This is a genomic window from Chitinophaga oryziterrae (assembly GCF_009758125.1).
Classification (GTDB): Bacteria; Bacteroidota; Bacteroidia; order Chitinophagales; family Chitinophagaceae; genus Chitinophaga; species Chitinophaga oryziterrae.
The window spans coordinates 576,716-634,386 of record NZ_WRXO01000003.1; the positions used below are offsets into that span (position 1 = coordinate 576,716).

Below are 57,671 nucleotides of genomic sequence, written 5' to 3' on the forward strand. Positions count from 1 at the left end.
TTGAGCAGGGTGAGGGAGCAGTTGCCATCCTTAAAAGCGGAAGCATCCATTTTAAAGCCCACTTTACGGGTGGTTTGCGCCGCAATGTCCGGAAGGGTGGTGGTCAATGTTTTACCCGCTACAGTAGCCTGTAATTGCAGATTTTTAAGCGGCAGGGAAGTCGTGTTGATGATCACTACAGCGCCCCACAGTTCACTGTTGTTTTTGTTGGATACGACAAAGGGCAGGGTAGAATCTGCGGTGCTGATGTACACGGGTTTTTCCGGGAACATCAGTTGTGCTTTGATACCCATTCTGCCATAGCTGCGGCCTGTTCTGATATAGAAATCGTTGATGCCTTTGTGCAGGGCTACCGGTACGTACATCCACCCGTAGCGGTACATGTCCCCTGCATGTGGCGTACCATTCACGTATACCATCTGATGACCGGCAATATTTAATATAGCTGTTTGGGCTTTGGGAGAGTTGTAGGACACATAGAGATATCCGTTGTTGATGGCACGACCCGCAAAAGAGCCGTCATCATCTGCTTTGACAGGTTGCCATGTACCGGCTTTGCCTTTATCATCTGTAAAAGAAGCAGCGCCATTTATAGGTGTTTTCAGTTGTCCCTCACAAATGAGGCCCGCCAGCTGGTCGGTAAATAGGGCGGTCCTGCCATACTGGTGACAAGGGCCACTGATCAATCCATCCCTGAAAACGTATGCCTGTTGTGCCATCAGGCTGAGACCTGTGAACTGGAACAATGCCAGTATAAATACAATCTTCCGCATCATAAGTTAATTTGACTTACAAAATAGAAAGCGGATGAATAGGTAGTACATAGTTTTTTGCCAGAGCAGTATGTAATTTGAAGAGCGGTAAATGCACGATCAGGGAATGAGTATTTTAAGTGCTTTGGGGACGATCGCAGCTTTTACATGTTTTATTTTACCAAGGTATTCCCCATCTATCTGAAAATGAGATTTTTTTCCGGTAGTAATTGTTACGTTTTTAGCATGGATGATCTCTACTTTTTGCTGATCGAAGGGGCTGCGACGGACCATCATCTTGAATATTTCCTTTAATGATAACTGGCGTATTATAACTACTTCGAATAAACCGTCGCTGAGGTCCCCGTCGGGGTTAATACAGGCGCCGGTACCATACATGCGGGCATTGGCAAGGACAATCATGAATGCTTTGCGGGAGACATGCATTCCCATGTTTTCTATCTGTACATCGAGGCGTTGTCTTTGCATAAAGGTTTTGGCAGAAGAAAGGATATAGCCCAGTTTACCACGGATGCCTCTTTGTTCGAAATTCTTTACCAGCAGGGCGTTTAGTCCGATATCTCCCAGGTGTATGCAAATGCCTTTGCCTTCAATGCGGATAACGTCTATTTCTCTTGCTTTATGTTGTAATATGATGTCCATTGCCGCTTCCAGACCGGCAGGTATTCCCAGTTCCATAGCCATGCCATTAGCCGATCCTGTGGGCAGTATACCCATGGGAATGGATGTATTCAGGAGTTGTTCTGCCACCATTTTCACGGTACCATCACCTCCTGCCGCTATGACGCAATCCGGACAGAATTGATTGATCTGGTGATGAAGAAGTATTTCCTGTTCGGATTGGCCGTTCATCCGGAAAATCTGGATAGTTTCTTCCCGTTCCCGGAAATAATTCTCTACCATTGTTTCAGGATCGGCCTTCTTTTTGCCGCCGGATCGTGGGTTAATTACAAAAAGAAGTCGCATAATTGTCTTACTAAGTTAACTGTTCACTGCAAAATAAACGCCTGAATGTTGGTTTGGACTAAAATATTACGCTGGTTAGGAATAGAAAACAGACTTCACATCCGGGTATACCGCGGTTTTGGAGGGGTTGAACAGATGGAGATTTACGGGCATGTGCTTGACTGGGGACCGCTGCCAGCCACCCGTTACAGCCGGTTTATCCTGTTCAATGCACTGTCATTGCTGCGATTGTTCCTGGTAAAGGCCCGTGCGGGCGCTACGGTACAAATGCAGTGGGAAGGGACCGTGATAGAAAGCGTCACGGGGAAGGACGGGTTTTTCCATTTGCAATGGATACCCGTGGTGATGCCTGCGGCGGGGATATATGAGGTAACGGTGAGTATTACAAATGTGGAACCGGGACCGGCTACCAGTGCAACAGGTGTTGTCATAATTCCACAACGCAGTACGTTCGGTTGTGTATCTGATATTGACGATACATTCCTGGTATCGCATACTGCCACTATTTTTAAACGCCTGCATGTGCTGTTCGCCCGTAATGCACGAACCCGTAAACCCTTTGAGGGAGTAGCACGGCATTACCGGCTGTTAAACCAGACAGGGAATCCTTTCTTTTATGTGTCCAGCAGTGAGTGGAACCTGTATGATTATATCCTTGAGTTTTCCCGGTTCAATGGATTACCGGAAGGAGCGTACCTGTTAAGCGAGATAAAAGAGTTGCATCAGCTGCTGAAAACAGGGCAGCAGAAACATGCCACTAAGTTTACCCGTATCAGCCGTATCCTCTTGCATTATCCGCATATGCGTTTTGTGCTATTAGGGGATGATACACAGGAAGATCCCAATATTTATAAAGCGCTGACGGAGCATTTTACTTCGCAGATCATTGCCGTTTATCTCCGGAATATCCGTAGCAGCCGTTATGCTATAACTAAACAGCTGGCAGATGAGATAAGCGCCAAAGGTATCCCATGCTGTTATTTCCGTCATAGTGAAGAAGCGATCGCACATTCACGCAGTAACGGATTGATCCGGGTTAGTAGTTAACGTATTGTTCGGAGAAACTTCCATCTGCATACAAGTCTATCAAACCATAACCAGGCGCTGTTTCTCTTCTGTTCCCTTCCCACCAGGCACCACTAACGGCCCCATCGCAGATGTAGGTAACATTGTTGTACACTACTTTATCGCGCAGGTGAATATGCCCGCTTAAACATAATTTTACGTTCGGATGCTGATAGAATAATCTGATGATTTTAGAAGTATCTGTATGCATATCTCCCCCCAGCATCTGCCATTTGTTTACAATATCATCTTCTATCATCAGGGTAGCGGTGAGAATAGGAATATGAGACATGACACATACAGGCATGCTGGTTGTTTTCAGCTCATTTTCCAGCCAGCTGAATTGTTCATCGCCTAGTTTCCCGATGTACCAGGTATTATCAATATCCAGGTGTACACTGTCCAGTATAATAAACTTCCAGCCATTCTTTACAAAGCTGTAATAAGGGGAAGATAATTGCAGCTGGTCCAGGGAATATTGTTTACCATATACCGCCTGTCCCTTGTTGTTTTCAGCCCACCATATATCATGGTTCCCTATCGCGTAATGGATAGGTAAGCTGCATTCACCGGCCGTGATGGATTTTATGAGTTTCCATTGTTCATCAATGGTGGTGATGTTTTCCTTGTTCATATCAAACACAATATCGCCCCCGTTGAGGACCATATCTACTTTGGGCGATTGCTGCTGTACATGATGGAGGCAGTCGGCATAATGCTTCGGCGCATTCCATTTATTCTTTAAGTGAATATCGGTGAGATGGGCCACCCGCAAAACCGGTTTTTCTTTTTCCTTTTCTGCCGCAAATGAAAACGGGGAGGAGAGTATCAGGCCACCCAGTCCCAGGCCTTTGAGTAATGTTCTTCTTTCCATGACAGGACAAAGATATATATCGGGTTATTGAGGGCAGGTTATGAAATTGTAAAGAGAGTATCTATATAAAGAATATTTAACTCATTATAAAAATGATACCTGAACAGTATAATACACCTTCACAGGTTATAATAAGACCCTATATGAAGTAGCATTGAACAGGTATTGATAAGGTTCATCCTACGTTCATCCTACGTTCGCAACGTAGGATGAACGTAGGATGAACCTTATCAATACCTGTTCAATCCCTTTTTTTAACAATACTTCTTAGAATCCAAGTACCTGTTAATGTGTCTTAAATCTGTCTGCTGGTGAGATAATGCTGGTTTGGGTTTACAATAAAAAAAGCCGGTCCCCTGATGGGGACCGGCTTGATAAGTATAATCAGTTACTTAGTTCTCATATCTTGAAGAGGTCTGCCTTGCTCTTGGCTGACTGCTGCTGCTGCTGCGTTGCTGATTACCACGCTGAGGACGGTTGTTATTGGAAAAATTGCTTCTTCCACCACCGCCGCCGCCTTGTGGTTTAGGAGCAACACCACGGAAGGTAGGTGCAGCTACATGGCTATCGTGGTAAGGATGATTTTCCACTACCGGGATATTACGTGCGATCAGTTTATGGATATCACGCAGGTATGCTTTTTCTTCCCCATCGCAGAAAGAGTAGGCAGTACCGTTAGCGCCCGCACGACCGGTACGGCCGATACGGTGTACATATGTTTCCGGTACGTTCGGTAATTCATAGTTGATCACGTGTGCGAGTTCATCTATGTCTATACCTCTTGCAGCGATATCAGTAGCTACAAGTACTCTTGTATGCTGTGATTTGAAGTTGGAAAGCGCACGCTGACGTGCATTTTGCGACTTGTTACCATGAATGGCCTCTGCGGTGATATTTGCTTTCTGCAGGTCTTTCACTACTTTATCCGCACCATGTTTGGTACGGGTGAACACCAGGGCAGTTTTAATATCATGTTCTTTCAGCAGGTGAAGGAGCAGACCGCGTTTATCCTGTTTGCCAACGAAGTAAACAGACTGTGTGATGGTTTCTGCAGTGGAAGAAACGGGTGTTACTTCTACTTTGGAAGGATCATGCAGGATGGCGTTTGCCAGTTTCTGTATTTCCGGAGGCATTGTAGCGGAGAAGAATAATGTTTGCCTGTTTTCCGGTAATTTGGTAATGACGCGTTTTACATCATGTACAAATCCCATGTCAAGCATTCTGTCTGCTTCATCCAGCACAAAGAATTTAATATCTTTCAGGCTTATATGTCCCTGGCTGATAAGGTCCAGTAAACGGCCGGGAGTAGCTACCAGGATATCGACACCTCTTCTGAGGGCTTCTGTTTGTCCGTGTTGGGACACACCGCCAAAGATGACAAGATGTTTAAGATCGAGATATTTACCGTAGGCAGCAAAGCTTTCCTGTATCTGTATCGCCAGTTCACGTGTAGGCGTTAATATGAGTGCTTTGATCGTGCGTGGTCCTTTACGGGGCGCATTCTGTTGTTCCTGTTGGAGTAACTGTAACAGGGGAATAGCAAAAGCTGCTGTTTTACCTGTACCTGTTTGTGCGCATCCCAATAAATCGCGTTTTTCAAGGATAAGAGGGATGGATTGCTGTTGAATAGGGGTGGGATTAGTATATCCTTCATCTTTCAAAGCCTTCAACACTGGCTCAATGAGCCCTAATTGTTCAAATGACAAATTATTTGATTTTTTAATGATAAAATATGGTAAGGCTATCAAATGCAGTTGATACTTTACCTGCCTTACTCGCAAGCCTGCACATTTTTGGAGGGTAACTACAAAAGTAGGTGAGGAAGAGAATAAAAGTTATGCAAATGTACATTAATTTATTGACAAAATGTCTTATAAGAGTTTTTCCATCAGCATTTGTAATTGAGAGGGGCAGCACGTTTAATGATTAGTAGTTATCTTGCATCTCATTATGAGCCAGGAACCAATAACACTGATAGAACAGCCTAACAGCCGCCATACCTTGTATGCGGTGGTAGAGCAGGACGAACGTACCGCCTATTTTTACCTGTACACGGCAGAACTGATAAGCAAGAAATACCGTATGCGTGCCTGTTGGTTACGTAATCTGCAGGCTGGTCCTCCGGCAAGGGATAGTGCGGCGATGGAAAACGGGATGGCGCCTATGTTAGCTGCCAGGTTATGTAATCACCCGGAAGGCAAAGAGCCTTTGGTAGCTTCCAGGTTATCCATTGTATGGATGCCGGAAGATGATGGTGCCGCGGTATTGTATGATGGGGAGATATTAGGAGTAATTCCGGGCTGGAGCCTGTATGTGGACGAACCGGCTGCCTATGCGGCCGATTGTATAAATGTGGATGAACAGCAACTGGTGTTCCCTTTGGGAGAACGGGGCAGCAATGAACAGTATGATCGTGTAGCGGAAGCCGTTAAGTTCCGTACAGAATGGGAAAGCGTGGAAGAACCGCGCTGGCCGGTAATACAGGAGCAGTTTATCAGTGCGTATGAAAGTCGTTTTGGTAAAATGCAGCAGTATTATGCAATTGATAATAAGGAATGGCCACCTATGGCGATGGGGAAGTTTGAGAAGGATAACGTTGTTTATTTCATGACGATGGGGGTGAGCATCCGCCCTATGCCCTGGGTAGCTTACCTGTATAACGAGAATGCATCTGCTTTCCGGCGCATGGAGCTGGGGATAGCGATCAATAAAGCAGATTTTACAGAAGAAGAGATTATGAAGATGGCAGAAGGACTGTCTGTTCTCGCGGATATCCCATGGAGGCATATCAGCTGGCTGGGAGAAGGGCATACAGTTGGTTCTTCGAAGTTGACAGCGCCTTTTGAAAGCCTGGTATTGTCTGCGGCTTTGTATAACGGGGACAGCCTTGTTTTGCCTGAAATGTACGGGGATAAGGTGAATCTGTACTGGGCTAGTCCTATTACCCCCCTGGAACTGGGTTTTGCTCACAGGAAGCCTAATGGAGGGTATGAATTGCTGGAAAAGATGATAGAACATGATATTACGCATGTGGTGAACCGGCGGAGCGAGATATTTCAGCAGTAGCGCCATGCTTCAGGTATGCTTCAGGTATGAAGGAGACATGAAGGAGGCTTCCTTTTAAAATAGTGTTTCGGATACTATCAGATGTCCGATCTTTGCATATCAAAATACTAAATATATGAAATACAGGAGATTAGGCGCTACACAGGAGGAATTATCGGCTATAGGACTGGGATGTATGGGCATGAATCATGCCTATGGGGAACCTGATGACGTGGAATCCATTGCCACACTGGAAAAAGCGCTGGAAATTGGTATCAATTTCTGGGATACTGCTGATGTATATGCCAACGGTAAAAACGAGGAACTGGTGGCTAAAGTATTGAAACCAAACAGGAACAAGATCTTTATTGCTACCAAGTTCGGTTTCCGCGCTGATAAAGACAATAAACTCACCACATTTGATGGCTCTCCTGCTTATATGAAAACAGCGGTAGAAGCCAGTTTAAAGCGTTTACAGACAGATGTGATCGATCTGTACTATGCACACCGTATAGACCCGAACGTACCCGTAGAAGAAATGGTAGGCGCCATGGCCGACCTGGTAAAAGAGGGTAAGATCCGTTATATCGGCTTATCTGAAGCGTCTGCTAATTCTTTACGCAGAGCGCATGCTGTTCACCCTGTCAGCGCTTTGCAGAGTGAGTATTCCCTGCTGACAAGAGACGTGGAGGCGGAAATCATCCCTCTTTGTAAAGAACTGGGTATCTCTTTTGTGCCTTTCAGTCCACTGGCCCGCGGGTTAGTCACCAATGCGCTGAATGTATCCGAACTGGCTGCCAATGATTTCAGGAAATCCCTGCCCCGTTACCAGGGAGAATATGCAGAGAACAACGGTAAGCTCTCTGAAGGGTTTGCTGCTATTGCGGCGGCTAAGAACTGCACACCTGCTCAACTGGCGCTGGCATGGGTACTGGCGCAGGGAGAGCATATCATCCCTATTCCGGGTACTAAACGCCGTAAATACCTGCTGGATAATGCGGGATCTGTAGATGTAGTGCTGAATACCAGTGATTTACAGGAAATTGAAGCCCTGCTGGCCAAATATCCCAATACGGGCGACCGCTACAACGAGGCGAACTACAAGTTTGTAGATAAAAACTGATATTTTTGCGCTCCGGGAACAATCCCCGGATACATATAATGATCAAGATAGATAACATCGTGCTGCCCGACTTTCCCTTGCTGCTTGCGCCAATGGAAGATGTAAGTGATCCCCCTTTCCGGGTGGTATGTAAGGATAATGGGGCCGATCTGATGTATACGGAATTCATTTCCAGTGAAGGGTTGATTAACGATACCGCCAAATGCCGTAAAAGGCTGGATATTTTCGATGAAGAACGCCCGGTGGGCATACAGATCTTTGGAGGCGATGAGGGAAAGCTCGGTATGGCAGCTACGATCGTAGATATGATCAAACCGGACCTGCTGGATATTAACTTCGGATGCCCTATTAAAGGGATCGTTAGTAAAGGCGCCGGCTCCGGTGTACTAAAAGATATAGACCTGATGGTGCGCTTAACCGCAGCCTGCGTAAAAGCCACTAATCTCCCCGTAACGGTCAAAACAAGGCTGGGGTGGGACGATCATACAAAAAACATAGAAGAAGTGGCAGAACGGCTCCAGGATGTTGGGATCAAAGCCCTTGCCATCCATGGACGTACCCGTTGCCAGATGTATAAAGGTACGGCCGACTGGGAGCTGATCGCCAAAGTAAAGAACAACCCCCGCATTCACATTCCCATTTTCGGCAACGGAGATATTGACAGTCCGCAGAAAGCCCTGGAATACAAAGACCGCTACGGTGTAGACGGTATTATGATAGGTCGTGCTGCGATCGGTTATCCCTGGATCTTCCGCGAAGTAAAACATTACATACGGACCGGTGAACTGTTACCTGCGCCTACACTGGCGGAAAGGGTAGATGTCTGTAAAAGACAATTACGTAAATCATTGCAATGGCGTGGCTCCGAATCCGGTGTATATGCCATGCGCCGTCATTATATCAGTTACCTGAAAGGCCTGCCGGAGTTTGCGCTGTTCCGCAAAAGACTGGTATCCACAGATGATCCGCTGGAAGTTGAAGCAGTACTTGATGATCTGCTGATAGCTTACAGGGGTTTTGAATTTGAACAGACTCCCATAGAACTGATCAATTATCATGAAAACTGTTCATTGTAAAAATGTATTTTTATAAGAACAGCCATAATCATCGCCAATGTTCAGGTATACATTCCTCTGTCTTTTACTGTTAGCCCTCTCTATATCTGCTTTTGCACAGGATACTGCCCGTGTTCGCAAGTTGCAGGACCGTGCCTGGCAATACATCCGTAAAACAGACAAAACTCCCGCTGTACTGGATACTGCCCGTTCTTTCATCGCGCAGGCCGAAGCATTGAGCAGCAGGATACATTACTCCCTGGGAACAGGTAATAGTTACCTGATGTACTCTACTCTTTACCGTTTAATGCAACAACCGGAGAAGGGAAGGGCTTATCTGAAAAAAGCCATGGACATTTTTAAGGAATACGATTATAAAGCGGGGATGGGTGAGGCATATGGAGAACTGGCAGAATATGAATCAAATGATACAGATGAAGGGGTAACTGCTAAAGCCCATTACTGCGAACAGGCCGTTACCTATTTTTATCAGTTGGGGGATAAAAAGCGGGTGGGAGATATTGAAAAAGGAATTGGTGAGTATTACGGTATGCTGGGGAAATACCCGGAAGCATCCATACATCTCAACAGGGCAGTGAATGCCTACAAAAGTATAGGCTATCAGTCGAACATGGAAGGATTGTATGATTTGATGGGCATTGTAGCCACTATGATGTCTGATTACCAGGAAGGGCTGAAATACGGTTTGCTGGCTGTGAAAACCGCAAAGGAGAACAAAGATTCCAGTTTATTGTTAAGTACTATTTATAACCGGGTGGGCCTTACTTATGGGAAGTTAAATCAGTTTGAAGAGGCGCTTAGGAATTATAATCTTGGTCTTGCCATTGCGGACCGGTATAAAGACAGATCTTCCGTATTGATCATTACCGGAAATATTGTTGGCTTATTATGCCGCATGGGCGGCAACCTGGAAGAAGCGCTGGCCTTGCAGCAGTCCGTTGTGAAAAGATATCCCACCAATGACATACAGGAACAAATATACAGAGATGTTACTTTTTTGATCATTTACCGGTATATGAAAAATTATGCCGAAGCGCAAAAATACTGTGATCATGCGCTGGAATTGTCTTCCCGCAGAGGAAAGGATGATGCGGTACAGTATGTTGTATATAAATCGGTGATTCCTTTTTTCCTGAAAACCCGGCAGTTTGCTGCGGCACGCAAATATCTTTTACAGAATGAAGCGTATTGTATAAAACAAAATACGCCTAAAGACCTGGCAGAAAACCATTATCAATGGTATGTGATGGACTCTACGCAGGGGGATTACAAATCGGCTGTTGAACATCTGCGCAGAACATGGAAACTGAATGATTCAATATATTATCAAACGCAGAGTCAGCAGTTATCACAACTGAGAGTGAAGTATGAAACAGAACAAAAAGACCAGGATCTCAAACTAAAGGAACAGAATATTCAGTTGCTGATAAAAAAGGGACAGTTACAGCAAACATCCCTGGCAAAGGCAAGAACGACCAGGAACGCGATCATTGGCGGCGCTGTGATGCTGGTATTACTGTTAGGACTGGGGTATAACCGTTACCGCCTGAAACAGCGCAGCAATATTCAGCTCACAGCACAGCAGGAGAAAATCAATCTGCAGAATCTTTCACTGCAGGAGTTGATTAACAGTCAGAATAAACTGCTGAATGAAAAAGAATGGCTATTAAAAGAGATCCATCACCGGGTTAAAAATAATTTACAGTTTATTATCAGCCTGCTTAACATGCAATCTGCCTACCTCGATAATGAAGCTGCCATATCAGCTATCAGGGAAAGCCAGAGCCGGATGTATGCGATGTCCCTTATCCACCAGAAATTATATCATTCAGATGAAATAGCTTTTATTGATATGGTGAAGTATGTCCGTGATATGATCACCTATTTAAGTGATAGTCTGATCAGGGAAGGGAATGTGGAGTTCGATCTGCAACTGGATGACATTGAACTGGAAGCCGTGCAGGCAGCACCTGTCGGATTGATCTTAAATGAAGCGATTACGAACTCCATTAAGTACGCTTTCCCGGATAACAGTCCGGGTATCATCACCATAAAATTATTATATACCGAAACAGGAGAGATCCTGTTGAGTATTGCCGATAATGGCATCGGCCTTTCTGAAGAGGTAACAAGAGTAGACTCTTTAGGAATGAAACTGATCACTACCCTGAGTGAACAGCTGGAAGCCACACTTTCCATCAGGAATGATAACGGACTGCACATCAGCATCCTGTTTGCGGAAGAAGCGTATACTTCACTAAATGATAAAATGTAAGCAAAGCCGGGTAATATCGGTTAATGGATTCTGCTATAAGATTGGGAAGTTTACAGTATGTGGACTAAACCCTGGCTGATAGTATTTACTCTTGCAATAAGCTTGTCATCATTTGCCCAGCACCGCAACTTTATATCTTTACCGGCTGCCCGTTTTTCTACCGGTGATACTGCTGCATGGGCTTTATCTTCCTATAATGATGGGCACTGGAAGCAGGTGCGTACAGGGCATGTATGGCAGGAGCAGGGCTATGACGGTTATCATGGGTGTGCCTGGTACCGCATTCATGTAAAGATCCCTTCCTCATTAAAGAATAGCGGGTTCTGGAAAGACAGCCTGCGTATTTTCCTGGCACATATCAATGATGTGGATGCTACTTATCTGAATGGAGTGCTGATTGGCAAAACGGGCGCTTTCCCGGAAGATGAAGGCGGATATGTAAGCAAATGGCCTGCCGTGCGTGAATATCATGTAGCGGTGAACAATCCGGCTATTCACTGGGATGAGGATAATGTGATAGCCGTCCGTGATTATGATGGTGGTGGCAGTGGTGGTATTTTTATGGGAGACCCTTATATTGATATGCTGGAAAGAACGGACGGACTCGATATCACTATGCCGGTAGATGAAATTAAGTATGGGAAGAATGGGATGGCTACGCAGCCTTTGCATATACATAACCGTTTTAATACGCCTGTATCCGGTACACTTGAGTATAAAGATCATACAGTAGCAGTACAATTACCAGCATACGGTCAGTTGTCATTTGCATTGAATGTGCCTGATAAGGAAGGCATTTCTTATTACTATCGTTTTACAGAAAAGGGAAGTGGTTTACAGGTATATCATCAGCAGGCATTTCCTTATATCCTTACACCTCCTGTATCTCTGGTTCCCCGTATCAATTCTGCAAAAGTATATGGTGTAAGGCCAGGCTCTCCGTTTTTATTTAAGGTAGCAGCTACCGGGATTAAACCGTTAACTTATCACATAGATCATCTTCCTTCCGGATTAGCATTAGATACGCAGACAGGTATTATCACCGGGATACTGGATAAAAAAGGCAGTTATCAGACAGTCATACACGTTAGTAATGCAAAAGGAAGCGCTGTTCAGAATTTTGTCATTAAAGCGGGCGATACACTGTCTTTTACACCCACAATGGGATGGAACAGCTGGAATTGCTGGGGTATAAATGTGAGTGCTGAAAAAGTACAAAGCTCTGCAAAGGCAATGCTGGATAAAGGACTTGCCGATCATGGCTGGAATTATATCAACGTGGATGATGGATGGGAAGCGCCTGCCAGGGCTGCGGATAGCAGTATTGTTACGAATAGTAAGTTCCCGGATATGCCGGCATTGGGCAGTTGGTTACATCAGCGCGGGTTGAAGTTCGGTATTTATTCATCCCCCGGCCCATTGACCTGTGGCGGGTTCCTGGGTTCTTACCGGCAGGAGGAAAGTGATGCACGTACTTATGCGGGATGGGGCGTTGATTATCTTAAATACGACTGGTGCAGTTATGAATCTATAGCGGATACTTCCCTGGAAGGGTATATTAAACCTTACCGGATCATGCAGCAAGCGTTGCGTAAACAAAACAGGGATATTATTTATAGCATTTGTCAGTATGGCCTGAAGGATGTGTGGAAATGGGGAAGAGAAGTGGACGGGCAATCCTGGCGGACAACAGAAGATATAGAAGATACGTGGGAGAGTATGGAACGGATAGGGTTTAGTCAGGATAAATTACAGGCTTACGCAGGCCCTGGTCACTGGAATGATCCTGATATGATGATTGTAGGAAAAGTAGGATGGGGAGAGAATTTACATGCTTCCCGGTTAACACCGGATGAACAGTATACGCATGTGAGTTTATGGTGTTTATTATCTGCACCTTTACTGATAGGATGTGATCTGGATAAACTGGATGACTTTACATTGAACCTGCTGACGAATGATGAAGTGCTGGCGATAGACCAGGATGAACTGGGCAGTCAGGCAAAAAGGGTATCTGCCAATGTATGGGTGAAAGACCTGGCAGATGGCGGTAAAGCCGTAGGCATTTTTAATATGGATACTACCAGGCGTACTATATCGGTGAACTGGAAATCGCTGGGACTGGATGATTATCATGTTGTTCGTGATGTGTGGAGACAGAAAGATCTGGGGGTGTTGCAATCCTCTTTTACTAAATCGATAGCACCACATGGCGTGATGCTGATAAAGCTGATAAAATGAAAAAACTGTTGATAGCTGCCCTTGTTTATTGCAGCGCAGCGAATGCACAAACAGTGATTAATATAAATACACAACAGCAGGGGGCGAGGATATCTCCCACTTTACATGGGATCTTTTTTGAAGAGATCAGTCATGCCGGTGAAGGAGGATTATATGCAGAGCTGATACAGAACCGTGGTTTTGAGGAAAGCAATCTGCCGCAGGGCACTACGCTGGAAGACGGGTTCATCGTACCCAAAAGAACGCCTCATTTTTCAAGTCATCAGATCAGCGACTGGAAAATGGAATGGCCGGTGAAAAGTGAGTGGCCTTCCTGGTCAGCCACGGATGGCATACAACTGGCATTAACAGATAAACAACCATTGAATTATCATTCTCTGGAAGTAAATATTAAAGCAAAAAATGCAAGCCTGATGAATGAAGGCTTCTGGGGGATTAATACGATAGCAGGGAATAAGTATGTACTGCAATTCTATGCAAGGAATTATAAAGGGCCTGTTACAGCTTCTCTGCAATCCTCTAATGGAGATGTTTTAGCCAGTTATACTTTTACGGATATTAATAAAAAGGGATGGTCAAAATATTCGGCTATCTTATCAGCTGTTAAATCAGATCCTGCTGCGCACTTTGTATTAACTTTTGGTAATACAGGTGTCGCTTATCTTGATTTTGTTTCGCTGTTTCCGCAACAGACATTTAAGCAACATGGTTTAAGGTTAGACCTTGCGAATTACATAGCGGATTTAAAACCTGCTTTTATAAGGTGGCCGGGTGGCTGTTATGTAGAAGGGATTAATATTGAAAGTGCACCTGACTGGAAACGTACACTGGGGCCTGTAGAGAAACGGGCTGGTACATATAGTCCGTGGGGGTATTGGTCGGCCGATGGATTTGGTTACCACGAATACCTGCAATTTTGCGAGGATATTCATGCAGCAGCCTTGTATGTATTTAATGTAGGGATTTCCTGTGATTACAGGAGTGGTACTTTCACCAATGATATAGACAGTGTTATTCAGAGTGCGCTGGATGCGATAGAATATGCAATAGGGCCGGCTACTTCCAAATGGGGAAAGGTAAGGGCAGCCAATGGGCATGTGAAGCCTTTTCCGCTACAATATGTAGAAGTAGGGAATGAACAACATGGGCCGGAGTATGCCCTGCGTTATAACCGTTTTTATGATGCGATTAAAAAACGCTATCCGCAGATAGAAATTATAGCGAGTATGGGAATAGGGGATGTGAACAGGAATACGATGGATAGTATGCATCATATAGACCTGGCAGATGAACATGCCTATAAGGGAGCTTACTGGTCATTTAATCATGATAACCATTTTGACAAATACAAAAGAGGTAACTGGAAGATGTATGTAGGAGAGTATGCAACGAATGCCGGAGTAGGGACGGGTAATATGGCAGCTACTTTAAGTGATGCGGTGTATATGATGGCGATGGAAAGAAATTCCGATCTGGTGAAGATGTCGAGTTATGCACCGTTGCTGGTGAATGTACATGATATTGACTGGCCGGTGAACCTGATCAATTTTGATGCAGCGAAAAGTTTTGCGAGGATCTCTTATTATGCTATCAAAATGTTTAATGAGAACAGACCTGATGTAAACCTGGCCACTACGGTGACGACAGCCCCTTCAACAGCACCTGCTTTCAGTGGGGGGATAGGATTAAGTACCTGGGATACACAAAGTGAATATAAGGATATTGAGGTGCGGCAGGGGGACCAGTTGTTATACAAAAGTGATTTTATACAGAGAGCTGAGGACTGGCAGTTATTAAGAGGTAAATGGTCAGTGCAGGACAGCAGTTTGTCACAGACGGCGGAAGGCGCACAACTAATGGCTGTTTTAAAGGGTAAATCATTCGATACGTATACACTCACTTTAAAAGCACGCAAAAAGGACGGTTTTAACGCCTTTATTGTCCCTTTTGCAGTAAAGGACAGTAATACGTGCCTGAGGGCACATATCGGCTCTTATGTGAACCAGAATTGCGTATTTGAAAGGGTGACGGGAGGATATGATGTATCTGACCTTACGGACCAGCGTCGTTTAAAGCATCCTATAGAAAAAGACCGCTGGTATGATATCCGTTTAGAGGTAAAGGCAGATCAGGTGGATTGTTATCTCGACAATGAGCTTTTGATGAGTTACCGGGAGCCTGTAAAAGTTTTTGCTATTGCAGGGAGAGAGGAGCGCACCGGGGATATTATTGTTAAGGTGGTGAACGCAAATGCAACTTCCTGTAATACAACGATAAAACTGGATAGTACGGCGACAATCGATAAGACCGCGACCTTAATAACACTTGCCTCAGACAGTGAGGTTTCGGAGAACTCCTTTGAAAAACCTGCAGCATATATACCGGTACGACATCAGATACCGGTCAATTCCGGTTCATTTAACCTGCAACTGGCCCCATATTCTGTAAATGTGTTAAGACTAAAGAGTAAACATGATTAAATCAGAATGCTTATAACTAATACGCATGTACAAACCAAACTAACAGGCGTGACTCCCGATGCTAACGGAAGATGCTCATTTGCCATTTTTTAAGTGTATTGATATTTTCTTAACAAGAAAGGACTCATAAGGAGCCGTTGTTCGTTAATAGATACGTAGTATTATTACTACATATCTAAAATGATTGCGTTTTGATGAAAAGATAATATATCTTGCACCCACATTGGAAATTTTACCCGGACAATTATTAAAGAACCTCGTTACATTGTTTTATCTATTTGTTGGTGCCTACGTTTTATCTCTTATCATTAATAGGATTTACTCTGTATGCAAATTTCGAGCAGACGGCATTTCTTAAAGAATGCTGCTATACTTGCCCCTGTACTTACCTTTTTGCCTTCTTATCTGAATGCAGGGACAGGGTCCCGATTACGTATAGCTTTTATTGGTATTGGCCCCTGGGGGCAACAGTATCTTTCTCATGCGTTACAGCACAGAGATCTGGATGTAAGGGCTATTTGCGACAATGATCCGGTAGCTGTACGAACAGGACTGGAATTGTTTAATAAGGCAGGTTATAGTCGCCCGGATGTATATACCGATGGCTATAAAACATTGCTGGAACGCAAAGATATTGATGCAGTATTGATAGCCGCTCCCTGGCATCAGCACTACGAAATTGCCAAAGCAGCGATGCTGGCAGGTAAACACGTAGCCTGCGGAACGATTATGGGGACTACGGTTGCAGAACATTGGGACATTGTGCGCACGAGTGAGCAAACAGGCTGTCAGTATTTTACATTGGATGAACATAATTATCGCAGTGACCTGAGGGTAGCGGCTAATATGGTGAAGCAGGGTGTTTTTGGTACAGTGGAAGCGGTGCGTGCCGGTGCCAATCATCATCAGTTGAATGTTGAACGTACACCTTATCCTGTTTATCCTGCAGCAGTAGTAGCGGGAATTACAGGTAATGCATTTGTATCGTTGCGTACTACGAAAGAGAAACAGCAGTATGTGGTGAACAGGCCACAGCACAAAGCAGGTTTGTTGTTTACCAGTGGTACACTTGAGACTATTACGCTGACGACTGCAACAGGACAAACAGTGCAGTTGCAATCAGGAGCAGGAGATCTGTCAACCGGTTTTCACGTTAAAGGGAGTAAAGGCAGTTGGATGGATATTACTAAATCCATTTACAGGAAAGGAGCTGCAAACCACGTATGGGAAGCTGATAAACCTTACCTGCAGGAATATACGATCGCTGTGCGTAATGAACGTTTCAAACGCAGCCCGGAGAATGATAATGTAGCGCTTGCGTTGCAGGATTTCATCAGCGGAATGCAGGAATCTTCGCATAGTGTGTATGCCGCAGCTAACAATAGCATTATCGGGCCATTGGCGGTGTTATCTGCAAAGCGTGGTGGAGGTGTGGTTACCTTCCCTGACTTCAGTAGCGGCAAGGCGTAATCATTTTATCATCTGTTTTTATTTTCTCATCAAAATATCGTAGTTATTATGGATTCTCCTTTTTTAGCAATGATTATGGCTTTTGCCGGCAGTTTTGCACCTCGTGGTTGGATGATGTGTGCGGGTCAGTTACTGGCTATCGCTCAGAATCCCGCCTTGTTTTCTTTATTAGGAACGTTTTATGGTGGCGATGGTGTACAAACCTATGGCTTACCTGATCTGAGAGGACGTACACCTATCGGACAGGGACAGGGGCCCGGTCTTTCAAATTATGTTTTAGGACAAACAGGCGGCGCAGAGTCAGTGATACTGACACTCAACAACCTGCCTTCTCACACGCACACCGCAGATGCAAGCACCCTGGTTGTAACGCCATCAGCATCAACTGCGACTGGTACTACTAACATTCCGGGTCCGACGCTGGTACCTGCAGGTTTGCCTCAAACAGGAGTTGGCCCAACTGCTTCCACTATCAAAGGTTATGCTGTGAAAAATGGTAGTACAACACTGGCAGCAGGCACAGTAACTGGTAGTGTAACTATTGGTCTTACTGGTAACAACACCGCTGTAGCTATTCAGGACCCTTACCTGGTAATAACTTATGCCATTGCTACAATAGGTATTTTCCCTAGTCGTAATTAATTAGTAGTATAGTATGAAGCCACCCCTCACTATTGGGTTTCTCTCTCCTTATTCCGGTATTTATCCGCATTACTCCAGTCACCTGGTTACAGGATGGTTGTTAGGAATGGGGTTGGATCCTGTACGACAAAGGTCTGTACAGTTTATGTTTGAGTATACACAAATGGGAGGGGTGGATGCATCTGTTGCTGCTGCCCGTAAATTGCTTTTTTTTAACAGGGTGGATATATTGTCTGGTTTGATCAGCTACAAAGCAGCACCCGGATTGATCCCGTTGATTGAAAGTGATAAGAAGCCTGCTTTCTTCTTTGATATGGGAGAATATATCCCGCATTTTCCTTACCTGAGCCCTGATGTATTCTATGCATCGCACCAGTTATGGCAATCACAGTATGCATTGGGTCATTGGGCGCAAAGTAACCTGGGGAACGGTGGGCGGATGATAATGCCTGTATATGAAGCAGGTTATCATCTGAATAGTGCATTTCAACAGGGAGTAACGGCAGCAGGCGGTACACAGATCAGTTTTAATGTATTACCGTTTGATCATAATGAGCCGGACCGTATGGAACTGGACGCTATTTTTGATCAACTTTCAAAAGATGCCCCGCCTTACGTACATGCTATATTTGCCGGCAACATGGGAACCAGGTTCCTTGAAAAATGGGTCCAGAGTGGCTTCCATAAAAAGATCCCCTTGCTGGTAAATGAAACAATGGCATATGATGATGTGCTGGATGATATAAAACATACAGACCTGCAAATATACACATCCATGATGTGGATGCGTGAAGATGAAAACAAAGCCAATCAGGTATTTGTAAAGAAGTTTGAAAGTATTGCACATCAGCCAGCTAATATGTATGCGTTAATGGGATATGAAGCTGGACTGATGTGGAGAGAGTTGTTGCCCCACGCCCAAAAAAGAGATTGGGATACCGTTAAGCAGTTATTAAGAACTGGTGTCATCAATGGTCCCAGGGGAGAGAAGAATTTTTATCCTTCCTCAGGATTTGCTTTACCGGTATCTAACATTATAAAAATCACTACAACAGCAAATAAAATACATAAAATTATTGTTGATCAGGGAAAAGGAATGCGCTATGATGCGAAAGAATTTGAATTGATCCATAATGAATCCGTCTCAGGATGGCAAAACCCCTTTCTCTGTATTTAATTAATATGTTCATATGAAGAACACTTTTACAAAACTTATCAGCAGATTATTGCTGATATTATGCTTTTTATTCACCGGCTATCATGGCTTCGCTCAATATACGGCGAATACGATAGCTACTGGTGGAGCCTATACTGCCATGGCTAAAGACCAGAGTAATAATATATACGTGGTGCGTTATAACGTCACGAATGATAATTATGAGGTGGCCAAGTTTGTTGGCGGAAATCCGGCTGTTTCGTCGGTTATCTATTCCGGCTTGTCATATTATACAGGAGGTGGTGCTTTCCCTTGGGGTATTACTGTAAATACCAATGGGGATGTATTTGTATTGAATTCTTTTGTTACCAATAATGGAGAAATTATCAAACTGAGTGCCCCTTCCTACACTCCTACAACAATACAAACAGGCAACTATTATTCTGCCATTACTACTGATGCTTCTGATAACTTATTGACATTGGAATACAATTCAGTCGATAATACTTACCAGGTAGTGAAATATGCTGCTGGTGCAGAAAGCAGTGCTGGCACAATTGTTTATAATGGTTTGCCTCTTCCTAGTGATGGAACTGTTCCCTGGGGGATTGCTACAGATTCTCATAGCAATATCTACTTCCTGGATTTTATGACGAATAATAATGGGCAGATCAACAAGCTTACCTATCCAACGTATGCGAAAACGGTTGTTGCTTCAAACAGATTATTTTCTTCACTGGCTATTGATGCCAGTGATAACTTGTATACGACAGAAAGTTCAAACGGCGGTACAAGTGGGGATGTTGTGAAATATACGGATCCTACACAAACAGGTGTGGTACTTTTCTCCGGACTGAGTATGAACCCTGTTAGTGCCTTTCCTTGGGGGGTGGCAGTGAATAGCGGTGGTCAGGTATTTGTGAATGACGGTGTCGCGGCAGGTAGCGGACGAATCCTGCGACTCGATCCGCCTACTTCTTTGGTTAGCAGTGTTACGCGCGTGGGTCCAACACCAACAGCGGCTACCAGTGTTAGTTACACAGTAATTTTCGACAAGGCTGTTACGGGCATTACCACGTCAGCATTCGGTCTAACCACTACTGGTACCATTACAGGTGCATCTGTTACCAGCGTAAGCGGTGGCGGAACTACCTACACAGTGAGTGTGAATACCGGTACCGGTGATGGTACGCTGCGGCTGAATGTAACAGGAATAGGAGTTACTCCTACTACTACCAATGTTCCTTACACCAGTGGTGAAGTATATACAATAGATAGAACAAAACCAGTAGGTTCAATAGTTATCAATAGTGGTTCAACAATTACAAACAATGCCACTGTAACATTAACGCTTGCGGCTACAGATGCGAGTGTTATGAAGATGCGTTTCTCTAATGATGGTATAGCCTGGAGTGCTTATGAAGCAGTGGCAACCAGCAAATCATGGGCGCTTACAGCAGGGGATGGATTGAAAACGGTATATGTGCAGTATGTGGATGCTGCGCTTAATGTACAGGGTTATACAGCTACGATCACACTGGACCAGACGGTTCCGGTAACTACCATATTAACGGGTCCGAACAATCCTACGAATAGTACAAGCGCCACTTTTACTTTCTCTTCCAATGAAGCTGGCAGTACGTTCCAGGGTAGTATTGATGGGGGACCATTTAATGCTATTTCGTCTCCGGCTACTTATAGCGGTATGACGGGTGGCCCACATTCGATGTTAATAAGGGCAAAAGATCCTGCTGGTAATTTTTCAACAGTAGTTTCTTACAACTGGACGGTAGATCTGACTGCACCGACTGTTGCATCAGTTGGGGTACCTTCCGCCGGATACTATGTGATAGGTTCAGTTATGAACTTCGTTGTTAATTACACGGAGAATGTAATAGTGAATACAACCGGAGGAACACCTTATCTGAATGTTATACTTAATTCAGGTACTGTACAAGCCAGTTATGTAAGTGGATCCGGAACCAGTGCATTAACATTCAGATATACTGTCGTAGATGGTGATTCGGATAATGACGGTGTTGGCCTGGGCGCTAACTTGCAGATAAACGGTAGTACGATAAATGATGCGGCTGGAAATACCGCCGATGTTGTATTACAAAATCCGGGTAGCCTCTCTGGTGTGCTTGTAAATACAACCAGACCAACGGTTACACTGTCAACTTCGGAGCCGGCTATCGTAAATCATGCAATTACCGCTACTATCACGTTTAGTGAAGCGGTGACCGGATTTACAATGTCTGATCTGATTCCTGTAAATGCGACTATTACATCGCTTACGACTTCAGACAATATTACTTACACCGTAACCTATGCCCCGATTGTAGATGGCAATGTACAGTTAAATGTACCTGCTTCTGTAGCAGTAAATGCGGCTGGTAATCCTAATAAAGTCTCTACGAATACGCTGAACATTACTTATGATATTACCCAACCGGTAGTACAGTCAGTAAGTGTACCTGCGAATGGTTATTACAAGGCAGGTGATAACCTGGACTTCACCGTTACATTCGATGGAGCCGTTAATACAACAGGCGGCAGCCCATCTGTTAGTGTAACAATTGGCAGCAACGTTGTACAGGCAACATATATCAGTTCAACATCATCTTCGCTGACATTCAGGTATACTGTAGTGGATGGAGATCAGGATATGGATGGTATTACAGTAGGTAGCCTGGTATTGAACGGCAGCACTATAAAAGATGCCGCGGATAATGATGCTATACTTACATTGAATAGTATAGGCAGCACCACCAATGTGAAGGTGAATACAACACATCCTTCTGTAATATTGTCTGCTGCAAGTATTGTAAATGCGCCATTTACTGCTACTATCACCTTTAGCGAAGCCGTAACAGGATTTACTATCGGGGATATAACTGCTGGCAATGCCACACTAAGCAGTCTGCAAACTTCAGATAACATTACTTATACCGTATTGGTAACACCAACAGCAGAAGGTACCGTTACACTGAATGTAGCTGCAGATGTTGCAGTGAACATTGGTAATAATGGTAATACAGTTGCTACACAACTGAGCGTTGTGTACGATGTAACACCACCGGTTGTCAGTGCTGTAAGTGTACCAGCGGATGGTTACTACAAAGCAGGTGATAATCTGAATTTCACCGTTACGTTCGATGGCGCTGTTAATCTGAATACAACAGGTGGCAGTCCATATATTAATATAACAATCGGCGGCAGCGTTGTACCGGCTGCATATGTGAGTGCTACAGCAACCACGATGACATTCAGCTATACCGTAGTGAATGGAGATCAGGATATGAACGGTATTGCAGTGGGTAGCCTTGTATTAAACGGTAGCAGCATAAAAGATGCAGCGGGTAATAATGCGGTACTTACACTGAACAACACTGGCAGCACTGCCAATGTGTTTGTAAATACAACACATCCTTCAGTAGTAGTGTCCACCACTGCTCCTGCAAATGTAAATGCGCCATATAGTGTTACTATCACTTTCAGTGAAGCAGTAACAGGATTTGCTACCGGAGATATCACAACTACCAACGCTACGCTCAGCAACCTGCAAACAGCAGATAATATTACATACACTGTACTGGTTACACCGGTTACTGATGGGGATGTAAGTCTGACTGTTGATGCTAACGCTACAGTGAATATCGGTAGCAATGGCAATGATGCATCCAACACCATACATGTAATGTATGATATAACGACACCTGTCATTTCATCTGTTGGCGTACCTGCTGACGGATATTATAAAGAGGGTGCTACGATGGACTTCACGGTTAATTATTCGGAGGGTGTTGTTGTGGATGTAACAGGTGGAACACCTTATATCAATGTGGTACTTACTACGGGTACCGTACACGCCAGCTATATAAGCGGTAGTGGTACAGGTACATTAACCTTCAGATATACAGTGCAGTCCGGCGACCTTGATATGGACGGACCTGCTCTGGGTACCAATCTGCAAACGAATGGTGGTACAATAAAAGATGCCGCAACCAACGATGCGGATGGCACATTGCAGAATGTAAGTAACCTGACAAATGTATTTGTAAATGGAATAAGGCCTGCTGTAGTGGTATCAACTGCTGCACCGGCATTAGTGAACCAGGCAATTACAGCGACTATCACGTTTAGTGAAGCCGTAACAGGTTTGACGACCGGAGATTTCGTAACAACCAATGCGACGATCAGCAATCTGCAAACTTCTGATAATATTACTTATACGGTACTGGTAACACCTGCTGCGGACGGTGCTGTAAGTATAAGTGTCCCTGCTGCTGCGGCTCAGAACATTGCCGGTAATGATAATACAGCGTCCAATACAATAAGTTTCACTTATGATGGAACAGCGCCTGTTGTTACGTCTGTGGCAGTACCTGCGAACGGATATTATAAAGCTGCAACTACGCTTGACTTTACAGTTAATTTTGATGGAAACATCATCCTGAATACAACAGGTGGTACACCTTATATCAATGTGGCCATTGGTGCTTCCGTTGTACAGGCAGCATGTACCGGTACATCAGGACCAGCAGCATTGACCTTCAGTTACACCGTGCAGAATGGAGATATGGATATGGATGGTATCACGGTGGGCAGTCTGGTATTGAATGGTGGTACTATAAAAGATGCAGCTACCAATGATGCAGTGTTAACACTGAATAATACAGGCAGTACAACGGGTGTATTTGTAAATACAGCGCAACCGTCAGTAGTTGTGTCTACCGCAGCTGCTGCAAATGTGAATGCACCATTTACAGCAACGATCACCTTTAATGAAGCTGTAACAGGTTTCACCATAGGAGATATTGTAACATCCAATGCTACATTAAGCAGCCTGCAAACTTCTGATAATATTACTTATACCGTATTGGTAACACCAACAGTGGACGGTACCGTGACGGTGAACGTTCCTGCGAATGCGGCTGTAAATATTGGTAGTAACGGTAATACGGTTTCAAATACGTTAAGTGTTACCTATGATGTAACAGCGCCTGTTGTTACTTCAGTTGCGGTGCCAGCGAATGGTTATTACAATGCCGGAACTAATCTTGACTTCACCGTTAAGTTCAGCGAAAATATCACACTGAATACCACTGGTGGTAATCCTTATATCAATGTAACGATTGGGGCTGCTGTTGTGCAGGCAGTATACACGGGTACCTCAGGAGCGGATGGATTAGCATTCAGTTATACCGTGCAGAACGGAGATATGGATATGAATGGTATCGTAGTGGGCAGCCTGGTATTGAATGGTAGTACCATAAAAGATGCGGCTACCAATAATGCGGTGTTAACGCTGAATAATACAGGTAATACAACAGGTGTGTTTGTAAATACAACACATCCTTCGGTGATACTGTCTACTACCGCTGCTGCAATTGTAAACACACCATTTACAGCAACGATCACATTTAGCGAAGCGGTAACAGGATTTGCAATTGGGGATATCATTGTATCGAATGCCACATTGAGTAATCTGCAAACTTCAGATAATATCACATATACCGTACTGGTTACACCAGTAACAGATGGTCTGGTGATCCTTGATGTTCCTCCAGCAATGGCCGTGAACATCGGTAATAATGGTAATACCGCGGCGGCTGGTAGCTTAAACATCACTTATGATGTAACGGCGCCTGTTGTAACTTCAGTAGCTGTACCGGCGAACGGATATTATAAGGATGGCACTACACTTGGTTTTGTTGTTTATTACAATGAAAGTGTAATAGTAAATACGGCAACGGGAGTTCCTTATATTAATGTAGCGTTGACTAGCGGTACTGTAAAGGCTACATATGTAAGTGGTAGTGGTACCGGTGCATTAGTATTCAATTATGCCGTGCAGCCTGGGGATATGGATATGGATGGCATCACACTGGGTAGCCTGGTATTGAATGGTGGTACTATAAAAGATATCGCAACCAACAATGCTGTGCTGACATTGAACAATGCAGCCAGTACGGCAGGTGTGTTCGTGAATACTGCAACTCCTTCTGTTCAGTTATCTACTACGGCCGCGACCATTGTAAATACGCCGTTCACAGTGAAAATAGTATTTAGTGAGGCCGTGACAGGTTTGACTGCGAGTGGTATTACCGCATCCAATGCAACAGTCAGCAATCTGCAAACGACGGATAATATTACTTATACAGTGTTAATCACACCTGTTGCTGATGGTGTTATAAATATCAACGTACCGGCAGGTTCTGCAGTGAATGTTGTTGGTAATGGCAACTCCGGAAATAATCTTTTAGCTATTGTGTATGATGCGACTGCCCCGGTTATTGGTGCTGGTCAGACTTTCAATATTGCTGAAAGAAGTCCGGTTGGTACACTGGTTGGAACAGTAACGGCTACGGAAGCAAGGGGTACTTTGCAGAACTGGACGATTGCCAGTGATGATTCCGGTGGAGCGTTCTCCATTGATAATGCTGGTAGCATCCATGTACAGAATGTGGCACTTCTTAACAGTAAGGTGAACAGCACAGTTACCCTTACGATCACAGTAAGTGATGGATTAAATACCAGCATTGCAGAAACTGTAACAGTGAATGTGAAACTGGTGAACCAGGCGCCTTTACTGGATGCTATCTCTGATGTGGTGATGTGTACGAACACAGATTCACATACGATACAGTTAACCGGCGCTTCGGCGGTAGAAACTGATCAGACGTATGGCTTCTCTGTAAGTGCGGATAAACCAGACTTTGATGTATTGTCTGTAAGTGCGGCAGGTGTCATCACCTACCAGCTGAAAGCCGGTGCATCGGGTATCATAACCGTGACCGTAACGATAAAGGATAATGGTGGTACTGCCAACGGAGGTGTTGATACATTACGCCGCAGCTTCACCGTAACCGCTAACAGCTTACCGCTTATCAGCATCAGCAGCGATAAAGGCAGTGCGATCTCCAAAGGAGATATCGTCCACCTCACCGCAACCGGTGGTACTTCTTACAGTTGGAACAATGCAGACGGTAATATCAGCGGTCAGCTGACTGATATCCTGGAAGCAAGACCAATGGATAACACCACTTACAGCGTAACAGTAACTGACGCTCAGGGCTGCCAGGATAGTGCAACGATCAGTTTGAAAGTAGTGGAAGACTTCAAGGTGGATGCGATCAATATCCTTACGCCAAATGGTGACGGTAAGAATGACAAGTGGGTAATCAAAAACATAGATAGCTATCCAAACAATGAAGTGAAGATCTACGACCGTACCGGCCGACTGGTATACACCCGTAGAAACTACAGCAATGAATGGGATGCTACCATGAATGGTTCACCACTTGCAGAAGGTACTTACTATTATATTTTAACGATTGAAGGTGGTAAGACTGCGAAGGGTTATATCACTATCATCAGAGACCGGAATTAACTTATTTTATGAATATACGTTCCTTATTCGTTAGCTGCCTTATTCTGGCAGCAGGTAGCAAAGCCGGTGCGCAATCACTCAGTAATGCCCAGGCATTACTTGAGCCATCCGGCACCCAGTACTTTCAAAACCAGTACCTGAGTAATCCGGCTATGGCCGGTCTTGAAAAGGGGCTTCACCTGAATGCGGCTTACCGTAAACAGTGGAGCGGTATTGATGGTGCGCCTGTAACTAAGTTCTTCACCGCAGATGGTGCGGTGGGGAACAGGGTGGGAGCAGGGCTGAACGTCTTCGATGATGTGGCCGGCCTTATCAACAGGACCCGCGTTGCGATTACTTACGCCTATCACCTGCCACTGAGTGATGCTGATCATCAGTTACACTTTGGTTTGTCACTGGCATGGAATGTACAGCGGGTAGATTACAAAAACGTGAACGGGGATGCGACAGACCCTTCCGTAAGTGCGTTCAACCGCCGCGATAACTACTTTGAAGCGGAATACGGTATGGCTTATACGGATACCAAACTAACCCTGCAGGCTTCAGTGCCAAACATAAGGAGCCTTGTCACCGGCGATAACAAAGCTGTTGACGGGGGTGGTATCTTCTTCACTGCTGCCTCTTACAGGTTTGCGGTAGATGAGACCATCACGGCTGTTGAACCTAAACTCTGCTACCGCGGAGTAAGGGGATATGACAACATCCTGGATGCCGGTGTGAACGTATCTTTACTGAATAACGTTGCCAATGTAATGGCGATGTATCATACGTCTAAAAGTCTGACTGCCGGTATAGGGGTGAATATCATGAAAACGGTAGGTGTACAGGCGATGTATACTACCCAGACAGGTGGTGTGAAGACTTATGTAGATGGTACGTATGAGGTAGGTGTAACAGTGAACCTGTTCAAATAGAGAAGACACTTTCTATATAACAATAAAGAAAGGGTTGGCCAGCTGGCCAACCCTTTCTTTATTTCGCGATCACTTTTTCAGCAATACCGTTAGGTACTAACTGGTAATCCTGGAATGTTAACGACGCTGCTGCTCTTCCGGAGGAAAGCGAACGCAACACATTTACATATCCAAACAAGCCGGACAACGGCACTTCTGCTTTTACATACTGCTGGCTCGCTTTCATTTCCATGCCGCGGATAACACCGCGTCTTCTGTTAAGATCGCCTGTTATTACGCCGGTATGTTCTTCCGGCATCGTCACTTCCACGGACATGAATGGTTCCAGCAAACGGGGTGCTGCTTTTTTCGCTGCATCCCGGAATCCCATCAGGGCCGCATGTTCAAAGTCCAGTGCGTGTGAATCCGTTACGTGGACACTTCCATCCAGTAAGCGTATCCGCATGGAGTTTACCGGGTAACCGGCCAGTGCGCCTGTTTTCATCGCTTCTTCAAATCCTTTCTTTACAGAAGGGATGAATTCGCGGGGGATCGCTCCGCTTCTCACTTCATTGATGAATTCAAGACCTGGCAGTTCATCTTCACGGGGAGCCAGTTCAAACTGTATATCAGCAAAACTACCGGAACCACCGTTCTGTTTTTTATACACTTCACGATGAATAACGGGTAACGTAAATACCTCTTTATAGGCGATCTGCGGTTCCCCTTTATTGATTTCCACTTTGTAATCAGCAGACAGTTTTTCCATCACTACTTCCAGGTGTAATTCACCCATCCCTTTCAGGATGGTTTGTCCGGATACCGCATCTACTTCTACTGTTAAGGTAGGATCTTCTTCCTGCAGTTTCGCTAATGCTTCTCCCAGTTTCGCCACTTCCTTCGCGGATTTCGCTTCAATAGCGTAACCGATCATCGGTTCCGGGAAACTGATTTTTTCCAGTAACACGGGGTGGTCCGGATGGGAGAGGGTATCTCCGGTACGAACGTCTTTAAGTCCAACGATAGCACCGATATCGCCAGCGTTTATCTGGTCTACGGTTTCGTATTTGTCAGACATAATTCTCATCAGACGGCTGATACGTACTTTCTTACCGGTACGGCTGTTCCATATAGTATCACCACCGCGTAAGACGCCGGAGTATACTCTTACCAGTGTCAGTTTGCCAGTATATTCATCAGAGATGATCTTAAAGGCCAGACCGGAAAATGTATTTTCTATGTTGGTAGTGATCTCAATTTCTTCACCGGTATCTGCTGACGTACCATGTACGGAAAGAATATCTGCCGGGGAAGGAAGGTATTGTACCACTGCGTCCAGCAGGGGTTGTATGCCTTTATTCCTGTATGCCGCACCACTTAATACAGGTATAAGCTGCATATTTAAGGTAGTACTGCGTAAAGCAGATAATATCTCTTCTTCAGTAATGGCAGACGGATCGGCAGTGTACTTATCGAAGATCACTTCATCGTACAAAGACAATTCTTCCAGCAGGTTATTACGTGCTTTCAGGGCATCTTCCAGCATGCCGGCAGGTATTTCCTGTACATCGTAATTCTTGCCATCCCGGGTGGTCCATACCAATGCTTTCATTGTGATGAGATCAATGACCCCAGTGAAGGAATCTTCCGCACCTATGGGCAATTGCACCGGCATTACGTTCGCATGTAACACGTCCCTTATTTCCTGCACAACGCGCAGAAAATCGGCCCCTTGTCTGTCCATTTTATTGATCAGCACAATGCGTGGGATGTTGTAATGGTTCGCCTGGTTCCATACTGTTTCGGATTGCGGCTGCACACCGGATTTAGCACAGAATACGGCGATAGCACCATCCAGTACACGGAGGGAACGTTCCACTTCAGCGGTGAAGTCTATGTGACCCGGTGTATCAATAATATTGATCTGCCGATCTTTCCAATATGTAGTAATAGCAGCAGAAGAGATGGTGATACCTCTTTTTTCTTCCTGCGGATCACTATCCATGACGGTATTACCTTCATCTACACTACCTAATTTATGTGTAAGTCCTGTATAATAAAGAATGCGTTCTGTAACGGTTGTTTTACCTGCATCCACATGCGCCATGATTCCTATATTCCTGAAATTTTCCGAGCGTTTCATTTGTTGTATTATTATAGCTTTCCTGTCCGGCAATGGAAGGCTGTTTGCAATATGCATAGCGCATCACATTACCGGGTATACCGTATAAGCAATTTTTAAAATTGTATGAATTAAAAAAAGAAGACCGGGGGAGACAAAATTAAAAAGGCCTCTTCGGATGAAGAGGCCTCTGAAGAATATTCAGAAAGTACTTAACCTCTCATATCCGGGAATGGATTTGCCTCCCCGTTCTTAATAAAGACAATACAGGTGCTTGCAATAACCGCTCTGATAGCAGTTTTTGCGTTGAACGCTGATTGATATGTGTTGTTGTTAAGCATTTGTTTATTTATTGTAATAATGTACGCAAAGGTAAGAATAATTTATGAGATAACAATTACTCTTCACGCAGCGGGTAGTACCTTAGTTTGATTACATAATATTCAAACTGCGGCACTACTCACGGAGGCGTTCGTCTGTGTAGGTGATCTCCGTTCTGCCATGCGGGAAAGGAACACCTTGTTCATCCACACTTACAAATACGATCTTATCTATGGTAAGAATGCTTTTTTGTGTGATTTTATTCCTTACTTCACAGGCCAGTGTAAGGGAGGTACGGCCGAAGCTGATAGCTTTGATACCCAGTTCCACGATATCGCCCTGTTTGGCAGAGTTGATGAAATTGATTTCAGACATGTATTTCGTCACACATCTGTTCGTTCCCAGTTGAATAATGGAGTAGATAGCAGCCTCTTCATCTATCCAGCGTAATAAACTGCCTCCGAATAATGTCCCATGTGCGTTCAGGTCTTCTGGTTTTACCCATTTACGAGTGTAAAAATTCATTGATCATTGGTTTGTACGGCGGAAATTTATAAAAGGGCCACAAAGATAGTTCATTTGTAAGTTTTTTACTTTTTCGGCAACTTATAGCAGCATATGGAAGAAGATTTTTTACAGATGATCCGTCAGCACCAGGCAGTGATCCACAAAGTCTGCCGCTTATACCGCGATACCCGGGAGGACAGGGAAGACCTGTTCCAGGAGATCGTATACCAGCTATGGAAAGCGTTCCCTGCCTTTGAAGGCCGTGCAAAGCTCTCCTCCTGGATGTACCGTATCGCCCTTAATACGGCCCTGGCCTCATTCCGTAAGCGGGCGCCTGATATTACATACCCGGTTACGCTGCCGGAACGCATTGCAGACCCTCCTGCGGGCGATTTACAACAGGAACAGCTCTTTGCTGCACTAAAGCAGTTAAATGACAGTGATAAGGCTATAATTGCCCTTTACCTGGAAGATATGAGTTACCAGGAGATTGCTGCGATCATCGGCATAGACGAGAATTATGTAGGTGTAAAACTGAACAGGATCAAAACAAAGATTAAAAACATCCTTAAAATTTAACAAGATGGATTCTTTAAAATCTGCATGGAATAATGCCGGTACTGAACAAACGGATATAAAAATAGTACGTCCTCCTGTATTGAAAAATATCAGGCGTCAGTTAACGATAGAGACTATTTGTTATGCTGCATTCCTTTTGGTGTATTATAACTTTTTTGACGGGGATAAGAAGTCATTTTTTCTCAATGTTATCCTGGTGGTATCAGTCTCATTATTATTGATGCATAACGTAGCCGGATATATGATCACGAATAATCCTGTATTTGGCAATAACCTGAAACAGTCGCTTGCTGTTTATCTGGAGAAATTAAAACGATATGCTGTAATAGCGGTAGCCTCCCGTGCTATTGCCTTTTCGGGGATCATGTTATTCTTCATGGGTAATATCCGCTGGACTAACAGCCGGTATTATGCACTGGCTTTCATTATCTGTTTACTGGGAGTACAGATCTTTTCCCTGTGGCGCATCTGGGCCGGCAGGATAAAAAAGATCAGGGGGGTATTGTATGAGCTGTAGGAGAATATACGAATGTCCTGTTTAATGCGTTCTATATTGCCAGAAGTCTATTTATAAACTATTAAAAGGCCCTGGTCTATGAAATTCAATTCCACCTTATTTATTGTACTGATACTTGGTATGGCTGCCTGTAAAAGGGATACTGCGACACCTCCTGCTAACGGTACCGACACTACTGTTAACACCATCAAATACCTGACTAAAAGACCGCTCATGGTAGCGTATTGGGGTGGATGCTGCTATGACAGATCTTCAGTAGGTCCGCTGGATGCCATTCCGGATAGTGTGGATGTGGTGAACATTTTCACATTGGGCATAGGCAAAACGACTGCCGGTACCTGGGAATTTGAACACAGGGGCGTATCCGGTCAGAATAACTGGAATGATGTGCTTGTGCTTGCGCATAACCTGCAAAAGAGGGGCATTCGTGTAGTGGGCACTTCCTTTGCGGGTAACCTGGTAAACCTTACAGGATCAGATGCCGCTGCCATGGCTAAAGTGGTGAAAGATTCCCTGGACAACTGGAAGCTGGACGGGGTGGACCTGGACCTTGAATACAGTAACGGTGTACATAGTGCCAATATTGATAGTGGGATCGTTGCACTGGCAAAATACCTGGGCCCGGATTCAAAGACCGGCCGTATCCTTTCTGTGGTGGATTACAACAACTACAACATTGCCCAGATCAAAAGAAGCAAAAAATACATTGATTACGTGATGACGATGTCTTACTGGAACAGTGCCAAAGACGTCCTCACCTGGATTAAATCATATGGCGCCGCTATCGGTGATACGAAGAACGTATTGATAGGGGTAGGGCAGGGCTGCGCTATCAGTGCCGGTCAGCAGACACCCGCGGGCCAGGAACTAAAGATTGCGGACACACTGCGTACTGCCGCCCGGGGTAGTGGCATGATGGAATTTGTCTTTGGATGCAGTTATCACAATAAGGACGTTAATGGCAACATTACAAAGGATATCAGCTACACTACCAATATAATTACACATCTTAAGAAATAATAAAGGGAATTTAAGCGATAAAAAGAAATAATGCGATACGGGGTGTTTTTATCCCTGTATCGCATTATTTTTCAACGTCATTTCAATCTTATCATGTTGATATACAACGGTAAAAGATACTTTACTGAAGGAAACCCACTATACTTTCATTATGAAATCATTATTTTTTTTTATCATTCAAATGTTATTATTCCATATATTTGCACTACCTACCTACAACAAGCTCAGATTTAAATTAAGGATTAAAAAGACTTAAAAGCATTATACATGTTTGATATTTGTTGTATAGGACATATCACATTAGACAGGATCATTACCACCAGAACGGTTGTACAAATGGCCGGAGGCACGTCCTTCTATTTCTCTAATGCGATCCGTAACCTGGATGTGAACTATCTGCTGGTTACCTCTCTTGCTGCCAAAGAAATGCAGTTCGTATCTGATCTGCGCAATAAAGGCATCAACGTGAACGTCGTGCCCAGCAGAAATACTGTATACTTCGAAAACAAGTATTCAGAAAACCTGGATATCCGCACACAAAGAGTCTCTCAGCAGGCCGACCCATTCACCGTAGATCAATTGCTTAATATTGACGCCGCTATATATCATCTTGGTCCGTTACTGGCAGAAGATATCCCGGTAGATGTTATCAGGCTGTTATCCGGTAAAGGTATCGTTTCTCTGGATGCTCAGGGTTATCTCAGGACTGTAAAGAACGAAGAGGTGTTACCGGTAGACTGGCCCGCTAAAAAAGAAGCGCTGCAATACGTGGATATCTTAAAGGCCAATGAATACGAAATGGAAGTGCTGACCGGTGAAAAAGATATCACCAAAAGTGCAAAGATCGTATCGGACTGGGGCGTGAAAGAAATCGTCATTACACTGGGCAGTATGGGCTCCGTTATTTACAAGGACAATACCCTGTACAGCGTACCTCCGTATATCCCTGGTAACTATGCGGATACCACCGGTTGCGGAGATACCTACATGGCAGGTTATCTCTACAAACGTAACAGAGGCGCCGGTATCCAGGAAGCAGGAGAATTTGCTTCAGCAATGGCCGGATTAAAAGTAAACTCTTCAGGACCATTCACCGGTACTGAAGAAGATGTCATGAATTTCTGGGGAGCCAGCAGCGACAAAAGAGTACTCCGCTAAAAAACAATATTTTCAATAGATAAAAAGTGAAGCGATCTAATCGCTTCACTTTTTTTTGTGCCCCAGCTAAAACGGACAAGACTGTTTTTACCAGATTTATAAATATGAAAAATTATTGTATATTAGAAGAGAGTTAACCTGTTATCAGATTAATTCCACGATAGAAAGAACAACGACGATACTAACTACAACTGTGACCAGAACCCTTGGCAGATATATTTCTGTAAATAACCAATTCTTATGAACCCGACTTTTTTTCCCAGAACCATTGCATTAGGTACGGAAGATATTACAGACGAACAGGCTAAGAAAGGTATTACCATTGCAAATTCCCTCGCACTCACTACCGGTGTCCTCGCATTGGTCATTGGTACCGCATTCTATTTTGTAACACACAGTAAAATGCTGCTTGTTCCTGCCATACTGGAAAGCATCGCGTTCTTCTGCATCCCCCTTTTAAACAAGTTTAAAAAACATGAAGCGGCCGGTCTGACCCTCATCATATTACATTGTATATGGGCTATTTATTTTGGTGCATTACTGGGTATCATTATCGAAATAAGGCTCATTTTCCTGTTCCTGATCAGCGCCACTTTACTGATCTATAAAAACAGGCGTCCTATTATTATTGGTATTTCAGCTGCTACGTTTTCATTGATAGTGATGGAGCTGAATTTCTATTTTGGTATTTTCAAACCTATCCCGCTGGGACATAATATCCAGTTTTTCCTGCGCTGGTTATGCATTATATCCATTCTGTTCTTAAATATTCAGGCCATACTCTTTTATAAAAAGAATAATAAAGATCTATTGAATGCGCTTTTAGATCATAATAATCAACTGGAACATCTTGTACAGGAAAGGACCGCCGAACTGGAAAGAGCGAATCATTCCAAACGGATTTTCCTGCGACAAACAAGTCATGAGATCCGTAATCCGCTCAATGCTATTTTTGGTATTGCACAACTGATGCGGCATAATATTAAAAAGGATACGGAGAAAGTAGCCTCTCTTATAGATCCCTTATACGTGGCCAGTTACAACGTAAGGGAGATATTGAATAACGTGCTGGAATTATCGAGTATAGAAGGAGGGAAGTTACAACACGTAGAGAAGAGCAGTTTCCTGTTAAGGCCCGGTATCCTGGATATTATCGGTATACAAAAATATGTGGCACTGGTGAAATCCGTACAGCTGGAATATGCATTTGATCCGGCTATGCCTGAATCCATTATTACTGATAAAATAAAGTTAGGGCAGATCATCAGCAACCTGCTGGGTAATGCTATTAAATTTACCAGGTATAATACTACGATCCATATTGAAATAAAGAGGGAAGGAGATAGCTGGTCGCTTAGTATTAAGGACCAGGGTATGGGTATTGAAAAGGAGAAACACGAAAGCATTTTTGATGTATTCGTATCTGAAGGGAATAATTTTACTGCAGGGACAGGATTAGGATTACCTATTACCAGGCATCTGGTGGACTTGCTGGGTGGGAAAGTGACAGTTGAAAGTACGGTAGGTACAGGCAGCACTTTTACGGTGAGACTGCCATTAATAACAGGGGATAGCAATCAGACAGATCATGAACAGAACATGCTTTCTTATTTCCACCACAAATCGGTACTGGTCATTGATGATGATAAAATGAGCAGCACAATCCTGAGTCATTTTCTGTCTGATGCAGGGATTGATATACAGATCGCTACAGATGGCGTAACCGGGTTGGCTGCAGCGGACCTGAAAACGCCCGACCTGATTATTCTTGATACCCAGATGCCGGGTATGGATGGCATAGAAACACTGAAACGTATTAAGGCAGACAGCTTATTAATGGATATACCTGTTATTATTGTTTCAGGAGATGCTTTTACCGAAACCAGCAATCATTTCCTGGCGTTGGGAGCCAATGACTACATCAGTAAACCCATTGAATATAAGCAGTTATGTGAGGTGATCGGGAAATACCTGGGTCTCAAAGAAGAAAGGCCGGTCAGTTCTTAAAATCAGATCCCGGATGTCCGTTCTGTTTGTAGCGTTGTGTATTGTAATCCAGCCATTGCAGATGCCCCTGTATCATCAGTCCTATGCTGTCTACAAAAGCGCGTACCGCCTCATTGGCACAGCCAAAATCGGGTAAGCAGCTACGCATGGCCACAAAACACTGCACGTCTTCATTATGAATGGTCAGCGCTTTACTGTAGGCTTCCTCTGTACTGCATTGCAATTCATTCCGCATTACTAATACCAGGTTTAACACGTCTTTACCATCTTCCACACCGGCGGAATACAAATCATTGCAGAACGCCATGATACGGCAGGTAAGCCGGCTTATTTCGCGAATAACAGGGTGTATAGCTACTTCATCAGGAAGGATAGCGCCTGTTTCCAGTTCCACCAGATTCACCAGGGGGTATACGCAGGCTGCATATTCCCTGATAGCGATATAGGCACCTGACCCCGGATATCGCATGGTCGTTCGGTAGGGGATCTCCGCCAGCATACCGGTGAAATAGCCGTCGATGCTGGCGATGAAGCGTTGCATCCAGCCGGGGGAAGCAAGGCGCAGCAGTTCTTCCCTTAACAGGGAGAGCTGTGCGTACATGCCTTTGGTATGATGACCTTCCAGCGCTTCAATGACCTGTTTTCTCACCTGTTGCAGTTGTTCGGCGGTACAGCGTTCATAGGCATCATCATTAATGAATGCCCAGAGGGAAAAACGGCAGATGGAGAGTAAGCCTGCGTAGTTGGTGTTGGGAAAGAGCCTTGCACCTACATAACCTACGCCGGTATGCTCATACTTTTTCTTGATCTTTTCGGGCAGGTAATCATAATCCTGGTAGATCCATTGTCTGATCTGTGATTCAAGGGTATCAGCATATGGACTGACACCGTCAGGAAAGGGATACAGTAATTGTTGCATAGTGATGTGGTTTTAATGAATAAAAAAAGGGCATAGTCTTCCGACATGCCCCATGAACAATGAATTATCCATTAAAAGGTACAAAAACTTAATATATTAGAACTATTCTGGACAATATTGTGAGCTGGTACTGTATAATGTGCGGTTATTTCCCTCTTCTGCCTTCAATAATCCGGTAAAATGAGCGGCTGCGGATTTCTTCCAGGGTTAATCCTGTTGCGAGTACTTCTGTTTCAGAAACGGCTCCGCAGTTGATGGCCTTGATGAAGAAGTTAAGTAATCCCTGGCCGGTGGCAGCATCATCAAAAATATCTTTCGTTAATGTAGAGATGGCAGATCTTTCTATGAAGGTTTTTAAACGGAATACGGCGTCGTTATAGTTACTTAAAAAGAAATGGTAGGTAGCTGCGTAGCGCATGGGTAACTGGGCTGGGTTGAGGTCCCAGCCCTGGTAAAAGCCGTTGATAAGAGAATGAGTGGTATGATGGAAACCCATACGCCAGGCATGATAGATGACTTCCCTGTTTTCTGCCTGTTGTTCAAAGGTGAGATGATCTCCTTTGTGCGGCCCTATGGGGATCACGTTCGTAGCGCCATCAGACAGGAATATGCCTGTACCGCCTAACGCTACTTTAGTCATGTGATGTGCAAAGTCGCAGACAGGGTGAGACATCGTCTGGTATTTAGCTGTAATGCCACAGGAAGCTGTATAATCGTATGTACCGAAATGAGCGGCGATACACCTGCCTTCACTGGCCCTGATAATACGCATCAAGGGGTTTCTTCCTTCATCGTCCATGATGATCTGCGTGGCTTCTACCATGGTTTCCATTTGCAGACTGCCTGGTGCAAGCCGATGTTTCTTTTCCAGTATTTCGAATAAGCGTACTAAGGTAGTGACCTGTTCCGGTATGGTCACTTTGGGTAACATCACCACGAAGTTAGCGGGTAGTATGCCATGTGTATGTTCCAGCAGGGTAGTGAGGAAGATATCGAGGGTGCGTACACTGCGGTGTTTCAGATCTTCCGTAAAAGGTTTGATACGGATACCTATAAACGGAGAGACGGTTTTGTTTTGCATGCCCAGGGCCAGTTCTCTGGCTGCGGTAACAGCCGTGGCATCTTCTTCCTCATCCGGCCTGTTACCGAATCCATCTTCAAAGTCGATACGGAAATCCTCTACCGCTTCTGTTTGTAGTTTTTTGATGATTTTTTCATACACCGTATAATGTAACCAGTAAGGAGATGATTTTTTGCCGGCTTCCGGCAGGGCATTGAATGCAGCAGCGGGAAGAGGGAAGTTATCGGCAAGCTGTAATGCTTTTGCCAGCATTATAAAATCGGGTGCATTTGTTTGCAGATGCTGTAATGCGATCTCTCCCATCTTTTTACAGGTATCTGCTTTAAACAGATTAGCGCCGCCGTACACGGTATGCACCGGCTGACGATCGGGTTTGTCGCCGGGATATATGTGCTGGAAGCGGAGATTAGCAGTTTTTAATGTGCCCAGTAACTGTTCTTTTTCATCGTTTGTTATAGAGAACTGCATATGGTAGTATTTATGAACCTCTGTAAGCAGAATATCCGAAAGGACTGAGTAACAAAGGAACATGATAGTGTTCTCCTTTATTAACAGTAAATACAATTTCTACAAAGGGGAAAAAAGTAGTGATGGAATGATGATCGAAATATTCTTTGGTCTCGAATTTCAGTTTGTAGATACCGGGCGTTAATTCCCTGTTCTGAGTGGCAAATTCGCTGATCCTGCCATCTTTACCGGTGTTGTTAGCCGCGACCACATCCCAGTAATCGTCGTGTTGCTGGTACAGTACAACGGGTACGTTCTGCGCTGCTATTCCGCGTGAAGTGTCTAACACATGTGTAGTGATCTTTGTCATGATGCTAATAGTTTTTGTAGTCTTATCCTGGTGATTTTATCCTGTTCTTCCATGGCTGTTTTTATCTCTTTTTCAGGGGGATTGCTGAGCCTTTTCTGTAGCAATGATAACATTTCTTCTGCCGGTTTACCGGTTGCACAAACAATAAAAATATAACCGAATTTTTCCAGGTAGAGACGATTGCCTTCTTCCAGGTCCTTCAATACAGTTGTAGTCGTATCTGCGACGGACGACTGCTCTTCGGATGCCCATTTGTTGTTTGTTCTATCGCCTATTTTAGGATGATGATCAAATGCTTCCAGCCAGTCTTTCTCTGTACACTGATGCCATAATAAAGTAGCCGCAGCTAATAATGCTGCTTCATCTTTAACAGGAAAGATGTCCAGCATTTTCCGCACCCATGCTGTTGATCCGCAACATTGGGTGAGGGCTGTTTTCAGCTGTTCCTCCGGAAGGTCATTTAATCTCATATTGTGGTAGGAAAGCGGTTCACGTTTTTATAATAGATGTATACGGCAGGTTCTTTTCCCATAGCGGTAAACCATTGCTGGCAATAAGGCGCCATCCATATAGCATCTCCTTTACGGATAGGGTACCACTGATGGTCCAGCATGTATACTCCCTGTCCCCGCAGGTAAATAAGACCATGTTCCATGATATGTGTTTCCACAAAGGGAAGATGCCCGCCGGGATCGTACGTAAATATATTCACGGCCATATCGAAAGGTAGTTCATCCGGTAATAGTACCTGCAAACGCAAGGCCGGATCTCCGAGGAAGGGGTTACCTGCTACATTCGCAGCATCTCCAAAGAGGATGGCCGGAACATCGTAGCCGGGCAGTTCTTCGTATACCTTGTGAAAGGTGAGGACCTGCGTACCGGCAGTGGCATTCTCAATAGTATATTCTGTGCCGATGGGAATGTATACAAACTGACCGGCAGTACGTAGCTGTTCATTTGCGGTACATTGCCCCTGTATAACGTAAAAGAAGATCTGTGAGGCTTGTGTGATGCCCGTAAGCCGGCTTTCTTCATTGAGTGTGATCTGCGTCTGGCAGAAACGGGCGCCCATCTGTTCGTTGATGATAACGTTGACAGTGCAGTTCGTCCATCCGGGAACAACACTGTTCACATAGCCATCCGGACAAATGACCGCATGATTACTTTTTACTACAGACCTTGTTAATGCGGATATTTCCATACGTGGTTATTTAATAGTGAATCAAATTTAGCATAAACTGATCTGATACTTTTAATGCTGCTGCTATATCTTCTACATCCACCTTTTCTGAAGGGTGATGACTGATCCCTTTATAACATTTTACAAACAACATGCAGACAGGTGATACTGCTGAAACGGGGACGGCATCATGGCCTGCTCCGCTGACTAATTGTACTGTTTCATACCCTGAGCCGGTGATGGCGTGTTTTAATAACCCGCTCATGACCCTGTCGCAGGCAACAGGTTTACTTGCCTGTATTAACTGCCATTCGAGGTGTAACTGTCTTTGTTCACAAATGTCTGCGGCTGCTTTTTGCAGGGCGATACCGGCGATGTCTAAGGTAGCAATATCCGCGCTCCTGATATCCAGGCTACAGGTGACCTCTCCGGGAATGACATTGCTGGCCGCATTGCTTACCTGAAGATACCCCACTGTTGCGACTATCTTATGTGTAACGGCATATTCTTCTACGGCTAATATGAATGCAGCGGCCCCGCACAAAGCATCCTGCCTGCTGTCCATGGGCACTGTACCGGCGTGACCAGCCATGCCTTTAAAGGTGACTGACAAGCGTTTCTGACCGGCAATAGCGGTTACGACTGCTATAGGGATATTGCTGTCGTATAATACCGGGCCCTGTTCAATGTGGATCTCAAAATAACCCTGCCAGTCGTGAATGACATCATCAGGTAGCCGGGATACATCTTTTCCCATTGATTCAATGGCCTCTTTTAAAGTTGTCCCGTTATGATCTTTTTTATCCAGCAGGCTGTTGTCGAAAGCACCAGTAACGGTTTTACTACCTAAATAAGTAGTATGGAAGCGTACCCCTTCTTCATCGCTGAAGGCAATGACTTCTATGTTGAAGGGGATGGTGGTCCCTTTTAATGCCTGTACGATATCTATTGCCATCAGTACACCCAGGGGGCCATCGAATTTCCCTGCGTTGATGACAGTGTCTATATGGGAGGCGATGACCAGTGTGCTGCTGGCACCGGTTTTCCACCGGCCTCTTACATTGCCTATGTTATCTATGTGTGTGTCTAAACCGGCTTCCTGCATCCAGTGCATTACCTGTTCACTCCCAGCTATGAAAGCGGGGGTACCGAATGTGCGGGTGATACCCTTTGCATCTTCGCTGATGGCAGCGAGGGTATCTATCCGGTTCATAATATTAGCAGCTCTTTGCAGATAACTCATGACCTTAAAATTATCTCTCCGGCGGGTGGTGCGAACGTTCCGTTGTCGTATACCTTCGCTCCGCGTAAATATGTTTGTTCAACCACTCCGTACAGCGTTTCTCCGAGGTAGGGGGTTACCTTATGTTTATGATATAGTGTTTGTGAGGTGACGGTAAACTGTTCATCTGCGTCCCATACCACCAGGTCTGCGTCATAGCCGGGAGCTATCTTTCCTTTCCGTTTATCTGTACCGGCCAGGCGTGCCGGTTTCTCACATAGCCATTGCAGCAGCTGGGGAAGTGTTACATTTCTTTTCCTGGCGGCAGTCCAGAGGACCGGCAATGCCAGTTGCAGGGAGATAATTCCGCCCCAGGCTTTAGTAAGGTCCCCGCTTTGCAGGTGTTTCAGCTCCGGCGGAGCAGGAGAGTGGTCGGTGGCTACAAAGTCGATGATACCTGCCTGCAGGGCTTCCCATAACAGACTGTTATTCTCCCTTTCCCGGATAGGAGGTGCGCATTTAAAGGCAGTTTGTCCATCCGGGATATCTTCTGCATTGAAGTAGAGGTAATGTTGTGCCGTTTCCACGGTAAGGGGGAGGCCCTTTACTTTGGCCCTTGCGATTTGCCCGATGGCATCAGACGAGGAGAGGTGAACGATATGTACGGGGCAGTTATATGCTTCGCACAAACCGATCATCAGGGAAATGGCGTTGTTCTCCCATTGGCGGGGACGGGAAGCCAGGTATGCTGTGTATGACCGGGGATCTTTGACCGGTGGCTGAGGGCCGCTTAATTCACAATGTACCAGTAAAGGTAACTGCTGCCTGGCCAGTACCGGCATTACTTTCCGCAGCTCATATTCAGTTACGTTCGGAAAATCGTCTATGCCGGAATGGGTAAGAAAGGCTTTAAATCCTAATACGCCTTTATCTATCAATCCGGCTATTTCATTGTCATTCCGGGGTACTATACCACCCCAGAAACCACAATTGGTATATAACTGATTGGTTGCCGACAGTAGTTTTTCTTCAAAGGCGGGTACAGTGGTAGTAACGGGAGAAGCGTTGAGGGGCATGTCTACCAGTGTGGTAATACCACCTGCCAGAGCGCCTTTGGTCGCTGTTTCGAAGCCTTCCCAGCTGGTCCTGCCAGGTTCATTGATATGCACATGGGGGTCTGTGATGCCTGGCATTAATATTTTGTCGTGTACATCTATCACAGGTGTATCTGCCGGTAAATGACTGACAATGTCCAGGATCAGGCCGTCTTTGATGAGGACGATGGCTTTTCTGGTCCCCTCAGGGGTAAGCACTTTATTTCCTTTTATGGCCAGGTCAAACATACAATTGATTCTTATTAAAAATAGGGAAATAATTTTGTACTTTACTATTAAACAACGCCCCACATCATGAGTATAAAATTAGCACTTAACTCATACGGTAAAAATGCCGTGAACTTGTCCAAAATAATCCGTCATGCAGATTATCATGAATTTAGGCAGATTACCGTGAATATATCGCTGGAAGGGGATTTTACCACAGCTTATACGGAAGGGGACAATACAAAGATCCTGGCTACGGATACGCAGAAGAACACCATCTATGCATTAGCGAAGGAACATTTTACATCTTCCATTGAGGCCTTTGGTATTTACCTGTCGGACCATTTCATTGCCAATAATCCGCAGGTAACGAAGGTTACGATCGATATTACTGAACATGGGTATACCAGAATGGCCTTTGATGGCAGTCTTCACCCCCATGCTTATATAGGGAACGGCCCGGATAAGAATACTGCATTGATCGTGCAGGACAAGGGAAATATCACCGTGAGATCAGGCGTGAAGGATTTGCTGATCCTGAAAACAACGGATTCCGGGTTTGAGAATTTTATACGCGATGAGTTTACTTCTCTTAAAGAAACAGCCGACAGGATACTGGCTACACAGTGTGAGGCGAGCTGGTTGTACACTTCCAACGGACAGGATTTTACCGCTTGTGCGGCTGCGGTGCGTAATACGTTGTTAAAGACATTTGCGTTCCATAACAGTTTATCTGTGCAGCAGACATTGTATGCGATGGGAGAGGCGGTGTTACAGGAGCATAGTATGATAAAGGAGATCAGTTTGCAGATGCCTAATAAACATCATATTCCTTTTAACCTGGAGCAGTTCGGGTTGTTTAACAAGAATGATATTTTTATTGCTACGGATGAACCTTATGGACTGATACAAGGAACGATTACCAGATAGTAAAGATTAAGGGAGATCAGCATTCTTTACCTGTATAATCTCTGCTGCAATACTTATTGCTATTTCTTCCGGAGTCTGACTTTTTACCGGCATTCCTATAGGGGCATGCATTCTATCTAATAATGTCTTATTTATCCCTTCTGCTCTGTAATCTGTAAACATCTTATTGATCTTAGCCTGACTCCCTAATACACCTAAATATTTAAATGGTTTGTTCATCAGGCTTCTTAATACAATATCATCTGTTCTGTACCCAAAAGTCATTACTACTATGTATTGCTCTTCAGGAATAATATTTTCCAGTTCTCTGTAATCATCTACAATAGTTTTCTCATGTGCATCATTATTCTGTATCATAGTGTGTAAGTCTGCACGGGTATCAAATACATGCACATAAAAATCCATCATCCGCATGATCTTAGATAAGGCCAATGAGCAGTGCCCTCCGCCAATGATAAATACTGTATGCCGGTAACCCAATACTTCCTGGTATAGCCAGTCTTTTTCAGAATGAATGATGAAATTATTCCGGGGGATAATATCAGTACTAAATGCAATTCCCGAAGGAGATAATATTAAGGTCCCACCTATTAATTTCTCAGATACAGCTACACCATTTTCAGCATTTATAATTGCGGCTATAACATCTATATCTGCTGGTTTTAGCTGATATAATAAGATGGTCTGATCGCCGGAACAAATCATCCCGCTTTGCTGGGAAGAGTTTTTATCGTGTACCTGTTTACGGATAGATAACAAAGCACCTTCCTGCCGCAACAACTCTTTTGCCATCTCCACGAATTTATGCTCCATGATGCCACCACCAATAGATCCTTCCATTTCACCGGTAAGGTTCACTGCCATACAAAATCCTTGCCGGCCCGGACTGCTGCCATGGCTTTCCAGCACATACAGCAGCATCACAGGTATATTTTGTAAAAGGCTTTTACTGATCAATTGCCATGTAGCCAGCTTCTTTTGCATGTTCCACTATCTTCTTTGAGTATAACGCCATCAATACTTTTTCAGGGGTCATTGGCGTGGTAAAAGGGATTTCTGCAGATGGATGATACGCAAGGATAGCATTGCGTAATGCGAACCATACGCCGATACCATACATAAGGGGTGGTTCTCCTACGGCTTTGGACCGGAAGATAGCCAGGTTATCCTGCTTTGTTTGCAGGGCTTCTATTTCCAATACGGGAGGTGCCGCATAGATATCCGGGACTTTATAAGTGGATAAAGCATTGGACCGCAGCCGCCCTTCTTTATCATACATCACTTCTTCCATGGTCATCCAGCCAATACCCTGTACGATACCACCTTCTATCTGTCCGCGATCTATATCCGTATTCATACTGACACCAAAATCGTGTACTATTTTTACGGCATCAGTGGTGTAAGTACCGCGTAAACAATCTATGGTCACTTCCAGTATGGCCGTGCCGTAAACATGATAAGCGAAAGGATGTCCTTTTTCTTTGTAATTGTCGAAGTGTATTTCCGGCGTAGCATAATGTGCATGCTCGGATAAGTTCACTCTTCTTACAAACGCTTCGAAGACAAGTCTTTTCCAGTCCCAGCTGGTTTGTTGTCCATTTGCCAGCACCTGTTCATTTTCTATCGTGATAGTTGTGTCCGGGAAGAAGTCTTCCGCTACCTGTGTTAAGCGGGTAAGAATAGCATTACAGGCGATTAAAGTAGCCTTGCCATTCATATCCGCGGTAGCACTGGCCGCAGAAGGAGAGGTGTTGGCAATATGATACGTATTGGTAGGATTGATCTTTATTCTGTCGGGAGAGATGGAGAATACGTTAGCGGCCACCTGTAAGATCTTCGTATTCACACCCTGACCCATTTCCACAGCACCGGTACTGATGCCTACGCTGCCATCGTTATATACATGCACCAATGCGCGGGCATTGTTCATCATTGTATTGGTAAAGGAAATGCCGAAACAGACGGGCATACAGGCGATGCCTTTTTTATACAGTTTGTTATTAGCGTTGAATGTTTTCACCGCTTGTTGTAATTCTTCCAGTTTGTATAATTCAGCAGCCTTGTCCCAGGTGGTATGTGCTTCACTTTTAGCCGCCTGGCCATAGGGGAATTCTTCTCCCGACCGGATGAGATTCGCCTTTTGGATGACTGTCGCAGCCACCTGTAATTTCTCTGCTGCCAGCGCAATGGCCGCTTCAATTACAAACATGCCCTGCGGCCCGCCGAAACCGCGGAAAGCAGTATTGGGCGGTAAATGTGTACGGCAGCAATGGGCAGTTGCTTTTACATGTGGTATGAAATAAGCATTGGTACAATGGAACAATGTACGGGCCATGACCGCCGGAGACAGATCAGCAGATGCCCCGGCATTCTGGAAAAAGGTGACCTCATAGGCGATGATCTTTAATGAAGCGTCCAGACCTATTTTAAAGTCTGCCACATAAGGATTTCGCTTGCCTGTCATGACCATATCTTCCATCCTGTGCAGGGCATATTTCACCGGTTTCTTTAAATGCCAGGCGGCCAGTGCGCACAATGCTGCCCACGTATTGGCCTGGTCCTCCTTCCCGCCAAATCCTCCGCCTAAGCGGGTCACCGCTACTTCCAGCTGATGCATGGGTAAGCCCAGCACCCTGGATGCTGCGCGTTGCACAGCAGTAGGGCCTTGTGTGGAAGAGTAAATACGGATCGCTTTATTTTCCTGTGGCACTGCATAAGCGCCCTGTGTTTCTATGTAAAGGTGTTCCTGCCCGTTGATGTCAACACTGTCCTGAAATACAGCGGTGCATTGTTCCCATGCGGTGGTGGTATCTCCCATACTGAAAGTACGGGAAGGGACGATAAGTTCTTCAGATGCTCTTGGGTCTGTGATGACAGGCAGTTTATCAATCGTTACTTTTATCTTTTTCACCGCAGCCCTTGCAGCTTCTCTTGTCTGCGCTACTACAAATGCAACAGGCATTCCGCAGAAGTGAACATGATGTTCTGCCAATAGCGGTTCATCAGGCACAATACCACCTATCTGGTTTTCCCCGGGTATATCCTTGTAAGTGAATATCCTGACTACGCCGGGTTCCTGTAAGGCTTCTTCCAGTTGCAATGAAGTAATGGTCCCATGTGCAAGGGGAGAGCCATAGGCAGCGCCGAATAATGTCCCTTGTATTAAAGGGATATCATCGAGGTATACCGACTGACCACTGACATGTGTATGGGAATCTATATTTTTCATAGTAGTTTCAGTGTAATGAAATGGGCTTTTATCAGTTGCCCTAACAGCAAGCGTTTATATTCAGCACTTCCCCTGGTGTCACTGATCGGACTGATCTCTTTCCAGGCGATCTGTATCGCTTCTGCTACTACATTCTCATTGATCTTTTTTCCTGTTAAATACGCCATTGTTGCCTTTAATAACATAGGAACAGGGCCTACGCCTCCTGCTGAAATGCGAACACTACTAACAATACTCCCTTTTATGGAAATATTGATAGCAGTATTTACACTGGCAATATCGAGGTGTGTGCGTTTACTTACCTTTTCAAAGTGAAATAAGGAAGGTAAGTCGAACGAGATGCGTTGTATATATTCATCCGGATTTCTATCCAGTTCTTTATATCCTTTATATAATTTCTCCAGCGGTAATACTCTTCCGCTATTAAATTCCAGTATGGTATTCAGTGTAAGAAAGAATATGGTAAAGTCCCCAATAGGAGAGGCATTGATAAAATTACCGGCGATGGTAGCCATATTCCTGATAGGAGTAGAGGATACCTTTTTGATATAACTTTTTAATTCGGGGAAGTAAGTCTGCATAACAGGTGATTCCAGCAGATCACTGACCGTTACGGCCGCTCCCATTGTAATGGTGTTGTCCTGTTTAGTGATCCCTTTAAAGCCATTCCAGGCAAAGCTCAGGGGTATTTCCAGCATCTCTTCAGGTTTTTGTACGTACAGATCGGTCCCGCCAGCTACCAGTTGCGCATTCATCTGCAATTCTTCTGCATTTTCAAAAGCATGTTCCCCATTTACGGCAACCAGTAATTCCAGCCGTTCTTTTATCCCCTTAAAATATCCCGGTACAATGGCATGGTCCACGGCAAAGTCTACCGGTCCTTCTTCATTCCTGGCAACCAGTAATTCTTTTACGGTGGCTGCTGCCCGCTCTATGGATTTATATCCCGTACAGCGGCAGATATTGCCATCTATCGCCGCAATGGGATCAGTTTGCCGGCTCAGGCAAAAACCGGTGAGGGAGACGACAAATCCCGGGGTGCAAAACCCGCATTGCGTAGCTGACTGATCTACCATTGCCTGTTGAACAGGTGTGAGTGTATCCATGTTGATCCCTTCTATGGTCACGACATGTTTTCCCTGTACATTTCCCAGGGGAGTAAGGCAGGAGGTGAAGATGCGGTATTGCAGTTCATTATCTCTGATTTCACCTATCAGTACGGTACATGCACCGCAGTCGCCTTCGTTGCAGCCTGTTTTAGTACCGGTCAGGTGTTGGTGATACCGGATAAAATCCAGCAGCGGCATACCAGGAGGCAAGTGGGTGCCTATGTTTTCATTATTGAGAATCAGGTTAAGCAAAAATGAGGTTTATTTAAAGATAACGAAAAACAGGCAGATTCCCCATAGCACGAAATGCTTATAAAAGATCGACTACCAGCTTCCCGTTTCCTGTTTTATTTTCGATGACATCATATGCGTCATTGACTGTTTCCAGTGTGAACCGGCGTGGGTCCAGCAGTGGTTTCAATAAGCCAGCCTCTGCCATCTTTGTGGCTTCGCGCATGATCTCCCCATGATGTTCCCTGCCTTCACCTGTCAGTAAAGGACGCAGTGTGAACACACCGGAATACGTAGCTCCTTTAAAGGACAGCGGCGCAAGGGAATGTGTACCCCATCCCAGGGCACTCAGCACATGACCGGTATATACACGGGCAAGTTTGAAGGATTCGTCCAATACAGTTCCCCCGATTGTATCAAAAATGATATCGTATTCTCCGCCACCTTCTACGAACGTGGCCCCGAACCTTTCAATGATTTCTTTCTGGGAAACACGACCGGTAGCGAAGACTTCCGCACCTTTGGATTTTGCGATCTGTATGGCAATATGTCCCACACCACCGGCGCCACCCTGAATCAGTACCTGCTTACCCGGCTGCACATGGGCACGGTCTACCAGTCCTTCCCAGGCGGTAATGAATGCCAGCGGGATGGCCGCTGCTTCCCGCATGGAAAGGTTGGCTGGTTTCAGCGCCAGCAAACGTGCATCTACTGCAGCATATTCTGCTAAAGAACCCTGGTTGCCACCAGCGCCGCCGGTCATACCATACACTTCATCTCCTACCTTAAATCCTTCTGCGGCTTCTACTACTATACCTGCCATGTCTATGCCTGGTACAGCCGGTAGCGGATGCCTGGCATGATCTGCTTTTCCTGCCCTTATTTTAGTGTCTAAAGGGTTTACCGCACTGGCGATTATCTTTACCAGTACCTGGCCTTTGGTGGCCACGGGGCGGTCCATTTCTTTCAGGACCAGCGCCTCTCCGTATTTTTCTATAATGATCGCTTTCATGGTGTAAAGGTCAGGCTTTGGAGCATCGTTACAGGTGTATTTATTTTCTCAATTGGTGTATCTTTGTTGCATGGTAAAGGATAACCTCTACGAACCATTCCAGATAGTTTTAAAGGAGATGCTGGACGAATGCCCGAGACCTGAACATAAACATAGTTTTTTTGAACTGGTGTTCATTGTTTCGGGGGACGGGATGCATCATATCAATAATACCAGTTTCCCTTACAGGGCCGGACAGCTTTTCATGCTGGCCCCGGAAGATACGCACCGCTTTAGTATAAAAGCACCCACGCAGTTTTTCTTTATCCGCTTTACGGATATCTATATTAAGTCTTCCAGTTTGCATACAGATGCTGTAGAGCGATTGGAATTCATTCTTAAGAATGCCAATCATATGGCAGGGTGTGTGTTGAAGAACCCTGCAGACAGGATGGTTGTAAAGCCTATAGTAGAAGCTATTATCCGGGAACATACCAATAACGATCTTTATAATAAAGAGCTGATCCGCCAATATGTGAATACATTAATCGTTATTGTAGCGAGGAATATTGCCATGGGTTTACCGGAACAGATCAATGAGCGATCGGAAGAAAAAGCGCTGGATATCCTGCAATATATTCAGGCGAATATATATCAGCCGGAAAGATTGCGTGCGGAATGTATCAGCAAAGCGTTTGGTATTTCAGAAACTTACCTGGGAAGGTATTTTAAGAAACATGCAAATGAGACCATGCAGCAATATATTATCTCGTATAAATTAAAAATGATTGAGAACCGGCTACTGCACGGGAATATGCGGATTTCCGAAATTGCAGACGAACTGGGATTTACGGATAAGAGTCACCTGATCCGTATCTTTAGAAAATATAAAGGGATGAGTCCCACAGAATTTAAGAAATCAGTGAGTGCATAATGATAAAACTGGAACAGGGATTCTACAACCGGGCAGATGTTTTAAAGATCGCCCGGGAATTATTGGGAAAAGTCCTCATTACAAAATTTGATGGTATCGTCACTTCCGGACGTATTGTGGAAGTGGAAGCGTATGCCGGTGTGAAAGATAAGGCCTCACATGCTTATGGTGGCCGTCATACCAACAGAACAAGCGTGATGTATTATCCCGGTGGCACTGCTTATGTATATCTTTGTTATGGCATTCATCACCTGTTTAATATTGTTACCAATACAAAGGATATTCCTCATGCGATACTGGTACGTGCGGTAGAACCGATGGAAGGGATTCCCGCCATGCTGGAACGTACCGGTAAAAAGAAACCGGATTACACACTCACCAAAGGGCCCGGTAATGTATCGAAAGCATTGGGTATTGGTACGAAACATACCGGTGGAAGCCTGTTGCAGGATGAGATCATTATTGCCTCGGACGGTTTTGTGCCCAAAAAAGAAGATATTGTTGCCACACCCCGTATAGGCGTTGATTATGCAGGAGAAGACGCACTGCTGCCTTATCGTTTTATTATCAAAGGGAATAAATACGTCAGCGGTAAATAACCAAAAACACATTATCATGGTAAATATCATCCTCATTATGCTGCTTGCTTTCATAGCAGGCGTTATCCTCGCTTTTGTATTAACACGGCAAAAAATACAAACATTATCAGCAGAGAATATCCAGTTAAAAGTTCAGTTGGATTATAAGAACGAAAAACTCAATCAGCAGAAGAATGAGATAGAGAATATCGGTCAGAAATTCGAGAACCAGTTTAAGGTACTGGCAAGCCAGATACTGGAAGAAAAAAAGAACGCTTTCAACAAGGACCAGGAAAGCTCTTTAAAAGCGATTTTAGACCCTTTAAAGGAGAATATCTCCTCTTTTAAGCAGGAATTCAGCGCGAAGCTGAAAACGGAGTCTGACGACCGTATTTCGCTAAGAGAACAGGTAGTGCATATGATGACCCTGAACCAGACGCTTTCCGAACAGGCGAATAACCTTACCCAGGCATTCCGGGGTTCTGTGAAACACCAGGGGAACTGGGGGGAGATGATACTGGAAAGCATCCTGGAATATACCGGTATGCAAAAGGATATCCATTATTTTGTGCAGAAGCGTAGCATCAATGATGAGGGGGATAGCATACAACCGGATATACTGGTGAAATATCCGGACAGCCGTACGATCGTTATCGACTCTAAAGTATCTCTCATACACTATGAGAATTTCTATAAATCCACTGACCCGGTTTTACAGCAACAGCAACTGGCATTGCTGGTGCGTTCCATTAAGGCCCATATAGACGGGTTAAGCGGGAAGTCTTACCAGGATGTTACGAACAGTCTTGATTTTGTAATGATGTTCATCCCGGTGGAAGCGGCGTATATCACGGCAATGCAAACAGACCCTGCTTTATGGCAGTACGCGTACAAGAAAAGGATTATCCTTATAAGTCCCACCAATATTATCACCGCTATGAAACTGGTGAATGATATGTGGCAGAAAGATAGCATAGACAGGAATGCCAAAGCTATTGCGGAAAGGGCCGGGAAATTGTATGATAAGCTGGCTTCTTTTGTAGAGGAATTTGAAAAGATAGGGATTCATTTAGACAGGGCCGCAGGTGCTTTCCAGGATTCCCGAAAGAAAATGACGGAAGGGAAAGGGAATCTTGTAAGTCAGGCCCACCGGATGAAACAGATGAAGATCAATGCTAAAAAAGCCCTGCCTTCTGCAATTATTGAAGAAGCTTTGCTGGAAGATGAGGAAGAGGAATAAATTACTTTTCCCTGACAATATTTAAAAGGTTGATCCGTCCTGACTAGGGTAGAGATTCGCTCCTCCTACGTTCCGAACGTAGGATGAACGTAGGAGCACTCCTTTCCCGACTGGTAATCAACCGAATATGAAAACGATAGAAATATACAATCCTGCTACTTTTACAGCCAGGTTCATGAAGCCTGAATTAAAAAGCATTTTAAAGCCTGAGAAAGGGAAGTTTTTTATTGTGAGGGTAGAAGATATGTATAAGTTGATAACCGGGTCCATACCGGCCTCCAGGTCCACCACGCATAGCTGTCTTTTCCTTACGGAAGGAGAGGCGAGGATGAAGGTCGGTAGTCAGTCGTACACTATCCATAAAGGTGAAATGTTATTTGTTCCTGCCGGGCAGGTTTTCTCTTTCGAAGAAGGGGATGTGAACAAAGGGTTTCTCTGTAATTTTCATAGTGATATCCTGGCCGGCTGGTTTAATAGATTCGAGTTTTTAAAGGTATGGGGAAACCCGATGATCCGGTTAAATGAGCAGACGGCCCAATTTGTACTGCACCTCTTTCAGCGGCTGTTATTCGATTATACGCTGCATGGATTAAATAACCCGGATATTATACAGTTATATTTAGTGACCCTGTTATCGGAAGCAAGGCAGGCTTACCAGCCTTTATCGGACGACAATAATCTCATGAGCCGGTTTAAGGAACTGATCTTTTCAAAGATCAAAAGTCTGCACCAGGTATCGGATTATGCTGCTCTTTTAAATATCACCCCTAATCATCTGAATAAAACTGTTAAAACCCTTAGCGGTAAATCTCCTACCAAGTGGATAGATGAAGCTATTGTACTGGAAGCGAAAGTGCTGCTGGTGCAAAGTACGTTTACTATCAGTGAGGTGGCCAATGAAGTAGGCATTGAGGACCCTTCCTATTTCTCCCGTATGTTTAAAAAGTATGAAGGCGTAACGCCGTCTGATTTCAGGAAGATGATTGAAAAGTCCTGAAAGGGGCCGTTTTTGTCCTAACAGGCAGGTGGTTTAGCATGGAACTTTGCGGTATGATGAAAACAAAGATAGGAAGACTGCGCCTGATCGCTTTCTTCGAAGGACTTTCCCTGCTGATACTGACAGGTATAGCGGTGCCGCTTAAATACGTTTACCATGACCCTTCACTGGTGAAAACATTGGGACCTGTACACGGTTTGTTGTTTGTATTATTTGTGTTCAATACATTGAGTGTAGGCGTGGAGTATAAGTGGAAATTCCGTACCACTACCTGGAAGGTATTGCTGGCGTGTATCATCCCTTTTGGCACGTTTTATATCGACAAAACCATCTTATCCCGGATAAAAAGTTAATTTCGCATTCATTATGAAGAATGTCGTTTTAGCCAGTACATCTACCTTACACGGGCAAACTTACCTGGAGTACTTATTACCGGTAATTAAAGAACTATTCAGTGGGATAGAAGAGGTGATCTTTATCCCGTATGCAAGACCCGGAGGAATTTCCCATGATGAATATACCAGTCGGGTTACTACCGCATTTACCGCTCTTAATTTGCGTGTGCGTGGCCTGCATACTTTCGAAAACCCTGTTGCAGCAGTGCAAAAAGGACAGGCGTTTTTTACCGGTGGAGGGAATACTTTCCTGCTGGTACAGCAGTTGCATGCATTGCAGGTAATGGATGCGCTGAAAGCCGCCGTGGAAGGTGGTAAGCCTTATCTGGGCAGTAGTGCGGGGAGTAATATCGGTGGTGTGAATATGCAGACAACGAATGATATGCCGATCGTATATCCGGCCAGTTTCCAGACGATGGGACTGATCCCTTTTAATTTAAATCCTCATTATATGGACCCTATTCCGGGCGTGCTGCATATGGGTGAATCCAGGGAAACAAGGATCCGTGAGTTTCAGGTGCAGCAACCATTGCCGGTTGTTGGATTGAGAGAAGGGAGCTGGATAAGGGTGAAGGGAGGCGTTATTACATTAGAAGGATCGGAGCCTGCGAAGATATTTGAAGCGGGGAAGGAAGCGTATGAACTGAGTGCAGGGAAAGAGATTATATTTGAATAGTAACAAGACGGTTTAAAAAGAGCTTTATCCTATGCCTGTCCTTTGCTTTTTAGCGAAGGACAGGCATAGGATAAAGCTTACCAGTTGTTTTTTATTTCAGTACTACTTCAATTACAGGAATAGTATAAGGTGGTTGCTTCTCCGGCAATGTTAACACCAGGTCATTCCCTTTTACTTCTCTTATAATCTCTGAATTATCATGCAGGAACTGTGTATATCTTGCCTGTGCAGCATAACCTTTGAGGGTAATGCTACCACCGGAAGGGTACTGCATCAGGTGTACGTATAAACGTTTGGTAACAGGGTTGTAGGTCAGCATGGTATTTTCCGGAGCAACAAAACTTTCCGGCGCTTCTTTACAACCATATATTGCACGGTCGTTTACATGCATCCACTGGCTGATACTGTCCAGCGCGCGTTCTGCGCGATAATCAAAAGTACCGCGGGCAGTGGGGCCAACGTTTAAGATCAGATTACCGCTTTTGCTTACGGAAGTGATGAGCAGTGTCAGTAATTCGTGATTAGTTTTCCAGCTGTTCTCATCACGGTAATACCCCCATGAGCCGGAGAAGGTCTGACAGGTTTCGAAAGGCATACCATTGTATAATGATTTCAGTTCGGAAGGTTTCACCTGTTCCGGAGTGGCGAAATCGGCGCCATCTTCGTATTCGTCCAGGTCCAGGCGGTTATCCACGATAATACCTGGTTGCAGTTTACGGATAAGTTTCAGCAGTTCTACAGAGCCCCAGTCGTTTTTCCCTTTACCTGGGTGAGCCCCGGGGTAGGAGAAATCGAGCCACATGATATCTATCTTACCGTATCTGGTGAGTAGTTCTGTGATCTGGTTATGCATATAGGTACGGTATTTGGCTATATCCCGGCCTTTGTTCAAACGGGCATAGATGGTATCCTTGCCTACATCGGTAGTAGGGCGTTGTGAGTGGAATTCATCGATGGGGAAATCGGGATGATGCCAGTCCAACAATGAGTAATAGAATCCTACTTTAATACCTTCAGCTCTGAAAGCCTCTACAAATTCCTTTACGATATCCCTTTTTAAAGGGGTATTGGTGGATTTGAAGTTGGTGAATTTAGAGTCGAACAGGCAAAAGCCTTCATGGTGTTTGGTAGTGAGTACGGCGTACTTCATACCGGCGGCTTTGGCCCGTTTGGCCCATTCCTTTGGATTGTAGAGGTCTGGGTTGAAGAGGTCGAAGTACGTCTGGTAGTGTTCGTCGGAGAGGCGTTCGCGGTTTTTCACCCATTCGTGCCTGGCAGGCATGGCATATAAGCCAAAATGGATAAACATACCGAACCTGTCGTGTGTCCACCAGGACATGCGTTCCTGTTTCTGTGCGGACGTTTCGTTCCCTATTCTTTTCTTTTGTTGCGCCTCAGTGGCGGATGTACAGCAAAGTACAAGAAGTAAAATGGTTAATAATCTTTTCATGCGACCTGTTTAATGTAAGAACTACACCTTTTTTCATAAAATGGGTGAGTGTAAAATATAAAAATCCTTACATTATATGTACAAATCATCGATTTTAACCTGGGTTAAAGTTAATATCAACTTTTAGCCTGAGATTTGTGTTATAAAAATTAAACAAAATGAAAAGAACATCAAACGCACATTGGAACGGTAATTTAAAAGAAGGTAAAGGTGAAATCTCTACACAAAGCACTGTGTTGAACAACACCCAGTATTCGTTTAATACCCGTTTTGCTGACGGCGTAGGTACTAACCCGGAGGAACTGATCGCAGCTGGTCATGCAGGATGTTTCACGATGGCGGTATCAGCTATCTTATCCCAACAGGGTATTACTGCTGGTGATCTGGATACAAAAGCGGTGATAGAACTGGACCCTGTTGCCCAGAAAATAACAGGTATTGCACTTGAATTAAAGGCTACTGCTATTGATGGCGTATCAGAAGAACAATTTAAAACATTTGCCCAGCTGGCAAAAGAAAATTGTCCTATTTCCAAGTTGCTTACCGGCGCACCGATTTCGTTGAATGTGATTTACGGATAAATAATTGTTGACGTTAGAAGCTCCTGATCAAGCCGATTTGGCTTGGTCAGGAGTTTTTATTTTTAATTATGTTTACATGAATTTTGTATTTAGAGAATATATAAATTGCAGCCCTTAATGTTTGTTAACCATGAAAGACTACGGCGTACTATTTCTTGAGATTAAAAATAAGATTCAAAAGGCCCAGGTAAAAACAGTTATCACAGCAAATGCGCACATGCTGTTTTTATATTGGGAAATGGGTAATTATATTCTTAAACATCAGAATGAGCAAGGGTGGGGTGCAAAAATTATAAAACTGTTAGCTGCCGATTTAAAAAAGGAGTTTCCCGCGATTAAAGGTTTTTCTGCCAGAAACCTGTTATACATGAAACAATTTTCAGAAGCATATCCTATAGAATTTTTACGACGGTTTGTTGAATTGGAGGATGAATTAAATTCAAAGAATGCGTTTGCGCAACAACTTGTTTCACAAATGTTATCTATTGATAATCAAAATTTTGTAATTGCGCAGCAACCTGCTGCGCAATTAGACGAAGTCGTTTTTTTACAATCTGTGGTAGCTAAATTAACATGGTCTCACCATATGATTTTACTGGATAAATTAACCCATCCTGGTAAGCGGTTCTGGTACATGTTAAATACGATAGAACATGGTAATAGTCGTAATGTACTCGCCATGCAGATACAAAGCGACCTGTTTGAACGCCAGGTTGTCGCAAAAAAGATTACAAATTTCTCAAGAACGCTACCAGAACCCAATACTGATTTTGCTAATTACATTATAAAGGACCCCTATATATTCGATTTTGTGCAGGCAAAAGAAAAAGCGGATGAACGAAATATTGAACAACAACTTACTGATCATATTACCAAATTCCTGCTGGAACTTGGTAAAGGCTTTGCCTTTATCGGTAAACAGGTAAAAATGGAAGTAGGCGGCCAGGATTTTTATATAGATTTACTCCTTTACCATATCCGCCTGCATGCTTATGTAGTTGTGGAATTAAAAGCAAGGGATTTTCAGGCGGGCGATGCCGGCCAGCTCAATTTCTATATCAATCTTATCAATGATAGAATGAAAGGGCCGAATGATCATGACACTATTGGTATCTTATTATGCAAAGGGAAGAATGAAGTATTGGCTGAGTATGCATTGAGAGGGATGATGCATCCCATTGGGGTTGCTGAATATCAGCTGGCGAAAGCGGTTCCGGAAGAACTAAAATCCCAGCTTCCGGATATTGCTGATCTGGAGCAGGAACTGGCAGAAGAGCAATAATAGAAGCGGTTAATAATATGGAATCAGAAACCGTGGAGTTGCAGTGTTTGAATATTAGTTTTATATAGAAATGAATAATAATAGAAGCAGCAGTCTTATATCAAAATTCCATAAAAAAACCGGAATAAGAATATTCCGGCCATTACTTTAACCTACAACTGTTACACTGTTAGTAACAATAAATTTAATCTTATCTGTCTGCCGATTTAATACAAATTTAGATGTTAAGATAGCGTAATACAATTGCTAAATAGCATAATGTATTGTACAAATTATGGGTTATTAGCCCAGAAAGATCTATCTTCACCATAACTGATGTTAGTCTGAGAGCCTTTTACTTCTTATTCCTTCTCAGCATAATTACACCCCTATATCTCTGCGCTTTTAATGGGTGCTTTTCAATTAAGACTGTCAATATGAAGGTAACAACTAGTACGGTGTTTGATATTTTGTCGCGGCTGCGAGTGTATTTCCAGGGAGATACGAACGTCCGGAATTATGGTATAGAAGAACCTTTCCGTTCGGAACTCTACAGCTCGGACCAAATGAACCGGCATGGACAGGTCGTTGCCCGTTCACATAAACTGATGAAGAAAAATGCTTCTGATCAGTTGTTGAAAAGACTGGACAATAATGAAGTGGTGTTGCTGGAAGTACGGAATGTGCTGGTAGAAAGTATCCGTAACGGCAAAACTATTACTCCCGCTGCTGAATGGCTACTCGATAATTTTTACCTGATAGAAGAACAGGTTGTAATTGCAAAGAAACATTTACCTAAAGGATATAGTGAAGGACTCCCTT

45 protein-coding genes (2 of these 45 running past the window's edge) are annotated in these 57,671 nt (G+C 44.3%); 27 read left to right on the forward strand and 18 right to left on the reverse strand.

What is annotated here, in order from left to right; all coding sequences use genetic code 11:
• Both GO495_RS14165 and GO495_RS14170 read right to left on the reverse strand, forming a co-directional pair.
• Nucleotides 1–773, reverse strand: the 5' end (the start) of a protein-coding gene (locus tag GO495_RS14165; protein WP_157300544.1) for a carboxylesterase family protein. The gene continues 1,669 nt to the left of window position 1, outside the view; 773 of the gene's 2,442 nt are visible here — the first part of the coding sequence; its start codon is at nt 771–773; its stop codon lies beyond the left edge, outside the window.
• Between the two features lie 99 nt (nt 774–872).
• The gene (locus GO495_RS14170; protein WP_157300353.1) at nt 873–1,739 is read right to left on the reverse strand and encodes a diacylglycerol/lipid kinase family protein; all 867 of its coding nucleotides are present in this window, start codon (nt 1,737–1,739) and stop codon (nt 873–875) included.
• Nucleotides 1,740–1,784: 45 nt separating this feature from the next.
• Here GO495_RS14170 and GO495_RS14175 point away from each other — a divergent pair, with 45 nt between their 5' ends.
• Nucleotides 1,785–2,786: an App1 family protein gene (locus GO495_RS14175; protein ID WP_157300354.1), complete on the forward strand. Its 1,002-nt coding sequence runs from the start codon at nt 1,785–1,787 to the stop codon at nt 2,784–2,786.
• Here the strand turns inward: GO495_RS14175 and GO495_RS14180 are convergent.
• On the reverse strand, nt 2,776–3,678 hold the full coding sequence (locus GO495_RS14180; RefSeq protein WP_157300355.1) for a metallophosphoesterase family protein: 903 nt from the start codon (nt 3,676–3,678) through the stop codon (nt 2,776–2,778). The genes GO495_RS14175 and GO495_RS14180 overlap by 11 nt on opposite strands.
• Before the next feature lie 392 nt (nt 3,679–4,070).
• Nucleotides 4,071–5,384 (reverse strand): DEAD/DEAH box helicase, encoded by a 1,314-nt coding sequence (locus tag GO495_RS14185; RefSeq protein WP_157300356.1) that lies wholly within the window; start codon nt 5,382–5,384, stop codon nt 4,071–4,073.
• A 244-nt stretch (nt 5,385–5,628) separates the two neighbouring features.
• Between GO495_RS14185 and GO495_RS14190 the strand changes: the two genes are divergently transcribed.
• The 11 genes from GO495_RS14190 (at nt 5,629) to GO495_RS14240 (ending at nt 27,496) form a co-directional block, all read left to right on the forward strand.
• Nucleotides 5,629–6,744 (forward strand): suppressor of fused domain protein, encoded by a 1,116-nt coding sequence (locus GO495_RS14190; protein ID WP_157300357.1) that lies wholly within the window; start codon nt 5,629–5,631, stop codon nt 6,742–6,744.
• A gap of 115 nt (nt 6,745–6,859) precedes the next feature.
• Entirely contained in the window at nt 6,860–7,846 is a 987-nt protein-coding gene (locus GO495_RS14195) for an aldo/keto reductase (RefSeq protein ID WP_157300358.1), read from the forward strand.
• 38 nt (nt 7,847–7,884) lie between these two features.
• The gene (gene dusB / locus GO495_RS14200) at nt 7,885–8,922 is read left to right on the forward strand and encodes a tRNA dihydrouridine synthase DusB (RefSeq protein ID WP_157300359.1); all 1,038 of its coding nucleotides are present in this window, start codon (nt 7,885–7,887) and stop codon (nt 8,920–8,922) included.
• Nucleotides 8,923–8,959: 37 nt separating this feature from the next.
• The gene (locus tag GO495_RS14205) at nt 8,960–11,197 is read left to right on the forward strand and encodes a histidine kinase dimerization/phosphoacceptor domain -containing protein (protein ID WP_157300360.1); all 2,238 of its coding nucleotides are present in this window, start codon (nt 8,960–8,962) and stop codon (nt 11,195–11,197) included.
• 57 nt (nt 11,198–11,254) lie between these two features.
• On the forward strand, nt 11,255–13,438 hold the full coding sequence (locus tag GO495_RS14210; RefSeq protein WP_157300361.1) for a putative Ig domain-containing protein: 2,184 nt from the start codon (nt 11,255–11,257) through the stop codon (nt 13,436–13,438).
• Nucleotides 13,435–15,918: an alpha-L-arabinofuranosidase C-terminal domain-containing protein gene (locus GO495_RS14215; protein ID WP_157300362.1), complete on the forward strand. Its 2,484-nt coding sequence runs from the start codon at nt 13,435–13,437 to the stop codon at nt 15,916–15,918. The genes GO495_RS14210 and GO495_RS14215 overlap by 4 nt, the downstream gene beginning before the upstream one ends.
• A gap of 327 nt (nt 15,919–16,245) precedes the next feature.
• The gene (locus GO495_RS14220) at nt 16,246–17,388 is read left to right on the forward strand and encodes a Gfo/Idh/MocA family protein (RefSeq protein WP_157300363.1); all 1,143 of its coding nucleotides are present in this window, start codon (nt 16,246–16,248) and stop codon (nt 17,386–17,388) included.
• Nucleotides 17,389–17,436: 48 nt separating this feature from the next.
• The gene (locus tag GO495_RS14225; RefSeq protein WP_157300364.1) at nt 17,437–18,030 is read left to right on the forward strand and encodes a phage tail protein; all 594 of its coding nucleotides are present in this window, start codon (nt 17,437–17,439) and stop codon (nt 18,028–18,030) included.
• A gap of 13 nt (nt 18,031–18,043) precedes the next feature.
• A complete protein-coding gene (locus GO495_RS14230; RefSeq protein ID WP_157300365.1) occupies nt 18,044–19,207 on the forward strand; it encodes an ABC transporter substrate-binding protein in 1,164 nt (387 codons plus the stop codon).
• A 13-nt stretch (nt 19,208–19,220) separates the two neighbouring features.
• On the forward strand, nt 19,221–26,582 hold the full coding sequence (locus GO495_RS14235; protein WP_157300366.1) for an Ig-like domain-containing protein: 7,362 nt from the start codon (nt 19,221–19,223) through the stop codon (nt 26,580–26,582).
• An 8-nt stretch (nt 26,583–26,590) separates the two neighbouring features.
• The gene (locus GO495_RS14240) at nt 26,591–27,496 is read left to right on the forward strand and encodes a PorP/SprF family type IX secretion system membrane protein (RefSeq protein WP_157300367.1); all 906 of its coding nucleotides are present in this window, start codon (nt 26,591–26,593) and stop codon (nt 27,494–27,496) included.
• A 58-nt stretch (nt 27,497–27,554) separates the two neighbouring features.
• Here the strand turns inward: GO495_RS14240 and fusA are convergent, their stop codons facing one another.
• Nucleotides 27,555–29,618 carry an elongation factor G gene (gene fusA, locus GO495_RS14245; protein WP_157300368.1) on the reverse strand — a complete coding sequence of 688 codons (2,064 nt, stop codon included), beginning with the start codon at nt 29,616–29,618 and terminating at the stop codon, nt 27,555–27,557.
• 435 nt (nt 29,619–30,053) lie between these two features.
• Nucleotides 30,054–30,443 (reverse strand): acyl-CoA thioesterase, encoded by a 390-nt coding sequence (locus GO495_RS14250; protein WP_157300369.1) that lies wholly within the window; start codon nt 30,441–30,443, stop codon nt 30,054–30,056.
• Nucleotides 30,444–30,536: 93 nt separating this feature from the next.
• On the opposite strand from GO495_RS14250, the gene GO495_RS14255 reads away from it, so the two are divergent.
• From GO495_RS14255 to GO495_RS14275, 5 genes are all read left to right on the forward strand, one after another.
• Entirely contained in the window at nt 30,537–31,004 is a 468-nt protein-coding gene (locus GO495_RS14255) for an RNA polymerase sigma factor (RefSeq protein ID WP_157300370.1), read from the forward strand.
• Nucleotides 31,005–31,008: 4 nt separating this feature from the next.
• Entirely contained in the window at nt 31,009–31,521 is a 513-nt protein-coding gene (locus tag GO495_RS14260) for a hypothetical protein (protein ID WP_157300371.1), read from the forward strand.
• 78 nt (nt 31,522–31,599) lie between these two features.
• Entirely contained in the window at nt 31,600–32,541 is a 942-nt protein-coding gene (locus tag GO495_RS14265) for an EndoS/ChiA family endoglycosidase (RefSeq protein ID WP_157300372.1), read from the forward strand.
• 267 nt (nt 32,542–32,808) lie between these two features.
• Nucleotides 32,809–33,699 (forward strand): PfkB family carbohydrate kinase, encoded by an 891-nt coding sequence (locus tag GO495_RS14270; protein WP_157300373.1) that lies wholly within the window; start codon nt 32,809–32,811, stop codon nt 33,697–33,699.
• A gap of 240 nt (nt 33,700–33,939) precedes the next feature.
• On the forward strand, nt 33,940–35,706 hold the full coding sequence (locus tag GO495_RS14275) for a hybrid sensor histidine kinase/response regulator (RefSeq protein WP_157300374.1): 1,767 nt from the start codon (nt 33,940–33,942) through the stop codon (nt 35,704–35,706).
• Here GO495_RS14275 and GO495_RS14280 read toward each other — a convergent pair.
• The 7 genes from GO495_RS14280 to allB all read right to left on the reverse strand — a co-directional run bounded on the left by GO495_RS14280 (nt 35,696) and on the right by allB (nt 42,268).
• Entirely contained in the window at nt 35,696–36,625 is a 930-nt protein-coding gene (locus GO495_RS14280) for a terpene synthase family protein (RefSeq protein WP_157300375.1), read from the reverse strand. The two genes, GO495_RS14275 and GO495_RS14280, sit on opposite strands and share 11 nt — an antisense overlap.
• 145 nt (nt 36,626–36,770) lie before the next feature.
• Nucleotides 36,771–38,174, reverse strand: coding sequence for a DUF6986 family protein (locus GO495_RS14285; protein WP_157300376.1), 1,404 nt, complete (start codon nt 38,172–38,174; stop codon nt 36,771–36,773).
• Nucleotides 38,175–38,184: 10 nt separating this feature from the next.
• Entirely contained in the window at nt 38,185–38,523 is a 339-nt protein-coding gene (gene uraH, locus GO495_RS14290; RefSeq protein ID WP_157300377.1) for a hydroxyisourate hydrolase, read from the reverse strand.
• Nucleotides 38,520–38,993 carry a 2-oxo-4-hydroxy-4-carboxy-5-ureidoimidazoline decarboxylase gene (gene uraD / locus GO495_RS14295; RefSeq protein WP_157300378.1) on the reverse strand — a complete coding sequence of 158 codons (474 nt, stop codon included), beginning with the start codon at nt 38,991–38,993 and terminating at the stop codon, nt 38,520–38,522. Before uraD ends, uraH begins: the two co-directional genes overlap by 4 nt.
• Nucleotides 38,990–39,724, reverse strand: coding sequence for a (S)-ureidoglycine aminohydrolase (gene allE, locus GO495_RS14300; protein ID WP_157300379.1), 735 nt, complete (start codon nt 39,722–39,724; stop codon nt 38,990–38,992). The genes uraD and allE overlap by 4 nt, the downstream gene beginning before the upstream one ends.
• A 10-nt stretch (nt 39,725–39,734) precedes the next feature.
• Nucleotides 39,735–40,946 carry a M20 family metallo-hydrolase gene (locus GO495_RS14305; protein WP_157300380.1) on the reverse strand — a complete coding sequence of 404 codons (1,212 nt, stop codon included), beginning with the start codon at nt 40,944–40,946 and terminating at the stop codon, nt 39,735–39,737.
• Entirely contained in the window at nt 40,943–42,268 is a 1,326-nt protein-coding gene (gene allB, locus GO495_RS14310; protein WP_157300381.1) for an allantoinase AllB, read from the reverse strand. Before allB ends, GO495_RS14305 begins: the two co-directional genes overlap by 4 nt.
• Nucleotides 42,269–42,334: 66 nt before the next feature.
• Here allB and pucL point away from each other — a divergent pair, with 66 nt between their 5' ends.
• A complete protein-coding gene (gene pucL / locus GO495_RS14315) occupies nt 42,335–43,177 on the forward strand; it encodes a factor-independent urate hydroxylase (RefSeq protein WP_157300382.1) in 843 nt (280 codons plus the stop codon).
• 6 nt (nt 43,178–43,183) lie between these two features.
• Here pucL and GO495_RS14320 read toward each other — a convergent pair whose 3' ends face one another.
• Genes GO495_RS14320 through GO495_RS14335 form a run of 4 tightly spaced genes read right to left on the reverse strand, consistent with a single transcriptional unit; the run spans nt 43,184 to nt 48,758 of the window.
• The gene (locus tag GO495_RS14320; RefSeq protein ID WP_157300383.1) at nt 43,184–44,161 is read right to left on the reverse strand and encodes an XdhC family protein; all 978 of its coding nucleotides are present in this window, start codon (nt 44,159–44,161) and stop codon (nt 43,184–43,186) included.
• Nucleotides 44,124–46,406 carry a molybdopterin cofactor-binding domain-containing protein gene (locus tag GO495_RS14325; protein WP_157300384.1) on the reverse strand — a complete coding sequence of 761 codons (2,283 nt, stop codon included), beginning with the start codon at nt 46,404–46,406 and terminating at the stop codon, nt 44,124–44,126. The genes GO495_RS14320 and GO495_RS14325 overlap by 38 nt, the downstream gene beginning before the upstream one ends.
• Nucleotides 46,403–47,767: an FAD binding domain-containing protein gene (locus tag GO495_RS14330; protein WP_170302681.1), complete on the reverse strand. Its 1,365-nt coding sequence runs from the start codon at nt 47,765–47,767 to the stop codon at nt 46,403–46,405. Before GO495_RS14330 ends, GO495_RS14325 begins: the two co-directional genes overlap by 4 nt.
• A 58-nt stretch (nt 47,768–47,825) precedes the next feature.
• A complete protein-coding gene (locus GO495_RS14335) occupies nt 47,826–48,758 on the reverse strand; it encodes a zinc-dependent alcohol dehydrogenase family protein (RefSeq protein WP_157300385.1) in 933 nt (310 codons plus the stop codon).
• A gap of 70 nt (nt 48,759–48,828) precedes the next feature.
• On the opposite strand from GO495_RS14335, the gene GO495_RS14340 reads away from it, so the two are divergent.
• The 6 genes from GO495_RS14340 (at nt 48,829) to pepE (ending at nt 53,557) form a co-directional block, all read left to right on the forward strand.
• Nucleotides 48,829–49,671, forward strand: coding sequence for a helix-turn-helix domain-containing protein (locus GO495_RS14340; protein WP_157300386.1), 843 nt, complete (start codon nt 48,829–48,831; stop codon nt 49,669–49,671).
• On the forward strand, nt 49,671–50,270 hold the full coding sequence (locus GO495_RS14345) for a DNA-3-methyladenine glycosylase (RefSeq protein WP_157300387.1): 600 nt from the start codon (nt 49,671–49,673) through the stop codon (nt 50,268–50,270). Before GO495_RS14340 ends, GO495_RS14345 begins: the two co-directional genes overlap by 1 nt.
• A gap of 16 nt (nt 50,271–50,286) precedes the next feature.
• Complete coding sequence (locus GO495_RS14350; RefSeq protein WP_157300388.1) at nt 50,287–51,489, forward strand: DNA recombination protein RmuC; 1,203 nt, start codon at nt 50,287–50,289, stop codon at nt 51,487–51,489.
• A 127-nt stretch (nt 51,490–51,616) separates the two neighbouring features.
• Complete coding sequence (locus tag GO495_RS14355) at nt 51,617–52,486, forward strand: helix-turn-helix domain-containing protein (protein ID WP_157300389.1); 870 nt, start codon at nt 51,617–51,619, stop codon at nt 52,484–52,486.
• Nucleotides 52,487–52,539: 53 nt separating this feature from the next.
• Nucleotides 52,540–52,839 carry a DUF3817 domain-containing protein gene (locus GO495_RS14360; protein WP_240915222.1) on the forward strand — a complete coding sequence of 100 codons (300 nt, stop codon included), beginning with the start codon at nt 52,540–52,542 and terminating at the stop codon, nt 52,837–52,839.
• 13 nt (nt 52,840–52,852) lie between these two features.
• Nucleotides 52,853–53,557 (forward strand): dipeptidase PepE, encoded by a 705-nt coding sequence (gene pepE, locus GO495_RS14365; protein ID WP_157300390.1) that lies wholly within the window; start codon nt 52,853–52,855, stop codon nt 53,555–53,557.
• Nucleotides 53,558–53,648: 91 nt separating this feature from the next.
• On the opposite strand, the gene GO495_RS14370 is transcribed toward pepE, so the two are convergent.
• Entirely contained in the window at nt 53,649–55,007 is a 1,359-nt protein-coding gene (locus tag GO495_RS14370) for an alpha-L-fucosidase (RefSeq protein ID WP_157300391.1), read from the reverse strand.
• 158 nt (nt 55,008–55,165) lie between these two features.
• On the opposite strand from GO495_RS14370, the gene GO495_RS14375 reads away from it, so the two are divergent.
• The 3 genes from GO495_RS14375 to GO495_RS14385 form a co-directional block, all read left to right on the forward strand.
• Entirely contained in the window at nt 55,166–55,588 is a 423-nt protein-coding gene (locus GO495_RS14375) for an OsmC family protein (protein WP_089784148.1), read from the forward strand.
• Nucleotides 55,589–55,718: 130 nt separating this feature from the next.
• Nucleotides 55,719–56,870, forward strand: a complete 1,152-nt coding sequence (locus GO495_RS14380; protein WP_157300392.1) for a PDDEXK nuclease domain-containing protein — start codon at nt 55,719–55,721, stop codon at nt 56,868–56,870.
• Nucleotides 56,871–57,286: 416 nt separating this feature from the next.
• Nucleotides 57,287–57,671 carry the 5' end (the start) of a glycoside hydrolase family 94 protein gene (locus tag GO495_RS14385; RefSeq protein WP_157300393.1) on the forward strand. Its footprint extends 8,207 nt past the window's final position, so the window shows 385 of its 8,592 coding nt (coding positions 1–385); its start codon is at nt 57,287–57,289; the stop codon falls past the right edge of the window.

Bases quoted from the DNA above. Each gene is read 5' to 3' on its own strand.
- GO495_RS14170 (WP_157300353.1), bottom strand. From the start codon at position 1,739: ATGCGACTTCTTTTTGTAATTAACCCACGATCCGGCGGCAAAAAGAAG.
- GO495_RS14175 (WP_157300354.1), top strand. From the start codon at position 1,785: ATGTTGGTTTGGACTAAAATATTACGCTGGTTAGGAATAGAAAACAGA.
- GO495_RS14180 (WP_157300355.1), bottom strand. From the start codon at position 3,678: ATGGAAAGAAGAACATTACTCAAAGGCCTGGGACTGGGTGGCCTGATA.
- GO495_RS14190 (WP_157300357.1), top strand. From the start codon at position 5,629: ATGAGCCAGGAACCAATAACACTGATAGAACAGCCTAACAGCCGCCAT.
- GO495_RS14195 (WP_157300358.1), top strand. From the start codon at position 6,860: ATGAAATACAGGAGATTAGGCGCTACACAGGAGGAATTATCGGCTATA.
- dusB (WP_157300359.1), top strand. From the start codon at position 7,885: ATGATCAAGATAGATAACATCGTGCTGCCCGACTTTCCCTTGCTGCTT.
- GO495_RS14205 (WP_157300360.1), top strand. From the start codon at position 8,960: ATGTTCAGGTATACATTCCTCTGTCTTTTACTGTTAGCCCTCTCTATA.
- GO495_RS14210 (WP_157300361.1), top strand. From the start codon at position 11,255: ATGTGGACTAAACCCTGGCTGATAGTATTTACTCTTGCAATAAGCTTG.
- GO495_RS14215 (WP_157300362.1), top strand. From the start codon at position 13,435: ATGAAAAAACTGTTGATAGCTGCCCTTGTTTATTGCAGCGCAGCGAAT.
- GO495_RS14220 (WP_157300363.1), top strand. From the start codon at position 16,246: ATGCAAATTTCGAGCAGACGGCATTTCTTAAAGAATGCTGCTATACTT.
- GO495_RS14225 (WP_157300364.1), top strand. From the start codon at position 17,437: ATGGATTCTCCTTTTTTAGCAATGATTATGGCTTTTGCCGGCAGTTTT.
- GO495_RS14230 (WP_157300365.1), top strand. From the start codon at position 18,044: ATGAAGCCACCCCTCACTATTGGGTTTCTCTCTCCTTATTCCGGTATT.
- GO495_RS14235 (WP_157300366.1), top strand. From the start codon at position 19,221: ATGAAGAACACTTTTACAAAACTTATCAGCAGATTATTGCTGATATTA.
- GO495_RS14240 (WP_157300367.1), top strand. From the start codon at position 26,591: ATGAATATACGTTCCTTATTCGTTAGCTGCCTTATTCTGGCAGCAGGT.
- fusA (WP_157300368.1), bottom strand. From the start codon at position 29,618: ATGAAACGCTCGGAAAATTTCAGGAATATAGGAATCATGGCGCATGTG.
- GO495_RS14250 (WP_157300369.1), bottom strand. From the start codon at position 30,443: ATGAATTTTTACACTCGTAAATGGGTAAAACCAGAAGACCTGAACGCA.
- GO495_RS14255 (WP_157300370.1), top strand. From the start codon at position 30,537: ATGGAAGAAGATTTTTTACAGATGATCCGTCAGCACCAGGCAGTGATC.
- GO495_RS14260 (WP_157300371.1), top strand. From the start codon at position 31,009: ATGGATTCTTTAAAATCTGCATGGAATAATGCCGGTACTGAACAAACG.
- GO495_RS14265 (WP_157300372.1), top strand. From the start codon at position 31,600: ATGAAATTCAATTCCACCTTATTTATTGTACTGATACTTGGTATGGCT.
- GO495_RS14270 (WP_157300373.1), top strand. From the start codon at position 32,809: ATGTTTGATATTTGTTGTATAGGACATATCACATTAGACAGGATCATT.
- GO495_RS14275 (WP_157300374.1), top strand. From the start codon at position 33,940: ATGAACCCGACTTTTTTTCCCAGAACCATTGCATTAGGTACGGAAGAT.
- GO495_RS14280 (WP_157300375.1), bottom strand. From the start codon at position 36,625: ATGCAACAATTACTGTATCCCTTTCCTGACGGTGTCAGTCCATATGCT.
- GO495_RS14285 (WP_157300376.1), bottom strand. From the start codon at position 38,174: ATGCAGTTCTCTATAACAAACGATGAAAAAGAACAGTTACTGGGCACA.
- uraH (WP_157300377.1), bottom strand. From the start codon at position 38,523: ATGACAAAGATCACTACACATGTGTTAGACACTTCACGCGGAATAGCA.
- uraD (WP_157300378.1), bottom strand. From the start codon at position 38,993: ATGAGATTAAATGACCTTCCGGAGGAACAGCTGAAAACAGCCCTCACC.
- allE (WP_157300379.1), bottom strand. From the start codon at position 39,724: ATGGAAATATCCGCATTAACAAGGTCTGTAGTAAAAAGTAATCATGCG.
- GO495_RS14305 (WP_157300380.1), bottom strand. From the start codon at position 40,946: ATGAGTTATCTGCAAAGAGCTGCTAATATTATGAACCGGATAGATACC.
- allB (WP_157300381.1), bottom strand. From the start codon at position 42,268: ATGTTTGACCTGGCCATAAAAGGAAATAAAGTGCTTACCCCTGAGGGG.
- pucL (WP_157300382.1), top strand. From the start codon at position 42,335: ATGAGTATAAAATTAGCACTTAACTCATACGGTAAAAATGCCGTGAAC.
- GO495_RS14320 (WP_157300383.1), bottom strand. From the start codon at position 44,161: ATGCAAAAGAAGCTGGCTACATGGCAATTGATCAGTAAAAGCCTTTTA.
- GO495_RS14325 (WP_157300384.1), bottom strand. From the start codon at position 46,406: ATGAAAAATATAGATTCCCATACACATGTCAGTGGTCAGTCGGTATAC.
- GO495_RS14335 (WP_157300385.1), bottom strand. From the start codon at position 48,758: ATGAAAGCGATCATTATAGAAAAATACGGAGAGGCGCTGGTCCTGAAA.
- GO495_RS14340 (WP_157300386.1), top strand. From the start codon at position 48,829: ATGGTAAAGGATAACCTCTACGAACCATTCCAGATAGTTTTAAAGGAG.
- GO495_RS14345 (WP_157300387.1), top strand. From the start codon at position 49,671: ATGATAAAACTGGAACAGGGATTCTACAACCGGGCAGATGTTTTAAAG.
- GO495_RS14350 (WP_157300388.1), top strand. From the start codon at position 50,287: ATGGTAAATATCATCCTCATTATGCTGCTTGCTTTCATAGCAGGCGTT.
- GO495_RS14355 (WP_157300389.1), top strand. From the start codon at position 51,617: ATGAAAACGATAGAAATATACAATCCTGCTACTTTTACAGCCAGGTTC.
- GO495_RS14360 (WP_240915222.1), top strand. From the start codon at position 52,540: ATGATGAAAACAAAGATAGGAAGACTGCGCCTGATCGCTTTCTTCGAA.
- pepE (WP_157300390.1), top strand. From the start codon at position 52,853: ATGAAGAATGTCGTTTTAGCCAGTACATCTACCTTACACGGGCAAACT.
- GO495_RS14370 (WP_157300391.1), bottom strand. From the start codon at position 55,007: ATGAAAAGATTATTAACCATTTTACTTCTTGTACTTTGCTGTACATCC.
- GO495_RS14375 (WP_089784148.1), top strand. From the start codon at position 55,166: ATGAAAAGAACATCAAACGCACATTGGAACGGTAATTTAAAAGAAGGT.
- GO495_RS14380 (WP_157300392.1), top strand. From the start codon at position 55,719: ATGAAAGACTACGGCGTACTATTTCTTGAGATTAAAAATAAGATTCAA.